This window comes from Paracidovorax wautersii (assembly GCF_900113035.1).
GTDB classification, from domain to species: Bacteria; Pseudomonadota; Gammaproteobacteria; order Burkholderiales; family Burkholderiaceae_C; genus Paracidovorax; species Paracidovorax wautersii.
In genome coordinates, this window is the sequence record NZ_FONX01000006.1 from 1 (window position 1) to 56,770 (window position 56,770).

The window sequence follows — 56,770 nt, forward strand, 5'->3', positions numbered from 1 at the left end:
CGGCTTGACCCTATAACTTTGATCAGCAACTCTTTGCTGTCAGGTTGTTATGCCAAGTGACGCAGTCAAATAACCAAAGCTGATTTAACTCTATGAATTCGCCGCCCAGATATCCGCAAGGATCTCTCGGTAGCAACCCTTTATGCCTGATGACCATAGCAAGTTGGTACCACTCCTTCCCATCCCGAACAGGACAGTGAAACGACTTCGCGCCGATGATAGTGCGGGTTCCCGTGTGAAAGTAGGTCATCGTCAGGCTCTTACAGCCCAAATCGCCCCGCGTACGTAAGTACTCGGGGCGCTTTGCTTTGGGGGACAGGAAACGATGCGGCACCAAGAGCAAGTGAGTGACGTCCGTTTTTGAAAACAGAGATATGTGCCTTTTCGGTCGACTTTGCTTCTTCGGCTAGATGGACTGGGAGCGAGCGCATTGCTGCGCCAATCCATGCCCGAATAGTCCCGAATAGTTGCCCGCCATTCGCTTCCCGTTTTCTCCTGGAATTCGCCTAGACACTTCTGACGCCAGATCAACAGAGCGCTGCCATGCAACTTCAAGATATTCTTTACTCGCAAGGTTTCGGTACGCGGCGTGTGTGCGCTGGGCTGATCCAACAAGGCTGGGTGGAGGTTCGCGAAGCCTTGCAGGATGACTTCCACCCTCAGACCGATGCGACCGCGGAGGTGGCAGAGCAGGGTGCAGTGCTCAAGGTCCAGGGCGTGGAGTGGCCCTATCACGCCAAGGCCTACGTGATGCTGCACAAGCCTGCAGGCACCGAGTGCTCGCAGAAGCCCTCCACCTATCCGAGCATCTATACGCTGCTGCCGGCGCCGCTACGCCAGCGGCCGAGCAAGAGTGCGGTCATCGGTGTGCAGGCTGTGGGGCGCCTGGACCAGGACACCACCGGGCTGCTGCTGCTGAGTGACGACGGGCAGTTCATCCACAAGATGAGCTCGCCGAAGAAGCACGTGCCCAAGGTGTACGAGGTGTCCACGAAGCATCCGGTCGATGCCGGGCAGATACAGCGGCTGCTTGAAGGCGTGGTACTGGATGACGACCCGAAGCCGGTGCGCGCTGCGGCCTGCGTCCAGACGGGCGATGCCGCTTTGTCGCTGACCTTGACCGAGGGCAAGTACCACCAGGTCAAGCGCATGCTCGCCGCCGTGGGCAACCGGGTGGAAGGGCTTCACCGTTCGCGCATCGGCGAACTGGTGCTGCCCAACGATCTTGCGCCGGGGCAATGGCGCTGGCTGGGCGCGGAAGATCTTGCTCTGCTGAAGTGAATGTGTCTTTACGTGAGCCAGAGGAACTTTGGCTCACGTGGCGGACCTTTGATGACGCCAGTGAGGGCTTTTTTTGGCGTCTAATCTGCCCTGTCGTTCCGGTGGCGAGCTGCCCCGGAGGGCTTACCTGATCGATCCCTTTCGGAAAGTTTGACTAAGTGAAATCTTCGTTCTTGGGGCGCTGTGGCGCTGTGCTGGTGGCGCTGTGTGCATTGGTGGGGAATGTGCATGCAAGCAGCCCCTTGCCTCCGGTCTTCGTGTTGAATTCCCTGGATGCCGACATCAGCGTCATCGACCCGGCGACGTGGACGGAGACGACCCGCATCTCCACGGGCAAAGAGCCGCACCACATGTATCTGACGCCGGACGAGAAGTCCCTCGTCATCGCCAATGCCTTGGGTGATTCCCTGACCTTCGTCGATCCTAAGACGGCGCAGGTCCAGCGCGTGGTGCGGGGCATCGTGGACCCGTACCACCTGCGCTTCTCGCCGGACATGAAGTGGCTGGTGACGGCGGCCAACCGTTTGAATCACGTCGATTTCTACCGCTGGGACGGCAAGGACCTCACCCTGGTGGAGCGCGTGGCGACGGGCAAGACCCCGAGCCACCTGTGGATCGACAGCCAGAGCCGTACGGTCTATTCGTCGATGCAGGACAGCGACGAGTTGGTGGCGATCGATGTGGCGACGCGCAAGATCAAGTGGCGGACCAAGACCGGCCCGATGCCGGCCGATATCTATGGCAGCGCCGATGGCCGCTTCCTGTTCGTGGGCCTGACGGGTGGCGATAGCGTGGAGGTGTTCGACATCTCCGGTGCGGAACCTCGCAGCGTTCAGCGGATCAAGACGGGAGCAGGCGCCCACGCCTTCCGCTCGGCAGGCGATGGCCGGCATATCTTCGTGAGCAACCGGGTGGCCAACACGATTAGCAAGATCGACATGGTCGATAAGAAGGTGGTGGATGTCTATCCCGCGCCTGGCGGCCCGGACTGCATGGACGTGTCTCCCGATGGCCGCTGGATCTATGTCAGCGCCCGCTGGGCCCGCAAGTTGTTGGTGATCGATACCAAGGAGCGCAAGGTGGTTCAGAAGGTGAACGTGGGCAAGTCGCCGCATGGCGTCTGGACCCTGCAGCACGCAGTCCGTTGAGGGCTGCCGCGTTCATCCATTCGAGCCCACCCTTCTTTCCGGAGCGCTTCGCATGCCTTCAGCCGCGATGATCACACGCAAGCAGTTTGCTATTTTTATGATAGCTGCCTGCGCAGCTGCGACGGGCGCCAACGCCCAAAGCGATTGCACGAAGCCCGTGTATCTGACGATGGACACCGGCCACATGGGCATCGCCCAACTGGTGGCCGACGTGCTCAAGCGCCAGCACGTCAAGGTGACCTTCTTCGCGGCCAATGAGCCGACCCAGGTGGGCGAGGGCAGCCTTTCGGACGACTGGGCGCCGTGGTGGAAGGCCCGCGCGGCCGAGGGACACGAATTCGCCTCGCATACCATGGACCATGCCTATTGGCGCGGCGATGCCGGCACGCCAAGCGCGCCGGCCTTCCGCATTCGCCCTTCCGCCGGGCCGCATGCAGGGCAGGAGTCCGTCATGACGGCTGCGCAGTATTGCCAGGAGATCTCCCGGGCGGCGGATCGTCTCAAGGCCATCACGGGCAAGACCCCGCTGCCTCTGTTCCGTGCGCCCGGTGGCAAGACCTCGCCGCAGCTGCTGGCCGCGGCCAAATCGTGCGGATACGCGCACGTGGGCTGGTCGCCGGCGGGCTTCCTGGGCGATGAGCTGCCCAGCGAGAAGTACAGCAACAAGGCGCTGCTGCAGAAGGCGCTGCGTTCCATTCGTCCTGGCGACATCCTGCTGGCGCATCTGGGCATCTGGTCGCGCAAGGACCCCTGGGCGCCTGCCAACCTGGAGCCGCTGATCGTGGGCCTGAAGGAGCGGGGCTTTTGCTTCAGGACGCTGCGCGATCACCCGGATTACCGCGACTGGATCGCGCAGCACAAGCAGTGAAGAGGCGGCGCAGCACAGTCGCTGCCGCTGAGGATTTTTGAGATGGATATCCTGGTCAATTGGTTCGATCTGGCGCAGCAATGGCTCTTCGAGGCCGTGGTGCAGCCGCTGATGTTTTCCTTCGGCATGGCCAACCTGCTGGAGGACGGCTACGACGCCACGGGCTGGCTGCTGGTCGGCCTGCTGCAGCTGGTGGTCATGCTGGCAATCATCGCGCCGCTGCAGCGCTGGCGGCCCGTGGAGCCCGTGACGGACCGTGCGGCCATCCGCGTGGACGTGATCTACACGCTCATCCATCGGCTGGGTCTTTTCCGTCTGGGGCTCTTCTTTCTCTTCACGCCGTTCTGGGACGCGCTGTGGAGCATGCTGCGCATGCACGGCGTCAGCACCCTGCACCTGGACAATCTCTGGCCTGGCGTGACCGACCTGCCCGTCGTCAGCCTGCTGATCTATCTGGTGGTGTTCGATGCGCTCGAGTACTGGATCCACCGTGGCCAGCATCACTTCGAATGGTGGTGGAAGCTGCATTCGCTGCACCATTCGCAGCGCCAGATGACCATGTGGAGCGACAACCGCAACCACCTGCTTGACGATCTGGTGCATTCCTTCATCGTGGTCAACGTGGCCCAGCTCATCGGCGTGGCGCCGGGGCAGTTCGTGCTCATCGTCGCGATCACCCAGCTGAGCGAGAACCTGCAGCACGCGAACATCCGCATGTGGTTCGGGCGCTTCGGCGAGCGGCTCTGGGTGAGCCCGCGCTTCCACCGGCTGCACCATGCCATCGGCATCGGCCACGAGTCGCATCCCGCCCAGAGCGTCAACAAGCCCGTGCTGGGCGGCCACAACTTCGGCGTGCTGCTGCCCTGGTGGGACATGCTGTTCCGCACCGCCAACTTCGAGCAGCGCTACGACGCCACCGGCGTGCGCGATCAGGTGGAGCCCGGCCCGGACGGGCGGGTGCGCGACTACGGCCGCGGCTTCTGGATGCAACAGTGGCGCGGCCTGCAGCGTTTGTGGGGCCGCGCCTGAACGCCGACATGCGCTGGCGCTATGCTTGCGGCCCATGGGACTGTTGATCGATTCATTCTGGCGGGCCGCGGCCTACTGCCTGCGTCCGCGGGTCATCGCGCTGTCGCTGCTGCCCCTGCTGCTGATCGCCTTGCTGGCCTGGGGCGCGGGCGCCCTGTGGTGGACGTCCTCGGTGGCGGCCGTGCAGCAGTCGCTGCAGACCTCCAGCTGGCTGGGGTTGCTCTGGGGATGGTTGCGGCAGTTCGGCATCGCCGATGCGCCTTCCGTGCTGGCGCCCCTGCTGGTCATCGTGGCGGCCACCCCGGTCATCGTGCTGATCGCCGTGCTGGCCGTGGCGCTCATGATGACGCCCGCCCTGGTGCGCCTCGTCGCCGAACGCCGTTTCCCGGCCCTGGAGCGCAAGCGCGGCGGCTCTCTGCTGGGTAGCCTGGCCTGGTCGCTGGGCTCCACGGCGGCCGCGCTGCTGGCCATGGTGGTGTCCATGCCGCTGTGGCTGGTGCCGCCCCTGGTGCTGGTGCTGCCGCCGCTCATCTGGGGATGGCTGACCTACCGGGTGATGAGCTTCGATGCCCTGGCGGATCACGCGAGCAAGGAAGAGCGCGTGCTGCTCCTGAAGCGGCACCACGTGTCCCTGCTGACCATGGGCGTGGTGTGCGGCTATCTGGGCGCGGCTCCTGGCATCGTCTGGGCGTCAGGCGTGGTGTTCGCCGCGGCCTTCTTCGTGCTGGTGCCCGTCGCCGTCTGGATCTACACCCTGGTGTTCGCGTTTTCCTCGCTATGGTTCACCCACTACGCCCTGGCGGCGCTGGAGCGCCTGCGGCGCGAGCGCGGTGAGCCACCGGTGGCTGCTGCGCCCGTGGCCGACGCGGCCGCTTCGGCTACGACGCCTTCCGCTGCGCTGCCGGCTCCCTCCAGCGCTTCCAACCCTCTTTCTTCCACTCAGCCATGATCCCTTCCTTCGGCCTCATCATCGTGGGCGATGAAATCCTCTCGGGCAAGCGTGCGGACAAGCACATGCCCAAGGTCATCGAACTGCTGGCCGCGCGCGGCCTGGGCCTGGCCTATGCCGACTACGTGGGCGACGACCCCGACCGCATCACCGCCACGCTCCAGCGCGCCTTCGCGTCGGCCGACGTGGTGTTCTCCTGCGGCGGCATCGGCGCCACGCCGGACGATCACACCCGGCAATGCGCGGGCCGTGCCCTGGGCGTGCCGCTGGCCTTGCATCCGCAGGCCAAGGCGCTGATCGAGGAACGCATGCAGGACACGGCCCGCGAGCAGGGCGTGCCCTACGAGCCCGACCGTGCGGACAACGTCCACCGGCTGAACATGGGCGTGTTCCCCGAAGGCGCGGCCATCATTCCCAACCCATACAACAAGATTCCGGGCTTTTCCTGCGCAGGCGCGGGGGGCTCGCAGGTGCATTTCGTGCCGGGCTTTCCCGTCATGGCCTGGCCGATGATCGAATGGGTGCTCGACACCCACTACGCGCACTGCTTCAACCGGCAGCCGCAGACCGAACACTCGGTCGTGGTGTACGGTTCGATGGAGGCCACGCTGACGCCGCTCATGGAGCGCATCGAGCGGGACCATGCCCAGGTGCGCGTCTTCAGCCTGCCGAGCGTGGACCATCCCGAACATGGGCGCCATATCGAACTCGGCGTGAAAGGGCCCGCTGCGCTCGTTCCGGCGGCGTGGATCGCTTTGCAAACCGCTTTGCACGATATTGGTGCAAGCATGGGCCCCGAAGTGGTGCGCAATACCTGACGTTCATCGTCCTGGCGAGTGATGCACTGTTTTGGGGTGTTTTTGCAGGTGCGGTGAAAACTCTCGCCGTGCTCTGCCTTAGTGCATGGAGGCCTGCCGTTGGCATGCAACCTGCTTTTCTTTCGACGTTTTTAACAAGCGCTTAATCCTGGAGATCCTGATGGCCAAGACCGTTGCAGACGTGATGAAGATGGTGAAGGAGAACGAAGTCAAGTTCGTTGACTTCCGCTTCACCGATACCCGTGGCAAGGAACAGCACGTGACCGTGCCCGTGTCCCATTTCGACGAAGACAAGTTCTCGTCGGGCCACGCCTTCGACGGCTCGTCGGTGGCCGGCTGGAAGGGCATCGAAGCGTCGGACATGCAACTCATGCCCGACCCGAACACGGCCAACATCGACCCCTTCTTCGAAGAAACCACGCTGTTCCTGCAGTGCGACGTGATCGAGCCGGGCGACGGCAAGGCCTATGACCGCGATCCCCGCTCCATCGCCAAGCGCGCAGAAGCCTACCTGAAGGCTTCCGGCCTGGGCGACACGGCCTACTTCGGTCCGGAACCCGAATTCTTCATCTTCGACGGCGTGCGCTGGAGCAACGAGCCCGGCAAGGTCATGTTCGAGATCGAAGAGTACGAAGCTCCCTGGAACTCGGGCGCCAAGCTCGAAGGCGGCAACCGCGGCCACCGTCCCACCGTCAAGGGCGGCTACTTCCCCGTGCCCCCGGTCGACAGCACGCAAGACATGCGCGCTGAAATGTCCCTGATCCTCGAATCCCTGGGCATCCCGGTCGAAGTGTTCCACCACGAAGTGGCGGGCGCTGGCCAGAACGAAATCGGCACCAAGTTCAGCACGCTGGTCGAGCGCGCCGACTGGACGCAGGTCCTGAAGTACGTCGTCTGGAACGTGGCCAACGCCTACGGCAAGACGGCGACCTTCATGCCCAAGCCCTACGCTGGCGACAACGGCTCCGGCATGCACGTTCACCAGTCCATCTGGAAGGACGGCAAGAACCTGTTCGCCGGCGACGGCTATGCAGGCCTGTCCGATTTCGCCCTGTACTACATCGGCGGCATCATCAAGCACGCCCGTGCCCTGAACGCCATCACCAACCCCGGCACGAACAGCTACAAGCGTCTGGTGCCCGGCTTCGAAGCTCCGGTGAAGCTGGCCTACTCGGCCCGTAACCGTTCCGCCTCGATCCGTATTCCCTACGTCGCCAACCCGAAGGGCCGCCGTATCGAAGCGCGCTTCCCCGATCCTTCCGCCAACCCCTACCTGGCCTTCTCGGCCCTGATGATGGCTGGCCTGGACGGCGTGGAAAACAAGATCCATCCGGGCGAAGCCGCCACGAAGGACCTCTACCACCTGCCGCCCGAAGAAGACAAGCTGGTGCCCACCGTGTGCCACAGCCTGGACCAGGCGCTGGAATACCTGGACAAGGACCGCAGCTTCCTGACCAAGGGTGGCGTGTTCACCGATTCCATGCTGGATGCCTACATCGAGCTGAAGATGGGCGAAGTCACGCGCTTCCGCATGGCTCCTCACCCTGTCGAATACGACATGTACTACTCCCTGTGATGGGCAGGGCGCGGCGGCCTCGGGGCCGCAGCGCCTGTCTGCACAAGGCAGTGATTTGAAAAGGCGGCGCGAGCCGCCTTTTTTCATGCCCGGCCGGAACTTGCCTGCGGCGCGCGTGCCTGAGGAATGCACCGCCCGCCCCGGCACGCTGCCGCGCGGCCCCACGGCATGCCGGGCTGAATTGGCGCTGCAAGATGATTGGGGGATACTCCCCGATACACCCAGCGTGCCCCGATGCATGCCTTCCGAGGAATCCATGAAGAAGACTCTCACCGCATTGCTGACCTTGTGCGCCTGCCTGCCGGCCGCCTGGTCGCAGGACCGCATCTATCGCTGCGGCAACGAATACACCAACAACGCCACGCAGGCCAAGGAGCGCGGCTGCAAGGTCGTCGAAGGCGGCAACGTGACAGTGCTGCAAAGCAGCCGGCCGGCGGGCGCGTCCTCGTCGGGCGGCGCGGGCAGCGGTGCCGCCACGTCTCCGGCCAATGCGCCGCGCGTCGGCACGTCCGACCAGCGCGCCCGCGATGCCGATGCCCGTGCCATCCTGGAGGCCGAGCTGCGCAAGGCCGAAACCCGCCAGGCCGAGCTGGCACGCGAATACAACAACGGCGCGCCCGAACGCACGGCGCTGGAGCTGCGCAACACGCAGGTCTATCAGGACCGGATCGCCTCGCTCAAGGCCAGCCTCGCGCGCGCCGACAGCGACGTGGCCGGCATCAAGCGCGAGCTGGCCCGCCTGCCGCCAGCCAACTGATTCGCTGCGGGAGCGGCAGGCAGGCCAGCCTCGGCTGAGTCCGCCTGCGCTTTCCGCCCCTTCACGATCGCCAGAAAGGGAATCGTCTGCCCAAGACCGACATCGCGCGCTACCCCGCGCTGGATCTGCTCTCCACCCTGGTGGCCGTGCTGCGCCCCGACGGCGCGGTGCAGTTCGCCAATGCCGCCCTGGAAACCTGCCTGGGCCTGTCGCGCCGCACGCTGGAAGGCGCCGACTTCAGCACCTTCTTCACCGACCCCGCCTTGCTGCAGACCGCGCTGGCCGGCGCGCGCGGGCAGGACTTCGCCGCGCTGCGCTTCGAGGCCGGGCTGCGCCGCCCGCCGCAGGATCCGCTGCCCGTCCACACCTGCCTGTCCGTCGCCGAGCACACCGGCGAGGTGCTGCTCGAACTCTGGCCGCTCGAAGCCCAGGCCCGCCAGGACCGCGAGGAGCGCCTGCGCGAACAGGCGCTGGCCAACAAGGAGCTGATCCGCAACCTGGCGCACGAGATCAAGAACCCGCTGGGCGGCATCCGCGGCGCGGCGCAGCTCCTGGAGATGGAGCTGCAAAGCCGAGAGCTGACCGAATACACCCAGGTCATCATCCATGAGGCCGACCGCCTGCAGAGCCTGGTGGACCGGCTGCTGGCCCCGCATCGCCACCCGCATCTGGTGGGCGACGTCAACATCCACGAGGTCTGCGAGCGCGTGCGTTCGCTGGTGCTGGTCGAATTCCCGCAGGGCCTGCGCGTGCAGCGCGACTACGACACGTCGATCCCCGAATTCCGCGGCGACCGGGCCCAGCTCATCCAGGCGCTGCTGAACATCGTGCAGAACGCGGCCCAGGCGCTGACCGAGCGCATCGCGCGCGGCGATGCCGAGATCGTGCTGCGCACGCGCGTCGCGCGCCAGGTCACCTTCGGCCGGCAGCGGTACCGGCTGGCACTGGAATTGCATGTCATCGATAACGGACCGGGCGTGCCCGAGGCCATCAAGGAACGGATCTTCTATCCCTTGGTGACGGGTCGGGACGGTGGATCGGGACTGGGACTGACGCTGGCACAGACCTTCGTGCAGCAGCACCACGGGCTCGTCGAATGCGACAGCGTTCCGGGGCGGACCGACTTCCGCATCCTCATCCCCTTGCCCTGAGGCTCCGCGAGACAAATTTTTGAACACAGCGACCCTGACGGGCACAAGGTAGATGCAACACATGAAGCCGATCTGGATAGTAGATGACGACCCCTCGATCCGCTTCGTCCTCGAGAAGGCGCTGGCCCGTGAAAACCTGCCCACGCGCAGCTTCACCCACCCGCGCGAAGTGCTGGACGCACTGGCCGACATCGCCGTCGGCGACCCGGCCCGGCAGGGCCCGCAAGCCCTGGTGAGCGACATCCGCATGCCGGGCGGCTCCGGCCTGCAGCTGCTGGAGCAGGTGCGCCAGCAGCAGCCCGGCCTGCCGGTCATCATCATGACGGCCTATTCCGACCTGGACAGCGCCGTGTCGGCCTTCCAGCGCGGGGCCTTCGAATACCTGCCCAAGCCTTTCGATCTGCCCAAGGCCGTGGAGCTCATCCGCCGCGCCGTGGAAGAGAGCCAGCGCGAAGAGGTCATCGAAGAGCGCCAGACCGCCACGCCCGAGATGCTAGGCCAGGCGCCTGCCATGCAGGACGTGTTCCGCGCCATCGGCCGGCTCAGCCAGAGCCAGGTGACGGTGCTGATCACGGGCGAGTCGGGCTCCGGCAAGGAGCTGGTGGCGCGCGCGCTGCACAAGCATTCGCCGGTCTCGGGCGGCCCCTTCGTCGCCATCAACACCGCCGCCATCCCCAAGGACCTGCTCGAATCCGAACTTTTCGGCCACGAGCGCGGCGCCTTCACTGGCGCACAGACCCAGCGCCGCGGCCGCTTCGAGCAGGCCGAGGGCGGCACGCTGTTCCTCGATGAAATCGGCGACATGCCGTTCGACCTGCAGACCCGCCTGCTGCGCGTTCTGTCCGACGGCCAGTTCTACCGCGTGGGCGGCCATGCGGCGGTCAAGTCGCATGTGCGCGTCATCGCCGCCACCCACCAGAACCTGGAGCAGCGCGTGAAGGACGGCGTCTTCCGCGAAGACTTGTTCCACCGCCTGAACGTCATCCGCCTGCGCCTGCCGGCGCTGCGCGAGCGGCACGAAGACGTGCCCATGCTCACGCGCCACTTCCTGCAGCAGAGCGCGCGGCAGCTGGGCGTGGAGCCCAAGCGCATCGCCGATGCGGCGCTGGCGCGGCTGGAGCAGTTCTCCTTCCCCGGCAACGTGCGGCAGCTGGAGAACATCTGCCACTGGCTGACCGTGATGGCGCCGGCCCAGGTCATCTCGGCGCAGGATCTGCCACCCGAAGTGCTGGACGCGCCCCTGATCCAGGCCCAGGCCCTGCACGGAGGCGCTGCGGCATCGGCAGGCCTGGCCGCACCCGAGCAGGCCCTGCCCGCGGGGACGTCGCACGTGGCGGATTACGCGGCTGCGGCCCCGGTGCCCGCGGCCACGCCCTTTGCCCAAGGCGGCACGCCGGGTGCGTTCGCCGCGCCAGCGGCCGCGGTATCGCACCCGGTGGCCGATGGCGTGCCTGCCTCGCCCGGCGCGGCGGCAGCAGGCGTGCAGGCCGGCTGGGAGCAGGCGCTGGAAGCCGAGGCGCAGCGCATGCTGGTGGGCGGCCAGGCCGAGGTGTGGGATGCGCTCACGCGGCGCTTCGAGTCGCGGCTGATCCGCACCGCGCTGCATGCCACGCATGGCCGCCGCATGGAAGCGGCGCAGCGCCTGGGCATCGGCCGCAACACCATCACCCGCAAGATCCAGGAACTCGGCCTGGATGCTCCTGACGAGGCCTGATTCTGCCTTCCAGCGCAGGCGCAGCAAGCGCCATGCGCTATTGAATTAATAGCATAAAGGACCCGCCGCGCGCGGGTCTTTTCGATTGGGGGCTGCGCGTGGCTGTCCTACAGCCGTGCCGCGCATGAGCCGACCCGGGCTTCGGTGGGTGGACTTTGAGAATCGTTTCATCGTTCAACCCACAGGAGCTTTCTCATGGCCGATACCAAAAGTGCAAACCGCGATCCGCTGACCAACGAACCCGGTGCCCATCCCGTCGGAACCGGCCTGGGCGCCACGGGCGGTGCCGTCGCAGGCGCTGCCGCTGGCTCGCTGGGCGGTCCCATCGGCGCGGCCATCGGCGGCGTCGCCGGCGCCGTGGCCGGCGGTCTGGCCGGCAAGGCGGCTGCCGAATCCGTCAACCCGACGGCCGAAGACGCCTACTGGCGCAGCACCTACGACCGCGAGCCCTACTACGAGAGCGGCCGCACCTACGACGAATACCGCCCCGCCTACGAACTGGGCTGGTCCGCCCGCGACCGCTACCAGGGCCAGGATTTCGATGCCGTCGAACCGCATCTGGCCCGCGACTGGGGCCAGGCCCGCTCCAGCAGCCCGCTGGAATGGGAAATCGCCCGCCCCGCCACGCGTGCGGCCTGGGACCGCGTGGAGCGCGGCAGTGCCGAGCTCCACGCAGCTGGCGGCGCAGCCGTGGATGGCAGCGCGGTGGTGGACAACGCCGACGTGGTGGATGTGCTGGACGACCTGCTCGAATCCTGCCGCGATGGGGAATACGGCTTCCGTGCCTCGGCCGAGCGCGCCGAATCGCCGGAGCTGAAGACGCTGTTCCTGCGCCATGCCAGCGAATGCGCGGCCGCCGCGGCCGAACTGGAGCGCGAGGTGCGCAACCATGGCGGCGAGCCCTCGTCGGGCGGCACCATGTCCGGTGCGCTGCATCGCGGCTGGGTGTCGGTGAAGGCGGCGCTTTCCTCCAATGACGACAAGGCCGTGCTGGAAGAGTGCGAGCGCGGCGAGGATGCCGCCGTGGCCCGCTACCGCAAGGCGCTGCAGTCGCCGCTGCCGGCCAATGTGCGCGCTGTCGTCGAACGCCAGGCCCAGGGCGCCCAGCGCAACCATGACGAGGTGCGTGCGCTGCGTGACCGTGCCCGGGTGGCCGATCGCTGATCGCTGACGGCATTCATCGCTCGCCGAGCGCCGGACAGTCCCGGCGCCGGCGCCCCATGCAAAAAGCCGCGGGCCCTTCGGGGGCCTCGCGGCTTTTTCCTTGCGGGTGATCGCGCTGCGCCGGGGCTGGCGAAGCGCGCCCGTTCAGCCCAGTTCCACCACCACCGGCGCGTGGTCGCTGGGCTGCGGGTTCTTGCGCGGCGCGCGGTCGATGTGGCAGGCGCGCACCTGGGCCTTGAGCGCGTCGCTCACCAGGATGTGGTCGATGCGCAGGCCCCGGTTCTTCTGGAAGCCGAGCATGCGGTAGTCCCACCACGAGAAGCTTTTTTCAGGCTGCTCGAACATGCGGAAGGCGTCCGTCATGCCCAGCTGCAGCAGCGACTGGAAGTGCGCCCGCTCTTCCACCGTGTGGTGGATGGTGTCCTTCAGGCCCACCGGGTCGAACGAGTCGCGGTCTTCCGGCGCCACGTTGAAGTCGCCCACCAGCACCAGACGGGGGTGGGCCTGCAGCTCGCTCTGTACCCAGCGGTGCAGGGCGTCCAGCCACTGCAGCTTGTAGGCGAACTTGTCCGAGCCCGGCGCCTGGCCGTTGACGAAATAGCAGTTGATGAGGCGCAGCGGGCCATCGGCCGTGTCCAGCGTGGCGGCGATGACGCGGGCCTGCACGTCTTCATGGCCGGGAATGTTGCGCACCACGTCGCGCAGCGGAGAGCGGCTCAGGATGGCCACGCCGTTGTAGGTCTTCTGGCCGAAGGAGGCGGCGTGGTAGCCGGCCTCCTGCAGCGCCTGCAGGGGGAATTTTTCGTCCACCAGTTTCAGTTCCTGCAGGCCGATGGCATCGACCGGGTTCTCGGCCAGCCAGGCCAGCACCTGGGGCAGGCGGACGGAGAGGGAGTTGACGTTCCAAGTGGCAATCTTCATGAGTTTGTCTAACTTATTGATTTATAAGGTAAAAATTGATTATCAAGACCTGGAAAATTGGGCTAGCTACCAGCCTAGCTACCAGCAAAAGGGGTGGTAGGAACCAACCGTTCCCTCTTGTGTGTCATGAAGAGTCATAGTATGCAACTTCATCCCAAGGCCAAAGCCGGACATCGCGGGCCTCTGTCGCGAGAGGAGGAGTTCAAGCCCGGAAAGAACACACCCTGGCTGCAGACGCCCGCTGACCTGATCGGCCCGCTGTACTTCGGCGCCGAGGACGAAACCATCCCGCCGTTTCTTCTGGCAAGCTTCGACGGCCAGCCGCCACGTCGCCGTGAATGTGGCGCGGTGCTCCTGTCTTCGAACATCGCCGACGTCTACGAAGACGGCGCCTACGAGCGCTATGGATGCGTGCTCGAGGTGTGGCTCCACAAGCGCACACGGTGGCGCTACCGCCCAGATGTCGAGCAGCCCGGTGGTCTTCAAGGCAGCGAGCCTGCAGTTTGGCGCCGCCCAGAGGATCAGAATTCCCTCGACGCGATCCGTGCCGGATCGGGTGAGCAGTGGTACGTGTGGAATCCCAGAGCCGTTTCCATCGTGCGGCGCCTTGCCTATCACGAAGCAATCCCGCTGCTGTGCGTCGCCCTGGATGAGGCGGGGCCCGCGGCCAGCTTCAATGGGCTTGTTGTTCATGATTACTCATGCATCTGGTGGGGGCGCATTCAGGGCAGTCCTCGGCTTTCGGTTCTCGCCTATCGGCAGCAGCTTGAACGCGTACTGCGACGCTATGTGGGGCGTAAGCGATCGCTTCGGCTACGAGACGCGGCTGAGCCCATGGGTGCTGCGCGCCGCGCGGTACGTGCGCGGGAACCAAGCCCTTCGGCTCGAGGGAGCTCCGGCCGAAAAGTTGAGCATTCTTGAGGGGTCCTTCGGCATCTCGAGACCGAAATGCGGTGGCGGGTGCCGTGCTCGAGCGGTGCGGCCGGTGCCTAGCTCTTCGGCGTCGAGAGCTCCTTCGCGACAAACAGAGGTGTCACTCCCAGGGTCAGCGCGCCGTGAGTATATCGTTTTGGTAGAGATGGGCTGTTTTTCTAGGAGAATTGCCGAACCTATAGCGAAATTGCATCCCATGCCTGACACCCTATTGGGCTTCCACCGGCTTGCCGAGCTCTACGGCATCCAACTGGTACAGCCGCTTTTCTCCCGCAGCCGCCTGGGGCCGGTGCGCCAGCGCGAAGCGGCGGATGGACGGGAGACGCGAACCTGGACCGCCGCGTATCAGCCCGCGGACAACTTCCGCGGGCACTTCGAGTTCGGTTTGAAGTACGAGCGGCTGAGCTTTGAGTTCTTCTCGCGGCTGTTCCAGCGGGTCGATCCTCAGGACGTGGTGGCGTGGGTGAAGGATGAGCCCACGGGGAGCTATGCACGGCGCGCCGCGTTCTTCTACGAGTGGTTCACCGGCCGGCAGCTTGCTGTGCCGGACACGGCGCCCAACGTGGGATACGTGGACGCGATCGATGCCGCACAGTATCTGGTCGCCCAGCGGCCGGATCGCGTCCGGCGCTGGCGTATCAACGACAACCTGCCGGGCTCGCGCGACTTCTGCCCCGTGGTGTACTTGGGACCGCAGGAGCAGCGCGAATGGCTCTACGACGTGGCGGCGGGCGTCCAGTTGCTCGACGACACCTACGGGCCGGAGTTACTGCTGCGCAGCGCGGCCTGGCTGACGTTTAAGGAATCGCGGGCGAGTTTCGCCATCGAACACGAGGCGGACAAGCAGGATCGGGTGAAGCGCTTCGCGGCGGCCATCGGTACGTACAGCGGCCACATGGACGATCCGATGGCGCCCGAGCAATTGCTCACGCTGCAGCAGGCCGTGCTCGGTGAGGCCGCGTTGCGCGTCGGCATTCGCCAGTCGCCGGTGTTCGTCGGCGAGCGCGGCTTCGTGAGCGAGATCGTCCACTACATTGCCCCGTCCGAGGAACTTGTGGTTGGTATGCTCGATGCGCTGCGCTGCTTCGAGAACCGCACGCGGGGCGCAAACCCGGTAGCGCGCGCGGCGGCAGTGTCATTCGCATTCGTCTACCTGCATCCGCTCGCCGATGGCAATGGGCGCATCCACCGCTTTCTTGTCAATCACCTACTCGCGGCGGACAAGGTGGTGCCCGCCAACATCATCGTGCCGGTCTCGGCGACGATCGCCGGCTCGGCCAAGGGGCGCGCCGGCTATGACCAGGCCCTGGAGGGCTTCTCCCGGCCCTTCATGCAGGTCTATGTCGATGCCTACCGCTTCGGATCGAAGCGGCTGTGCCCCGATGGCGTCGAGACCAATTTCGAGTTCCTTCGGACCGAGGACGCGCAGCATGCGTGGCGCTACCTCGACCTGACCGAGCAGGCGCGCTACCTGAGCAGCGTGCTGCGCCAGACGGTCGAGCAGGAGATGGCGCAGGAGGCACTGGTCCTGCGCCAGTACGACGAGGCGCGCACGGCGATCAAGGACTTTTTGGAGATGCCGGACCAGGACGCGGACCGCATCATCCGGTCGCTCAAGGAAGGGGACTGGCAGGTGAGCAACAAGCTGCGCAAGACGCTGCCCCAGATCTTCGCGGAGGACGGTGCCTTCTATGCGAGGCATGCGCAGATCATCGCAGCGGTGCGCTCCGTCTTCGAGGGCGAATCGCCGGAGGCAGAGAAGGCCTAGTCGTGCCTCGCGTGCTCCTGCCCATCGCGTCCGCACCGGCGTTACGATGAAGGCCGAGGTCAGAGGAGGGTTGGCGTGATGCCACTACCGGATAGAAAATCAGGCGTGGTCAACGTGCCCGACGTCCAGATGCGCGTGCTCCCGTTGGGCGAGCGTCATTTCGTGCCGCGCGTGAGCAGAAACGTGCGGTTGCTCGGAGTCGTTCGACGAGGCTTGGAAACGGGCGCTCTCGCCTGGTTGCCAGACGGGCGCTACGCGCAGGTCAACGGCGACATTGTTCAGCCCTTGGATCCGGTGGAGGTCGAGGCCGCGCTGCAGTGCGCAGGGATCGCCGTTCCCGGTGCCGCGCGGGCGGCACGGCGGCCCGATTCCGCGTCGGAACGACCGATGTCCGGCACGCCTACGGTGGTGATCAAGCGGCGCCGCACGATCCGGCTTCCCGATGAAGGGCACGGCACAGGGGCTTAGTTGCGGCATGGGCGGTGTCGGCTTGGGGAAGCGACGCCAGAGGGGGTTGGACAGAAATGCAATTCTGCAGCCATGGCGTGTCCTCGCCATTCGCGCTGGGCGGCACCGACTCGACACTGTGACCGCGCGCGGGCTTGCGCCTCGTCTGCGCAAGCCCGCGTAAAGGCGAAGATCAGCCGAGTAACTCCAGCACATGCTCTTCCGGGCTCGGCCCTACCGACAGGCGGAAGGTGCGACCCACCATCACTGGAAACCGTTCCAGGTTGAGCCGTTCCAGCATCGCGCGCAGCGTGGACACGGGGTCGCTGGCGCGCATGCGATGGATGAGTTCGGCCAGCATGGCCGTATCGGCCTCCATGTCGTCCTCGTGCCAGTGGCCATCCGAATCCACAAAGTCCGATGCCTGCTGAACCGCGCAGCCAGAGCATTCGCCGGCGGGAATGAAAAGCGTCCCTTCATGGGCGAGGCCATCCTCTTCGAGCTCCACGGTCTCGCCGCCGGCCTCGAGGCGCACGCGTTCGCACAGAACCACGTCGGCCCATAGCCAGCGTCCCTCCAGCCGCGTGCGGAGTGTCTCGCCCACGGCCCGCACGCTGACGTCGCGGGCCGACAATTCGCGCACGTGGGCATGGACCCAGTGGCCCGGACCCAGGACATGCGCGTCGAAGACGACCATCTTCAACGACCATGCAAGCATCCAATCGGCCATCGATTCATCGGATGGCGCGTCGAGGCTCACCAGGCGGAGCCGGCCCGATTCGACCTCCTCGCGCGTCGGGGCCGAGGCCAGCGGCTCCATGAAGTCGCGGGAAGGGAACGCCTCCTGGACAGGGTACGTGATCGTGTCGCAGAGTACCCGCGGCAGCACCGGCACGTCGTCCAGAAGATCGAGGTGCTTCCACATGTGCATCGCCCCGTAGAACGTCTCGACGAACTCGGCAGCGGGAAGACTGCCTTTCCTGTGCAGGAGAATCCGCCGCCACAGGTGCGTGACCGCCTCGTCGACCGCCTTGAGCTGTGTGTCCTCATCGATCAGCCTGTCGCGGTCAGGCAGGCGAGCGAGGTGTCGAGCCGGGTCCAAATGGACCACGTTCGAATCGTCGTGCTCGTCCAAGTGGCTGGGCCGGCGGTTCACGCAGAAGCCCTGCAAGTAGACGCGCGTGCGCACCGAGCATCTGCCGTCGACGGACCCCGACAGGCGCACGGCACCGACAGGCGTGTCGTGGAACCCATCGCCGTTGCTGGCGTCGGTCGCGTCCGGTCTCGGGATCAGCCGCCCATTGAACTCGACGGGCACCGGGAAGCCTCGGCACATCGGGCCGATGCGCCGGTGCAGCCCTTCCAGGTCCACGCCGTACAGTTCGACGATGGTCCCGGGATGCACGCCGACAGCGCTCGGCCTCACTGGAACGGACGCGTGCGCCAGCGCTGCCGCCGTGTCGATGTCCGCTTCGAGGCCCCCGCTCGTGACGATGCAGCGCGTGGAGGCATAGAGGCACTTCGAGAAGCCGACCCCGAACGGCTGCTCCTGCCGCTGCAGGTCTTGGTCCCAGCCGGACTCGTGGAAGGTCAGCAGCTTCTGGAAGTCGCCGAGGCCTCGGCCGTTGTCGCGCACGCGCAGCGTGCGGCTCGGCTCGTCATGGCTCACCTCGATCAGTGTCGCGCCCGCGCGGCGGGCGTTCTGCAACAGTTCCGAGACGAGGGTGAAGCGGTCTGTGAAGGCATAGCGCTGGTTGCGCAGTGCGCCTTCGCTGTTGATGCGAACTTGGATCTCCATGGGTTTCTCCATCGGAAAGAAAGGCCACGGGCGACGAGGGCAGCCGTGGCGCGAGGAAGGGCCCGCGAGGAGCGGAAACTCTGCGGGTGCGATTCGAAGGACCGCGAATGTGCGGCCTGGGAGACGAACGACGCCGCGCGAGCCGGCGCCGCGGCCGGCTGGCTGGGAGCGCCAAGGCGCCCCGGACTCGCTCGCGTCACGTTCAGAAGAAAGGAAGTGCGTCGTCCCCGAGGGAGACGACGCACCATGGCCCTCGCGGCGCGATCAATGCGGCGCCGGCGCCACCATCGACTGCAGCCGGTCGATGACCCCAGGCTCGACGAAGACGCAGGCCTGCTTGTCAGGGATCGGCACATCGAAGATCTGCGAAAACACCGGCCGCCGCAGGTGGGCCAGCCGGCCCGTTCGGTACGCCTGCTCGGGCTTCAGGCGTCCGTCCGCCGGCGGGCCGCTGCGCTCTGGATCGCACTCGACCAGCGCGACGTAGCCGTCATCGAACAGCTTCTGGTGCTCGGGGCACAGGCCCCAGCCCGTGGTCGTGTGAGGCTCCATGCTCGCGCGCAAGCGCTTGTCCAGCAGGATGGCGCCGGTGTCGAACGTCGTGCCGCACACCAGGCAGGCGTGCTGCTCGAGAGAAACGTGGGACTTCTCGCTCATGATGCGCTCCGGCCGCAGGAATGCAACTGGCTGGAAGCGGCATCCCCGCGGCGCTTTGCCGCAGTCGTCCCCTCGGAGCGCTTCAGATGGCTCCGGAAAAGATGGGAACGGGTCTTGTGCGCGGGCCGTTGGCCCGTGAATGTGGTGAACATGCTCATCTCCAAAATGAGTGAGACGAGAGATGCCCTCGCCCCGCGGGGAAGGGATCCCCCGTCGGGTTGGTCTGCAGGCCGCAAGGGCCTCGGTTTTCGTGGCGGCGCGATTCGCGCCACCACCGTTGCACCGGCGTGGGCCTGTGCACGTTCAACGCGGCACGCGGTGGAAGCGCGGCGTCGTCAAGCATGCGAGGCGCAGCGCGATGAAGCCCGCCTCTCAGGTGCTCCGTAAGAGACGTTCCGGGGCAGTGGTGCCTCGGGCGGCGACGCCGCAGAGAGGTCGCTGCGGTTCGCCAGCAAGCTGCAGGCAAACGCGCGCGGCCTGCGCGGATGCGCGATCGAAGCGCTCATGCTTGTTGTCTGCGCTGCATCTGCGGCAACCGAGAGTGCAGCGGGACGCGAGGGCGGGTTTCGACCGCGACGCCAGCCGAGCAGGCTGGACTCCATACGCCCGTCGCGGGGGATGGAGGCTGGGCGGACCACGATGTCCGCTGAACGCAGGCACAGTATGGTCCCGCAGAGGCTGCGGGTCATGGCAGTTGCCTTTGCGGCCACACCGAAACGACGGAACTCGCCGCGCATTCGGCAGGAGAGGCGGCGGCGCTGGTTCAACGTGACAGCTGCGGCGTGGGATCATCGATCGCGCAAGGATGGGCGTGGAGACGCCTGACAGCGCCAGCGCGCGGCGCTCCCATGTCGGGGGTACCGTCGCACCGCAAAGGGGAAATACGTCCTATCTATAGTTTGCAGGTTTGCCCTGCATGCTGAGGTGGAGGCCTTGCCGCGATGCGGCCGGCTCCCGTTGGGCCATCGTTGCCGAGGGCTCCAACCGCTCGGCGGGAACCGCCTGCGGTGGCCGGGGCCTGGCGGCCGCGCCCTCCACCTTGCGATCCCTCGGGCGGTCCGGGCCCGGAGGGTCGGGGCCGCCATCGCGGCGTACCTGTTCATGTGCTGCACGAACGAAGGTTCGGGGCAGCGGGGAGTGAATCGATGATCGAAAGGAAGGAATCTGCGGTGCCGCCCTCAGGTTGGGAGTACGGCCATCGGCTGCGCGAGCCTGGATGCGACCAGCGGCGCTGCAGCGAACTGCTGAGCGCGCAGGCACGGGAGATCGAGCGCCTAAGCCGCGAGGCCGTGAAGCTGCGCGCTGCGGTCATCATTCGTGAGACCGCCTTGATGTGGGAGCGCGAGGACCGGGCGGCGCTCGTCCAGGCGGCTCCGGGCCTGCCTCGCAGGGTGACGCTCGCCAGGCATGTGGAAGCGTTGCTGGCGCGCGTTCAGGAACTGATGCGCGAGCGGGCGCGCTGGCAGCGGCCTCAGGATGGCAAGGGCGAGGGAGCGCTCGCCGCCGCTGGCATGGTGTCACAGGACACGTTTGGCGATGCGGGACTGGCGGCCGAAGGCGGCGCGGCCGTGCTCGAGGCCAGTCTCAGGGCGGCGGACCTCGTGATATGCCAGACGGGCTGCCTCAGCCACGGCGCCTACTGGCGGGTCCAGGACCACTGCAAGCGGACTGGCAAGGCTTGTGTGATGGTGGAGCGTCCTCAGGAACTGCGCATCGTGCGCATCGGCAAGGATGGGGATGGCGAGAGCCGTTCAGGAGCCGTACGGGTTCTGTAGTTGCCCGGCCATCGCCTTCGGCCATGTGCTGATTGCGCGGCGCAGTCGCCGCCGGCAGATCAGTCGATCACGCTGAGCAGAGAGGGATTCTGCGCCAGCAGCCCCCGCACACGCTGCAGGGCGATGGTGACGTCTTCCCGCGACGGGACCGCGCCGGTGGCGATGCGCACGGCGTTGGGCGCCGAGGCCGGGTCGAGCGAGAAGACCTTGGCCGGCGCCACCACCACGCCCGCTCGCCGCAGCCGCATCGCGAAGTCCGACGCGTCCCAGGGGACGGGCAGCGGCAGCCAGAAGAACAGCGCCTCGTCCGGTACGTGCGCGGCGTGTTCCCCCAGCAGCTGCCGGGCCAGCCCCTGGCGCTCCTGCGCCTCCGTGCGGACCTGCTTGATCAGTTTGGCCATCTGGCCATGGCGGATCAGGTGCGTGGCCAGCGCCGCCTCCAGCGGCGGGACTGTCTGCATGGTGGCGCGCAGGATCTCCGCGAGGCGCTCGGCCTTCTCGGCATCCGGCGCCACGACGTAGGCGACGCGCAGGCTGGGCGAGATGAGCTTTGCCAGCCCGAAGACCGAATAGGTGAGTTCCGGGGCCAGCGTGCCCAGCAGCGGGGGCGGGTCGCGGTGCAGGCCGCCGTAGGCATCGTCCTCCACGAGGGTGAGGCCGCGCCGGCGCGCGACCTCGACGAGCGCGCGGCGCCTGCGCAGGCCCATCACCGCGCCGCTCGGGTTCTGCAGCGTCGGCACGCAGTACAGCACCGTGGCCTGCGACGCCTGCGCCGCGGCGTCCAGGGCGTCCGGCAGGATGCCTTCGGCGTCCAGCGCGACCGGCACGAGTTCGATGCCCAGCACCGTGGCCAGGGTGCGCATGGTCGGCCAGCACATCGCTTCCACCAGCAGCCGGCCGCCGGTTCCCACGAGGCTGGACAGCAAGCCGATCAGTGCGTTGCGCGCGCCCGAGGCCATGGCCAGGCGGCCGCCCACCTCCAGGTCGAAGCGCGGCTGCAGCCAGTCGCGGCCGGCCGCGAGGTCCAGCGCCGGCACCGTGCCGGCGCGACGTGCCAGGAAGTCAAAGCTGCGGTCGCCGGTCAGCCGCGCCACCGCGGCCGCCAGCGTCGATGCGATCTCCAGGTTCGGCGGCCACGTGGAAGTGAGGTCGATAGGCTCGCGCACCCCCTCCTCGGGCGCCGGCTCGGCGACGGTGCGCGCGAAGCCCTTTTCCGCCGCCACGAAGGTGCCCTGCCCATGGCGCGACTGCACGAGGCCGATGCGCTTGGCCTCATCGTAGGCGCGCGTGACGGTCGTGAAGTTAACGCCCAGCTGCCGGGCCATGTCGCGCTGGGAAGGCAGCGGCGCTCCGGGCGAAAGCCTTCCCTCCCGGACCTCTTGGGCCAGCAGTTCAACGATGCGCAGATACAGCGGGCCGCCCATCGCTTCGATGGCGGCCTGCCAGCGCGCGGACTTCTCCTCTCCGCCTGCTTGCGGTCTACGTACAGATGACATACACTTCTTGTGCGATATAAGTGAACTGTACGGGAAATCTCCATACAGTTTGATCTCATGGGTGTCAGCGGACAAAGGAGCCAAGTATGAGTGAAGCGGGTGCGGTGGTGGTCGGCAGCGGAATCATGGGGCGGGACATCGCCGCGATCTTCCTGAATGCGGGTTGGCAGACGCAGGTCGTGGCGCCCGCGTCCGGGGAGTGGGACGCGGTGCGGCGCCACGTGGCCCAGTCGGTGTCCCAGATGGGCGGGCAACTGTATGGCGACCTGTTGCACCTGCGGCCGGCGCTGGATGCGGTGGACTGGTCCGGCGTGGAAATCGTCATCGAGTCCGTGACCGAACGGCTCGAGGTCAAGCAGGGGGTGTTCGCGCAGCTCGACGCGATGGTGCCCCGGCACGTGCCCATCGGTTCCAACAGCAGCGGCATGCGCATCACGGACATCGCCCGCGCCTGCAGCAGCCGGGAGCGCATGGCCAACGCGCACTTCTTCCTGCCCGCCCACCTCGTGCCGCTCGTGGAAATCGCGCGGGGCGAATTCACACGGGGCGAGACGATGGACCGCCTGATGCGGATCTTCTCGGACGTCGGGCGGATCCCCGTGCGCGTCAACCGGGACGTGCCGGGCTTCCTAGCCAACCGCATCCAGCACGCGCTGATGCGAGAGGCGTTCTCGGTCATCGACGAGGGCCTCGCGACGCCCGAGGACGTTGACGCAGCGGTGCGCTTCGGCTTCGGCTTCCGGTACGTGGCGGCGGGGCCGATCCTGCAGAAGGAGTTCGCGGGACTGGACACGCAGTTTGCGGCGGCCTCGTCGATCTACCCGACCCTGTGCAACGACAGCGTGCCCAGCCGCACGCTGCGCGAGAAGGTGGCCGATGGCCGCTTCGGCACCAAGAGCGGGCACGGCTTCTGGCGCTGGACGGACGAGCAGATCGCGCGCGAGCGGTCGCGCTACGAACAGGTGCTGCTGCAGGCACAGCGGCTGCTCGCGCCCTCGGCGCTGCCGGGCACGGCGGAGCCGGGCGAGGGCGGGGCGGCCCCGGCCGCATGGGCGCCGGCGGCGGCACAAGAAGTGGTGGGGAGCGGCACGCCATGACGACCCCCGTGATCCCGGAGACGGAGCGCTCCCCGGTCGACGTGCAGGCCATCCACCGGGCCGCCCAGCGGCTGCAAGGATGGGCCGTCACCACGCCGCTGTTGCGCTGCGATGAACTGGACGCGCATGCCGGCGGGCGCGTCTACCTCAAGGCCGAGAACCTCCAGCGCAGCGGTTCGTTCAAGTTCCGCGGCGCCTGCAACCGCATCCTGGCCTTGACGCCTGGCGCGCGCGCGCGCGGCGTGGTGGCCTACTCCTCGGGCAACCATGCCCTCGCGGTCTCGCAGGCGGGCCGGATGCTGGACGTGGCCGCCACGGTCATCATGCCGGCCGACGCGCCGGCCATCAAGATCGAGGGCTGCCGCGCGAGCGGCGCGACGGTGCTGTTGTACGACCGCGAACACGAGGACCGCGAAGCCATCGGCCGGCGGCTCGTGGTGGAGCAAGGCCTGACGCTGGTGCCGCCCTTCGACGATGCGCTGGTCATGGCGGGCGCAGGCACCGGCGCGCTGGAGGCCGTCGCGCAGATGCAGGGGCAGCGCGTGGACACGGCGCTGGTGTGCTGCAGCGGCGGCGGCCTCGCGGCGGGGTGGACCCTGGCGCTGCGCGCGGCATGGCCCGATGCCCGCATCGTGGTGGTCGAGCCCGAGGGATTCGACGACACGGGGCGCTCGCTCCGGTCGGACAGTGCGCAGACCAATGCGCGCAGGTCCGGCTCCATCCAGGACGCGCTGCTCGCTCCTGCGCCGGGCCAACTGACCCTGCCGGTGCTGCGGACCCACGCGGCGCAGGGCGTCACCGTCTCGGACGCCGAGGCGCTGGAGGCCATGTTCTTCGCCTTCGCCGCGCTCAAGCTCGTGCTCGAGCCGGGCGGGGCCGCACCGCTCGCGGCCGTGCTGGCGCGCAAGGTCGCGCTCGAGGGCCGCAACACCCTGGTGGTCTGCTCGGGCGGCAACGTCGATCCGGCGGTGTTCGCGCGCTGCCTGTCCCTGGGCACGGAGCGGGGAGGACGGGCATGACGACCGCAGCGACCCGCTCGCCCGAGCAGCGCGTGCGCGAGCTTGGCCTGGCGATCCCGGAGGACGTCGCGCCGGCCGCCCACTACGAATTGGTGACCGTGCACGGCGGCCTGCTGTACCTAAGCGGACAGCTGCCGCGCGTGGACGGCCGCGTCGCGGTGACCGGCTGCGTCGGCGGCGGCGTCAGCCTGGAGCAGGCGCGCGAGGGTGCGCGCCTGTGCACGCTGCGCGCCATGGCCGTGCTGCGGCAGGCGCTCGGCTCGCTGGACCGCGTCGAGCGCGTCCTCAAGCTGCAGGTCTTCGTGCACAGCGACCCCGCCTTCACGCGGCACAGCGATGTGGCCGACGCGGCCTCCGACCTGTTGGTCGAACTCTTCGGGTCCGCCGGCCGCGCCGCGCGCACCGCCATCGGCGCCGCCCAGCTTCCTCAGGGCGCCAGCGTCGAGCTCGATCTGATCGTCGCCTCCACGGCGGCGGTCCCGTCTTCCAAGGAGCCTTCTCACCATGCCATCCACCGCTGAAGCCTTCATGGCCCCCGGACCGACAGCCGGGGCCGCCCCGGAGTCCCTGACCCCGCCGTCCGGTGCCTGGACGCCTGACGAGCGCCTGCGATGGCAGGCCCGCTTCGACGCCTTCAAGGCACGCGGCCTGCGCATCGACATGACGCGCGGCAAGCCCTGCACCGAGCAGGTGGCGCTGTCGGACGCGATGCTCGACTGGCCCGGCGTCGGTGGCCACCGGACGCAGGAGGGGGGCGATGCGCGCAACTACTACGGCAGCCCGCTGGGCCTGCTGGAAGCGCGCACGCTCTTCGCGCCCATGCTCGATGCGCCGCCCGAGCAGGTCGCGGTGGCCAACAATTCCAGCCTCGCGCTGATGCACGACACGCTCGTGTACGCCCTGCTGCACGGGGTGCCGGGCGGCGCGGCGCCCTGGCATGGCCAGGGGGCGAGGTTCCTCTGCCCGGTTCCGGGCTACGACCGGCACTTCGCGATCTGCGAGGCCTACGGCATCGAGATGGTGCCGGTGCCCCTCACGGGGCACGGGCCCGACATGGATGCCGTCGAGGCGCTGGTCCGCGACCCGCGGGTCAAGGGCATGTGGTGCGTGCCGGTCTACAGCAACCCCACGGGCGAGACCTACGCGCCCGAGGTCGTCGAGCGGCTGGCGCGCATGGCGACCGGCGCGCCGGACTTCCGGATCTTCTGGGACAACGCCTATGCCGTGCACCATCTCACCGACGTGGAGGAATCGGTGCCGGGCATCCTCGCGCTGTGCGCGCAGGCCGGCCACGCGGATCGGCCGCTGGTCTTCGGGTCGACGTCCAAGATCACCTTCGCGGGCGGCGGCCTGGGCCTGCTGGCGGCCTCGCCGGCCAACCTCGCCTGGTACGCCCGGCATGCGGGCGTCCGCTCGATCGGGCCCGACAAGCTCAACCAGCTGCGCCACGTGCGGCTGCTGCGCGACCACGCCGGGCTGCGCGCGCACATGGCCCGCCATCGCGCCATCCTCGGGCCCAAGTTCGCCTTGGTCGAAGCCTGCCTGCGGCGCGAGCTGGCGGGCCGCGGGCTCGCCAACTGGACCACGCCGCGTGGCGGCTACTTCGTGAGCCTGCAGGTACGCGACGGCAGCGCCCGGCGCGTCGTGGCGCTTGCCCAGGAACTGGGCATCGCGCTGGTGCCGGCGGGCAAGGCCTTTCCCCTCGGGCACGACCCGCGCGACAGCCATCTGCGCCTGGCGCCGAGCTTTCCGGGCCTGCAGGAGCTGGAGCAGGCGATGGAAGGCATCTGCCTGAGCGTCCTGCTCGCCACGACCGAGGAGGTGCTGCCATGAAGGGCCACCTGATCGCCTTCGCTGACTACTTGGCGCGCACCGCCCAGCCCGTGGGCCGGCCCGCCATCTGGCGCAAGCCCGATGTGGGCGCGGCCCTGGCGGCCCAGCCGAGCAGCCCGCAGCGGCTCACGCGGGCCATGGCGCTCACGCGCAGCGACGAGCCCGGGGCCTTCGCCCTGAACGGCAGCATCTCCCTGATCGTCCAGGCTCTGGGGCCCGGCGAGCGCGGACGCATGCACAGCCATTCGTTCTGGCACCTGTACTTCGTGCTCAAGGGGCAGGGCGCCTCGGAGATCGCCGGCGAGCGCATCACCTGGTCGGACGGCGACAGCTTCTACGTGCCGGCCTGGGTCGCGCACGACCTGCAGAACCTCAGCGACACCGAGGACGCCATCGTCTATTCCGCGCAGAACCTGCCCGAGCAGGCCTTCAGCGGCGCCCTCATGCGCAGGGAGCCAGGCGGCGGCTACGCGCACATCGCCTCGGATCTTCCCGCGGAGGCCGCCAGGGACTGAGCGGCGCGGCGCCCGCGCATGCCTCGCTTCCGCCCTTCCTCACGCCGTCCCTTTCCCATCCCTCAACCCGTTTCAGGAGTTCCCATGCATCTCGCCCGATTCCTGCGCGCGGCCACGGCCGCCCTCGGCCTGTTCGCCGCGCTCGCCACGCATGCCCAGTCGCTCGGCGACCGGCCGGTGCGTCTCATCGTTCCCTTCGCCCCCGGGGGCGCCACGGACATCGTGGCGCGCGCGGTTTCGGACGCGCTGGGGCGCGAGCTCGGCCAGCCCGTCATCGTCGAGAACCGCCCGGGCGCGGGCGGCTCCGTCGGCGCGAACTTCGTCTCCAAGGCGCCGCCCGACGGCACCGTGCTGGGCCTGGCCACCGTCTCCACGATGGCGACCAATCCGGCCATCAACCCGAAGAACCCGTACGACCCGGTCACGGGCTTCACGCCGGTCATCACGCTCGCCACCGTGCCCGTGGTGCTCGCCGTCAACGCCGCCAGGCTGCCGGTGAACAGCCTCGAGGAGCTGGTCGCACGGCTCAAGCGCTGCCCGGTGCCCTGTACCTTCGCGTCGGCGGGCACGGGCGGCGTCGGCCACCTGGACGGCGAGCTGTTCAAGGCGGTGTCCGGCACCGACCTGGTCCACGTGCCCTACAAGGGCGCGGGCCCCGCCATCTCGGACCTGCTGGCGGGGCAGGTGGACATGATGTTCGACAACCTGCCGTCGATGCTCCCGCACATCCAGTCGGGTGCGCTGCGCGGCATTGCCGTCATGAGCGCGCAGCGCAGTCCCAGCCTGCCGCAGGTGCCCACGTTCACCGAGGCCGGCATGCCCGCGCTCGACAACACGGCGTGGATGGGGCTGGTCGCCCCGCCCAAGCTGCCGCAGGCGCTCCACGACAAGCTCCAGGCCGCGGCGGCGCGCGCGCTGGAGGATCCGGTCGTGCGCCAGCGCTTCGAGAAGGCCGGCATCCGGCCCGTCGGCGGCACCTCGGCCGCGTTCGCGGCGCTGATCGAGCGCGAACTGGCCGTGCGCCGCAAGATCGTCGCGGAACGCCAGCTCAAACTCGAGCCGTGAGCATGCCCATGGTCCACGCTGGCCCCGTGCGGGCCTATCCGCTGCCGCGCGACTTCCGGGTGGGCATGTCCGAGCTGCGGCCGGCCTTCGCGGGGCTCAGGAGCCCGGAGTGCATCCTCGCGAACCACGAAGGCGCGTTCCTGATGTCGGACCGGCGCGGGGGATTCACCGCCATCGCGCCGGACGGCCGCGCCCGGCTCGTCCGGGGCGCCACGCTGGCGGGTGGACCGCTGCACGCCAACGGCATCGCGCTGCGCGGCAACGGCTGCGTGCTGGTCGCGCACCTGGGCGACACCGACGGCGGCGTCTACGAGCTGGGCGCGGACGGACCGGCCGTCCCTGTCGTCACGGCGTTGGAGGGACGGCCGCTGCCGCCGACCAACTTCGTGCTGGAGGACGCCGAGGGCAGGGTGTGGTTCACGGTCAGCACGCGGCGCATCCCGCGCATGGCGGCCTGGTACCCGGACGTGGCGGACGGCTACATCGCGGTGCACGACGAACGGGGAACGCGCATCGTGGCCGACGGGCTCGGCTACGCGAACGAACTGGCGTTCTCGCCGGACGGGCGATTCGTCTACGTCAACGAGACCCATGCCCGGCGCCTGTCGCGGTTCCGGCTGCGGCCCGGGCCGCGGCTTACCGATCGCGAGACGGTGTGCGAGTTCGAGCCCGGCGACCAGCCCGACGGCGTGTGCTTCGATGCCTTCGGCGGCGCCTGGCTGACCTGCATCGTGAGCAACAAGGTCTACGTGGTGCGGCCGGACGGCGAGCGCCAGCTCGTGCTGGCCGACACCGACAACGCTCACGTGCGGCGCTACGTCAGCGACCTGGAGGCGCGGTGCCTGCAGCGCGACAGCATCTGGACCTGCGGCAGCAGCGGGCTTGGGAACGTCTCGAGCCTGTGCTTCGCAGGACCGGAGCGCCGGACCGTGTACCTCGGGTCCCTGCTGGGCGAGCGCGTGCTGAGCTTCGACAGCCCGGTGCCCGGCATGGCGCCGCTGCACTGGCAGCGCCGCTACGCCGCGGGTGTCGGACCGGGCGCCTAGCGCCCTGGGCGACGCGCGGCAAGGAAATCCCTGTCCCGCAGCGGCCCGAGCCGGGCCTTGCCTTCATGTTCACCATCACCCCATTGGAGAGACACACCATGCCACGTCTTCTGCACTCCCTCGCCGCCATGCTGGCGGCCCTGGCCACGCTGCTTCCGGCGGCAGCCAGCCGCGCCGAACAGCCCTGGCCCCGGGACACCATCCGCGTCGTCGTGCCGTTCGCGCCGGGCGGGCTCACCGATGTGATCGGGCGCACACTGGCCCAGGAGCTGGCTGTCTCGCTGAAGGTCCCCGTGATCGTCGAAAACAAGTCCGGCGCGTTCGGCCTCGTTGGCACCGAGCACGTGGCGCTCGCCAAGCCGGACGGCAACACGCTGCTCGTCGGCGGCGGCATCGTGGCGCTGGCGGATGCCCTGTACCCGAAGCTGCGCTTCGATCCGCGCAAGGACCTGACACCGGTCTCGATGATCGAGCGCAACGGCCTGCTGCTGGTCGCGACGAATGCCGACGAGCGCTGGCGCACGGCCGGCCTGCCGGACGTGCTGGCCCGGGCGAAGGAACGCCCGGGGAGCGTCGCGGTGGCGAGCTTCGGCTCGGGCAGCATCAGCCACATGGCGCTGGAGGCGCTCAAGACCGCCAGCGGCGCGGACCTGCTGCACGTTCCCTACCGCGGCACTGCGCCAGCCCTGCCCGACCTCATCGGCGGCCAGGTGCCGCTGATGCTCGACAACAGCGTGACGGCGCTGCCCCAGGTCCAGGCGGGAAAGATCCGCGCAATCGCCTACACGGGCAGCCAGCGGCTGCCCCAGCTGCCGGATGTGCCGACGTTCGTGGAGATGGGCATGCCGTCGATGCAGATCTACAACTTCTTCGGGCTGTACGTGCCGGCGGGCACGCCGGCGCCCATCGCCGAGCGGCTGAACGCGGAGGTCAACCGGATCTTCCGGGAGCCGAAGGTGATCGCCCGGTTCGCGGAGATGGGCGCGGAACTGTACCCCGGGACGGCGCGCGATTTCGCGCGTTTCCTGGAAGGGGAGCGCTCGCGGTGGGGCCAGCTCATCCGCACGCGCGGGATCCGGCCGGAATGAACCTGCCGAGCGGGGAATGGGCGAATTCACGTTCGGTGTCGCCTTCCGGGGCGGGATGCTGCATGCCACGGCAAGCTGGGATGCGGCGCGCTGTTCCCCGCAGGACTACGCGCTGTTCCTGCACGGCGGCGGAGCCGCCACCAGCGCCGACGGCACCCGCTATCTGCGCGAGGCGCTGGCGCGCGAGGGCGTGGCCTGCGCGGCCTTTGATTTCTCGGGCCATGGGCGCAGCGGAGGGCGGCTCGCGGACGCGACGCTGCGCCAGCGGCAGGAGGAAGTGGCGTGCGTCGTCGAGGCGCTGAGGCCGTCGCGGGCCCGCGCGCTCATCGCCACCAGCATGGCCGGGCACACGGCCTGCCGCGTGCTCGACGCAGTTCGGCCCAAGGCCCTCGTGCTCTTCTGTCCCGCGGCGTACGAGGCGCGCGCCGAGGACGCGCGCTTCGGCACGGCGTTCCGCGAAGTCATCCGCGCCACCCGCACGTTCGCCGATTCGCCGGCCCTCGATGCCCTGGGAAGGTACGCAGGGCGCGTGCTCGTCGTCTATGGCACGGCGGACGAGGTCATCCCTGAGGCCGTGCGGGACGGCTATGCGCAAGCCGCCGCCCATGCGCGCAGCGCCGAGCTCGTGCGCCTGGAGGGTGCGAGCCACCGGCTGCACGACTGGCTGGCCGGCCGGGCATCAGCCCGGCGGGACCTGGTGTCCCGGCTGCTTCCCCTGCTCGCCTGACGCGCAGCCCGGCCCGGCGGCGTGCGCGGGTGGCTCGCGAAACGGCAGGACCGGCAGCCGTGTCGCGGCCAGCGACGCCAGGCCCAGGATTGCCGCGAAGGCGGCGAAGAGGATGCCGAGCGTCTGCGGGCCGACGACGGGACCATTGGCCTGCACCGCGAGACCGTCCGCGCAGGCCGCGCATGGTCCCGGCATCTGAGGCACCAGGGCGCTGGAGGCGGCGACGCCGATGGCCGCGCCGACCGCCCGCGCGAACATCTGCAGGGCGGTGGCGATGCCGATCTCGCTCGGCGGGACGGCGTTCTGGGAGGCCAGCGTCATGGGCGGCTGGCTGGCGCCGATGCCCAGCCCCAGCAGCAGCATCCAGGCCACCGCCGTCCAGGCGGCCGAGCGGCCGGGCGCCCAGGCCAGGGCGCCCGCCGCGATCGTCGCCAGCAGCAGTCCCGCGAGCGCAGCCGGCTTGTAGCGGCCGCTGCGGCGCATGTACTGCCCCGACAGGAAGGCGCCCAGCACCACGCCGGCCAGGGGCACCGCGAGCGCGGTTCCCGCGCTCGAGCCGCTCATGGCGTGGATGCCCTGAAGGTAGACCGGTGCCTGCATGTACAGCGCCCCGTGGACCATCGCGACAAGCAGGCCGACGGCAGATGCCACCGCGACGACGCGGTGGCGCCGCACGGAGGCGGGCACCAGCGGGTAGCGGGCCAGGGTCTGCCAGCCCAGGAAGGCACCGGCGAGCGCGGCGGCCGCCCCGAGCAGCGCCAGGGTGGGGGGCTGCATCCAGCCGATGCGACGACCCGACCAGGACAGCGCGAGCAGCAGGCAGGCGGTGGCACCGGACATCAGTGCGACGCCGAGCGGATCGAGGCCGCCCCGCCGTCCGGCCGCGGGCCGGCCGTCGAGGGTGCGCCAGCACAGCGCCGCTGCGGTCGCGATCAGCGGCACCTGCAGCCAGTAGATCCAGCGCCAAGACGCATGGGCCGACAGCAGCGCGCCGGCGAGTGGCCCCGCGAGGCCGGCCAGTGCGTGGGTACAGGAGATGTAGGCCTGGTAGCGGCCACGCTCGCGCGCCGTCAGGATGTCCGCGACGATGGCGTTGGGCAAGGCGACCAGCGCGCCGCCGCCCAGCCCCTGGACGCTGCGCCCCGCGACCAGCGTCCCGAGCGAAGCGGCCCATCCGCACACCAGGGCGCCAGCCAGGAACAGCCCGAGCGCGCCGAGCAGCACGCTGCGCCGTCCGTAGAGGTCGCTCAGCCGCCCGGCGAGCGGAGCACTTGCCGTGGCGCTCAGCAGATAGGCCGTCACGACCCAGACGACCTCGTCGCGGGCATCGAAGGTCCGGGCCATGGCGCCCAGCGCGGGCGCGACGAGCGCCTGGTCCGCCGCCCCCAGCAGCATGACCGGCACGAGCGCCCAGAACACCGCGTGGACCTGGCGCGCCGCGACGCCCCCGGGCGATCCTGTGCGTGCCGTCCTGGCGGGATGGGGAGGGCTTCGAGGCCGCTTCGGTGCCACGGCTCACGCGCCCACGGCGCGCCGGAGGCTCGCCGCGGTACGTCGGAGTTCCGACAGGAACCGCCTGCGGATCCCCGTCGCGGCCCGGCGGCAGGCGGGCGTCATGGTGCGGGCCGGTCTGCGGCTTGCAGGGTGCGGGCACTGGCGCCTGTGGTCTGCCGCGCGATGTCCGAGAGCATCTCGAGGATGCAGCGCTGCGCATCCTCGGTTTGCCGCGACGGGATGTGCGGGCGCGGCAGCGCATGGGTGTAGAAATGCGGACCCTCGGCAGGGTAGCCGAGCACCCAGATGTCGGGCCGTGCCGTGCCGTCGGCGCCGATGGGATGCATCGCTGCGTCAATGTCGATACCGCTCGGGTGGTAGTCGCCGTTGCGGAAAGGGCGAATCAGCCCGCGCGCGAGGAGGTGGGACGTCAGCGTGGAGGCGTCGGTCAGCGGCGAGTAGGCATCCAGCCGGGCGATCACAAGGACGTCGGCCTCGCTGCTGTGCGTGCCGGCGGGGTAGGGCGCCTCGATCCGGAACCGCGCCAGACCGTCGTCGGCGACCACCCGCGCGCCCGGCCCGCCCACGATGTCGATCAGCCCCGCCTGCCGCAACGCCAGGTACTCGGCGTTGCGCTGGCGCGGCGGACCGAAGGCCACGCGGTTGGTGGCCGCGTTGAAGTCCTGCACGAAGAAGCGATGCGATGCGGGCGTGAGCCCGCCGTGCTCCACGGCCGCGCGCAAGGCTTCGCGCGTGTCGCGCAGGACATCGGTGGCGGCCTTCACGGCGCTGCCCCGGTTGCCCTTGGCGGCCTCGAGGAGGTCCTGCTCGACGAGGCCGTGCACGAAGGCCTGGAACGCATCGAACGAGGCAAAGGAGTTCCGCTTCAGCGGCCAGAGAATGGACTCCAGGGCCAGCAGCTCGTCCGGCGTCGGCTCGAAGCCCTCGCCGGGGCCTGGTGCGTCCCCTTCGGCGTCTTGCCCGGCACAGCGGTACGCGTACGCCATTTCCCGAAGGACGAGCGGCAGCACGTCTGCCTGGAAGTCAAGGCGCGGGTCGCCCGTGGCGGCGAGCACGGCCTGCCTCGTGCGGGCCACGGTCTCCGCAGTGAAGAAGCGGGCCTGGTGGCGGCCGGTCAGTCCCTTCTGGTTGACGCCCCGCGCCGCGAAGGGCAGGCTGTTGCGGGAGAACAGCAGCAGGCGGGGCTCCCGGCCGGAGGGCAGGTAGCGCAGCGCACCTGGGGCCTGAAGGTAGCGACCGCCGCGTCCCAGCGTCAGGGCCGACACGACGTCGTGCGCGGTCAGGCCCAGCCCCTGGACGGCCACGGTGGCGGCCGCCGGGATGCTGTCCAGCGTCTCGATGGGGTAGGGCGAGGCGAAGTACGCAAGGCGGCCGTTGCGCGGAGCGTGGCGCGCGGCGAAGTCCGCGAACGAGCGGTCCTCTTCGGTCGGCTGGCGGCGGCCGTGGCCCGTGGTCAGGAAGAGATAGCGGGCCGGGTGCTCCCCGCCGTCGGCGCACACCACCCGGTGGCCCTCGGCCTGAGGAATCACGTCCCTCACGCGCTGGCGGTGGTGGGCCACGGTGACGTGTGCCGGCAGCATACCGGCGATGCGCCGGTAGGCCCAGGCGAGGTATTCGCCGAGCAGGCTGCGCGGCAGGTGGTCGGCCTGGGTGATCGGCACGCCCGATCCGGGCGCCTCGCGATGGAAGCGGTTGCCATGCCGCCGGTAGCCCGCGCCGTGCGCCCACTCGACCAGCGAGATGCCGCCCTGGCCTCCCGCCTTGCTCGCGGGTGCGAAGACGGTGACCTGCGAGGCCACGGTGTTGATGAGCAGGTGATCGGGCTGGGCGGAGCGGTGGCAGCCTTCCCCGGCCACGCCGTCGTCGTAGACGTCGATCCGGACAGGGGTCGCAGCGGGGAGCCTGTGTGCATGCTCCAGAACCCGCTCGAGCACGGTGAGCCCGCGCGGGCCCATGCCGATGATGGCCATCCGTATCGCTTGCATGGTCGATGTCTCCTCGTGTGGCGCCGTGGTCCGTGGGTCCGGCGGGTATGCCCGCGGGCTCAATGCACCGCGGAAGCGATCGGAATGGAGCGCGCGCCCTCGTGGCGGATGGGACCGTCCGTTGCGTCCTCTTCCTCGAAGAAGAAGCGGCGCGCGCCGAAGGCCGGGCGCAGCTGGTCGAGCCAGCCCGCCTGGTCGTCGAAGCCGGCATAGAAGGGCCTTCGCACCCAGAGCGGATTGCGCGCCTGCAGGAACTGCAGCGCGAACACCTTCTCACCGGCGAGCTCGACCACGCCGTCGATCATCACCTTGCCAGGGAATGCGCTCATCGATGGGCCGCGCACCGTGCGCGCGAGGCCGGAGACCGAGCGGTAGGCGCGCTGGAAGATGTCGTAGGCGCGCGCGAGGGGAAGCTTGAAGTAGTCGCTGGGGCCGGTGTCGCGCTCGACGAACATGTAGTACGGCGTCGCGCCCAGCCTCACGCCGGTGGTCCAGAGCTCGCTCCAGCAGGCCGGGTCCTCGTTGACGTGGCGGATGAGCGGCGCCTGCATCCGCAAGGTCGCTCCCGTGCCGATGATGCGCCGGACCGCCTGCTGCGCGACCGGGTGCTGCAGCTCGCGCGGATGGTTGTAGTGCCCCATCACGGCGAGATTGCGTCCGGCGGACACGATGCGCTCGAACAGACGCATCAGCTCGTCGGCGTCCTTGTCGCTGACGAAGCGCTGCGGCCAGTAGGCCACGGCCTTGGTCCCGATGCGGATGTTTTGCACGTGCGCCAGCTCGGGCGCCAGCAACGGCTCAAGGTACTCCGACAGCGAGCGCGCGTTCATCACGAGAGGATCGCCGCCGGTGATCAGCACGTCGGTGACTTCGGGGTGGCGGCGCAGGTAGGCGACCAGTTCCTGCGACTCCTTGGCATCAAACTTGAGTTCCTCCATGCCGACGAACTGCGGCCATCGGAAGCAGAACGTGCAGTAGGCGTGGCATGTCTGCCCCGCGCTCGGGAAGAACAGGACGGTCTCGCGGTACTTGTGCTGCAGGCCGCGCAGCGCGACACCGTCCAGCATGGGGATGTTGTGCGTCATCTGCCCGGCCGGGTGCGGATTCATCCGCATGCGGATCGACCGGACCACCGGATCGATCGCGGCGTCGGGCTCGCCGTTGGAGACCATGCGATGCAAGAGCGAGAACTCACTCTCGAACAACATGTCCCTGTGCGGGAAGGTCAGCCGGTAGATCGGATCGTCCGGAATGTTGTCCCAGTCGATCAGCTGGTCGAGGACATAGGCGTTGACGCGGAAAGGGAGCACCCGCGCCACGATGTCGATCGCCAGCCGCTGTTCGCCGGACAGGGCTTCCCATTGCGGCGCTTGCCGGATCGTGAGACGTGTGTAGGGCTTGTACCTGGCTGCGGCGGGGACTTGTTGCATGGCTGCTCCCTGGTTGAAGGTCTGCGGACGGCGTGGGCCGTGCATGGAAATCCGGAAGGGTCCATGCGTCGCGGTGCATTGGGAACAATCTATCGGCGCGGGGCGCCGAGATAAAGCCAGCAGCAGCTGTTTCAGAGATAGCGGCTCGTTGTCCAGCATGCGCCAGCACCTCGATCTCGCCGCCGTGGAGACCTTTGTTCTGGTGGCCGAGCTGCACAGCTTCACGCTGGCCTCCGAGGCCCTGGGCATGACGCAGGCCGGTGTCAGCGCCCAGGTGCGCCGGCTCGAGGCCGCGATGGGCAGGCGCCTCATCGATAGGACGCCCAGGCACGTGCGCCTGTCCACCGAGGGCGAGGCCTTCCTACCACTGGCGCAGGATCTGCTGGCCGCGCAGCAGAGCGCGTTGGAAGGGGTGAAGGTGCCGGGCCGCGAGCTCAACATCGCGATCAGCGATCACGTCGCGGGGCCGGAGCTGCCCGAGATCATCGCGCGCGTGAACGCACACGATCCTGGCTTGCTCCTGAAGGTGCGCGTCGACTTCTCGAGCGAGGTGCGCAAGGCCTTCGAGCAGGGCGATCTGGACGTGGCGGTGATCCGGCAAGGCGCGCGGCGCGATGGCGATCTGCTCTTCGAGGACTGCTACGGCTGGTACGCCAGCCGCACGGCGCGACTCGCGGGCAAGCCTCTGCCGTTGATCACCGTGGTGGAGACCTGTGGCGTGCGCGCCCTCGCCATCCGTCTGCTTGTTCGCTCCAACGTGCCGTGGGTCGATGCGTTCCGCGGGGGAGGGGTGGCGACCGCCATCTCCGCGGCGGCTGCGGGAATCGGTGTGCTCCCACTTCCCCGCCGCCTCGCGACGGCGGGGCTCGTGGAGGTTGGCGAAGCCCTCGGACTGCCGGCTCTCCCGCCGGCCAAGGTCGCCATGCTGTCGCGCAGCGTCGACGGCTCCACGAAGGGCACGGTACGCACCTTGCGTTCCGCGTTCCGTGCGTCGGTGGGGTGCCGGTGACCCCGCCCGCGATGGCCACCGGCAGTGCCATCGGTGGGGGCCTGGGCATGGCTGCATGCCAGACCGAGCACCACGCCGGCGACGCCGAACGGTGCAAACGCCTCCTGGCCGGCGTGGGGAGCTGTGCGCAGGTGCGGGCCTGCCGGCCTCGGCCGGGAAGCCGACGGCTCACGCGCCTGCGGCCCGTACGGCGCGTTCCCTGGGATGTGGCGTTTTTGGATAACAGAAGTTTGCACGATAACTTCTTAGATGTTATTGTGCGAAAAGAGAGTTATGATGCAAGGGCAATGGAGAATTTCGAGGCAGAAGTGCGGGCGTACCTGCAGCAGGTCCTGGGCCTTCGCATCCAGGACGCAACGCCGTGGGCGGGTGCCGACGAGCTGCCGTATTTCCTGCGCGACGCCTTCCGTTTCAGCGAAATGGTCCTGCTGGGACAGGGCGTCGTGCTGGCCTTCGCGCCATCCGCGCAACGGCCGCCGCTCAGCGAGATCCGCAGGTGGATGGACAAGGTCCGGGCGGTATCGGGCAAGCCGGTGATCTACGGTACGGACGCGTTGGCATCGTACGAACGCAAGCGCCTGATCGAACACCGGGTGCCGTTCGTCGTGCCCGGCAACCAACTCTACCTTCCCGACCTCGGGCTGGATCTGCGCGAGTACTTCCGGCAGCGTGCTCCGGCGGCTGAAGAGGCACTGAGCCCTTCCGCTCAGGCCGTGCTGATCAGCGTATTGTTGAGACAGCCCTGGCAGGCCGAATGGCAAGCCTCGGCCATCGGGAGCGCACTGGGCTACACGGCCATGACGATGTCGCGGGTGGTCAGGGAACTCGCCAAAACCGGGCTGGCGAAGCCGTACGCCGTCGGGCGGTCGCGCTGGCTGCGGATGGATTCGCACCCGCGGCAGATCTGGGAGCGGGCAGCGCCGCTTATGCGCACACCCGTGAAGAGAACCGTGTGGGTGCCCGGGAGCGCAAACGCCGTCGGGCAGCTTCGGCTCGCCGGCCTCAGCGCCCTGTCGCGCCATACCCTCGTGGCTGAGCCAACCACTGTCGTGTACGCGGCTGGGCCGGCAGAGTGGAAGGCCGCCAGCAAGGTCGGCATGCAGGTGCTGCCCGAGCCGACGCCAGCCGCGCACGAGTGGCAGCTGTGGGCCTACAGCCCCGCTCTGGGGCCGGAACGGGCGACCGTGGATCCGCTGTCGCTGATCCTGAGCTTGCAGGACAGCACGGACGACCGGGTCCGAATGGCGCTGGATGAACTGAAGGAGCAACTGCCATGGTGAGGGGCCTGGATCTCTTCCGGCACTGGTTCGAGGAGCATGCAGACCAATATGTCCTGATTGGCGGCACGGCCGCCACGCTGACCATGGAGGACGCCGGCCTCCCATTCCGCGCCACCAAGGACCTGGATGTCGTTCTCCACGTCGAGGCGCTGACGCCTGCCTTTGGCGCGGCGTTCTGGAGCTTCGTGGAGGCCGGGGGATACGGGATCCGGCAGGCCAGCGAGACCGGCAAGCCGGTGTTCTATCGCTTCCAGAAGCCGGCCGACGAGCGCTTTCCGGCCATGGTCGAACTCTTCGCGCGCGCACCGGAGGGACTGGAGCCGGCCGCGGGCAGCCGCCTGACGCCGATTCCGATGGAAGAGGCCGTGTCGAGCCTGTCGGCCATTCTGCTGGACGAGGACTACTACGAGTTCATCCTGTCCGGCCGCCGCGAAGTGGACGGCCTGCCATGGGTCGGTGAAGACCGGTTGATCCCGCTGAAGGCCATCGCGTGGCTGGAGTTGAGCCTGCGCAAGGAGCAGGGCGCCAATGTCGATGGCAGGGACATCCGCAAGCACCTCAATGACGTGCTGCGCCTGTCCCAACTGCTGGCACCAGCGACGCGCATCCCTTTGGCGCCCAGGATCGGGGACGACCTCCGCCGGTTTCTCGATCGCGTCGTGACCGACGATTCGATCGATCCCAAGGCCCTGCAGCTGGGCGACGTGACGGTTCACGAGCTCGCGGCGCGCATAGCGCGAGCGTATGAGCTGGATCAACGAGACGGGGTGTCTGGATGATCGAACTCCGTCAGGCCATGAGGTTTCGCTCGGCGTCCGACTAGCGCACGCATCGTGAGAGGGTAGAAGGTGGCGAGAGGTCCAGAGTCTTGCCTGGCAGCAGATGCATTGCACCAATCGATTCGAATCGCTAAGGTTGAGACCATTCAGAGAGGCTCGTATGCGGAAAATCGTCTTCGTCGTCTTCTTGCTGCTTGGCATTGGGGCGGGATTTCTGCCAGCTCGCAACGATGACTGGGGGCTGCGGATCGTGATGATGGCTGTCGGCGCTCTGTTCGGTGGAGCGATCGGTGGCGCGCTGTCGCAGTTCGGGAAGCGACGGCAGCGGCCTCGCCAGCTTCGGAACACCGAGGAGGCTGATTCAATCGCCGGCTCCGACATGATGGGCCGCGAAGCTGCCTTCAACTATTGGCGAGATGAAGGTCATTTACCCTTCACGAAGCCCCCGCGCCCTGAGCATGGGTCCCATATGTTGGATGCCGATAAGAACATCTAACCTAGCTATTTCTTCAAGACGTCCTTTATCGCTCGCGTCGCGTTATCGACGAGCGGTGCAGCGTCCTCTTTGACCTGCTTGCCCGCCTGCAACACCAGGGAGCGTTCGGATGCAAGGGTGCCGTCGGCCGTGCTCGTGATCTGTGCCTTTCGGTCGAATTCGCCTTGGTCGGCTGACGTGAGCGCCCTGATGCGCTCTCCTTCCTCGCGAACCGTGCTCCGCAGCGACGATGGCGTGTTCGCTACAGACGCTGTCGACGTCGCCGACCCTCCGAAACCTATCACCTCCCCTTGATTTGATAGGTGACGTCCGGCAAGGTCAGGGGCTAGTGCAGGATCGCTGGAGTTCTGCATATGCTGTGCTCGAACATCGCTGAAGGCCGTGGGCACCCCTGTGCCATCCGAGAAAACGCGATTCGGCCGCAGGGACTGCCGCGCCAGTTCCGCCTCCATCAGGATGCGCGCAGAGGCGCTGTTACCGCCGTACTGTTCAGCGTAGCGGGTGAACATTGCAAGGTTGTGAGGATCCTGAGCGATGTCGATGGAGATGGTCTCCCCCCTTTCATAGGCCGTCGAGACGCGCTCGGCGAAGGCACTTCGCTCCGATAGGCTGGCGTCGGCGCGCTCCGACCTGGCTGTGCTCGTCGCAAGGCGGGCCGCGAGATCCTGTCCCTCACGCGCATCGCTGGCAACCACCGTCATGAAGCTCCTGTCTCTGGAGACTCGATCGCCAAACTGCTTGAAGTCGGCCAACTGCTCCGCGGTCATTGAGCCAAGGGCCTTTTGCTCGGCCGAGGAGAGGCTCGAACTGTAGTTCTTATCCACGGCGCCCCCAACGCCGAGACGAGCAGAGGCCCCAAAGGCAATGCGCGCCGCCTGGGCCTGTGTTAGGCCTGTTGTGTCCGCCACGCTCTTGCTGACCTGGTCGAGCCGGTGGAGCGTCTCGCCGAACTGTTCGAAGCTGCTCGACGTGGAGCCGCTGCTGCTGCGCGAAGAGTTCAGCTTGGCCATGCCCTTGGTGAAGGCTTCCGCGAGGACGGCCGAGCGCTCGGAGCTGGCCGCGATGGCCTCGCCGCGCGCAGCATCCACCTGATGGCTCGCCTCCTGAACGTCCTGCTCCGACACCCGCATGGAGACTACCCTCGACGCGAAGCCCTGGTTGCGCAGCAGGCTGACCGCGGTCCTTCCGGTGAGCGCGTTCGACGAGAAGGTATTGCCGCTGAGGTCGTGCTGCCAGCTGCCCATGAAGGCCGAGGTGCGTTGCGGCGCGAGCTGCATCTGGTCCATGGAGATGTTGCCCAGCGAGGTGTTCCCGACGGTCGAAGCAGCGGTCGCGCCCGAGAGGCTGGCCTGAAGGCCCGACAGGCCGCCCACGAGCGCGGTGCCGAAGTTCTCCATGCGCTTGAGCGCGGCCCAGGCGACGAACGGGATGCTCATCGCCAGGTAGCCGACGATCGCCTCGCCGGAGAGCGCGCGCGAGTAGATGACGGAGGAGGTCTGGAGGGTCAGTGCCCGTGCGCCCGTGCCGAGGTCCGCCGCGGCGGCCAGGTCGTAGGCCGCATAAATGGAGGCCATGTAGTTCAGCACGGCGTAGAGAGGCGGCCACAACTGGATCCATATGAGGATCGTTGCGTAGCCTTTGATGGCCAGCATGGTCTCGCGCCCGCTGGTCAGCATCAGCAGCAGCACCATGAGCGGGAACAGGACGTAGGTCAGCGCTTCGATGACGTTGCGAAACACCGGCAGCGCCTGCTCGGCCACCTTGCCGTAGTTGAGCCACGAGGCGTTCATCTGCGCCACGGCCTGGGCGCGGCCCACGGCCAGCACCATCGCGGCAGGATCGTTGACCTTCTGCCCGATGATCTTACCCGTGTCCTCCAGTGCGTTGAGCATGGCGTTTTGCCGGATGATGTCGGCGGCGGTCGCCGAGGCATCGGCGATGCTGTTCTTGAGGTAAGCCTGTTGGACTTGCCCCGCGATGGCCGCCGCCGCCGCGGTCGCGGGGAGCGTGGGATTGAGCTGGAATGCCAGGCGTCCCTGGATCCGTTGGAGCTGTGCGGGCAGCCGTCCGTTGAGGCTCTGGTAGACGTTCGGGCAGGTGTCCACCCCCACATTGCCGTTCGCGCCGGTGAGCGTGCTGAAGCGCGCTGGGTTGGGTGAACCCATGAGCGCCCAGACGTCACCCGACGCAGAGAACGCGGCAGGGTCGAGCGTGCCGTCGATGAGGTCGTAGGTCGTGCAGTTGTGGATGAAGTTGATCAGGTCGGTGCGGAAGTCAGGGCTCTGGAACACCACGTTGCCGGTCTCCCGCACGAGGCGATTGCCGAACATCAGGCCGTTGCGCTGGTACGCCAGTTCCTCCGGCAGCGCCCCGGGGCCGGGGATCTGCTGGAACGCCGTCTCGAAGAGTCCCGTGATCGTGTGCCCGACGGTGCTGGTCATGCTGCCCAGCAGCGCCACGCCGAACGGCACGTTGTCCACGACACGGACCGCGGAGCCACCGGTCTTGTCCACGATCCCCACGGTCACCTTCGGCACGATCAGGATGCTGAAGACCAGCATCACGGAGGCCAGCCACTTCCACCCCTCGAGCTTTTCCGGGGCGAAGGCGTAGGCGATGAGCGCGGTGACGAAGCCGCAGAAGGCCACCAGCGCCACGGCCGATGCGTAGTCGCCGGACGAGTGGACGGCCGCGGTGGCGTTGAAGATCCCGAACAGGCTGTCCGCGTTCTGGTAGGCGTAGATCTCCCACATGGTGCTGCCGCCCCATCGCCACTACCGGGTCACGTAGGCGGCCTGCTGGCCGAGCATGTCCATCACGTGCTGGGGCATGCTGGAGCGCAACTGGCGCTCCAGCTGTTCGAGGTGGCTGGCCACGGCACGGTATGAGCCGACCTTCTGGTACAGCAGGCTCTTTTCCTGGCTGAGCAGCAGCAGGATCGCCTGTGCGCGCTGGCGGATCTGGTTGGCCTGCTCGCGCTGGGTTTGCTGGAGCGTGTAGTCCTTGGCCAGCGCTGCCATGCCCACGCGCAGGTTGCGCTCCAGGAAGACATAGGCGTAATCGGCCGCGATCACGTCGCGGTACTGGCCGATCAGGCTGTCGGCCAGGCCCGAGCCGGGAATGCTGGTGCCGACCGAGAGCATCTTGTAGACCGGCTCCGTGGTCTGGTTGACGAAGCCGACCTCGGCCGAGTTGTTGGGGATGGGCGTGCGCGTCGCGATCTTGTCGGCGATCGAGCGCATCATGGCCTCGACCTTGGCGGTGAAGGGCACATGGTTGTAGGCGGTGTTGAGCGAGACGACGTCGCACGCCGTGTAGTCGTTGCAGCGCAGCAGGTGCTGGATGACGTTGTCGCCCGTGCCGGCGGCCTGGCCGTAGAGCAGCTGGCTGATCGAGGTGAGCGTCGGCGCGACCGGCTCCGGGTCGCGGCCGGACTCTTCGGGATAGTAGATGACGGTGCCGACCATGCTCATGATCAGTTCCCGCCCCGCGTCGTCGAGCGCGGCGCCGGTGTACTGCAGGGCCTTCCAGGTGAGGTTGCCCACGAACGGCGCCTTGTTGCGCACGTTGGCATCGCCCGAGGAACGCGCGGAGGACAGGATGCTGGGCCGGTCCGTGCCGCAGCGCTTGCGCGCCGCGTCCCGGTCGCTTTCCAGGCCCATTTCCATCGCGAGGTCCGCGCAGGTCTCCTGCGAGCTGTAGCCCACGGCCTCGGCCGCGGTGCTGACAATCGCCTTGGCGGTCTCGCAGGAGTTGATCCGCGCGTTGTTGATCCATGTCTCCAGGCCCTTGGCCCACTTGGTCAAACCGCCGAGCAAGGGAGACACGGCCTCCAGCGCGAGCTGGAAGGCGATGCCGGGCAAGGCGGCCGTAATGTTTCTCAACATGGCTTTGAATTCCTGCGCGGAGATGTGGCTGAAGCTGCCCCCGAAGACGTCGATCCCGCCGCAGCCCGCCTTGGCCGACGGGAACTGGATGGCGGCGAGCTGGTAGACCTTGTTGGGGGAGCGCATCATGAGGTTGCCGCCCGTGTAGGTGTTGTAGGTCTGGCCCCGGAAAGCGCCCGGTGCGGTGTAGTTGCCGATGGCGCCGAGGTTGGCGAACATGTCGTTCACCTCGCTGTTGAGGTCGGCCCGCGCGGACTGGCCCGTGGACAGCATCGCCAGGGACACGGCCAACGCGATGGCCCTGCTGCGGTGGATGGAGCGCGAGGGGGATGGCACGGGAACCTCCTAGGGCAGGGCCAGGTGCTGCGTTGCGCCCGGCAACATGGCTTCGCCCGCGGGCGACGTGACGATGGAGATGCGCTCCAGCAACTGCGACTCGGAGAGAACGCCGGAGCCGATCTGGGTGATCTTTCCGGAGGCGGGGTGGGCCAGGAACACGGCCGGCACCTGGGCGACGCGCAGCGCGGTGGCGATGCCGTTGTCGGGACGCGCGCGCGGGAATGCCGGCATGGGACCGCCGTCGACGCTCACCGCCTCGACCCGGATGCCGTGGCGTGCCTCGAAGGCCTGGAGGGTCGGGGCGAAGGCGTGGCAGTAGGGGCAGTCGCTGCGATAAAAGAAGATGAGGACGTGGTCGGCGCCCAGGGCGGCCACGGAGCCGGAGCGCTCGGCCCGCTGCTGCTGGTCAAAGACCTCCAGCGCCTGCGCGTTGACCGGGCGGCCCTGCAAGGTCGGGTCGAGCGCCGGGGTGGCCCAGGCGATGCGCTGGGCCATGTCGGCGAAGTAGGAGGCGCGGTCCACCACCTGCATCTCCAGCTCCATGTAGCGCCGCACGTTGGTCTCGGTCGGACGCATGATCGCGATGTTGCGCAGGTCTTCCAGCGCCTTCTGCAGCCGTTCGAACTCCACGAGCTCGGGCGGCCGGGGCGGCGCCAGCGGCCGTGCGGGCATGGGCGGGGCGGGGCGGGCGGAGGGCTCGCGCTCTTCGGCGGGAGGGTCTTCGTAGAAGTGCCAGCCGCGCCAGGCGTCCGACCAGTACGGGCGCGGCTCATCCTGGAGGGATGCGGCGGCGCCGTTCGCTGCCGCCGCCGTGCCGCCGAGCAGCATCAGTGCCAGGAGCAGCAGCCGCTGACGCGGGCAAGGAGCGTGGCCGGTCCTCATGGTGCCCTCACCGCAGCGACTTCGGCGGCAAGCCGTCGAGGCAGTAGTTGATGCCGAACTCGATGGTCTGCCTGCGCGGCGCGGCCACGTCGGGCAGCTTCACGCCTTCCTGCCAGAACAGCACCTTCAGCCGGCTGCAGCCCGGTTCGCGATAGCGCTTCTCGGTCGACACATCGATGTAGATGGGCGAGGTGGCCTCGAAGCGCTGGGTGATCGCGTCGGCGATCTCGCCGACGAGGACGCCATGCGCCATGCCGTCCGCGGACTGCAGCGCCGCCAGCAGGACGGGGCGGGCGTCCGCCACGGGGGTGCGGAACGTCTCGGCGCGTGGCTGCGCCATCAGAAGCGGGAAGAGGGCGGCGCCCGCGAAGGCGGCGGCCCGGCGCGCGGCGCAGTTCATTGGCACCTCCCTTCGCCGTAGTAGCAGTTGCTGGCGCGACCGGCGGCGCCGCTCTGCATCGCGCCGACGTTGGGCATGTTCGGGACGATCGAGGCATAGAACTCAGTGAGGTCCATGCGCGCGAAGTCCAGGGCCTGCAACTGCGCGATCGTGAAGCCCGAGCAGTCAGGCGCCTCGGCCGTTCCCCACCACTTCATGACCTGCAGGCGACCCTGCTCGTTGATGATCCGGGCCAGCACGGAGTTGAAGCAGCACTTGCTCGTCGTGTGCGTGATGCAGGAGACGCACTTGCCCAGGATCCGGATGCAAGAGGAGCAGTACGTGCCGACCGTGTGGCACAGGCGGGCGCCTTCCTTCATGGCGAGCTTGCCTTCCTCTTCGTCGCAGGACATGGCGGCCATCACGACGTAGATCACGATCGCGATGACGAGGCTCCATGGGTCGAAGGCCACGACCACGCTCTCGCCCGCGTAGAGCACCGAGGAACCGGCGGGCAGCGCGGTTCCGTTCACGGCGACCGTGACGCCGTAGGTGGTGAAACTGCCGGAGAAGCCGCCGCCCAGGAGCAAGGCCTGCATGCCCTGGTACAGGAACTGGCGGTTGCCGGCGTTCATCAGGGCGTCGAAGACCAGGCGCGAGCCCACGCCGAACATGCTCTGGTTGCTCATGCCCTTGCCCGCGCCGTCCGACATGCAGCAGTTCTTCAGCAGCCGGTCCCTGCAGCGGTTGGCCTCGCCCCGGAACACCTGCAGGTTGTCGGTGTCGAGGTAGACCCCGGCCTCGCGCCCGGCTTCCAGGAAGGACATGGCGCGGGCGAAATCCGCGTCGTTGGTGTAGGTGGTGTTGAAGCAGCTGCCGGCAATGCAGAAGACGTCCTTCGGGCAGTTGCGTGCCGTGACCGCGGAGCCCGGGGCGACCGGGCAGCTGTAGGTGTTCTCGGTGATCTCGCACAGCCCCGTGGCCGGGTTCGGCTGGCGGCAGGTGGTGCCAGTGGGCGTGCAGCCCGCGGTGGCCAGGGGCGCGCATTCGTCCGTGGGCGCGCCGTACTGGCAGGAGAGCGAGGTCTCGTAGCGCCAGCAGGAGCGGGTGACCGGCGCGCCGTCGATCTCCTTGGTGGCTGGCCCATCGACGCAGCGCGCCGCGCCGGTGACGGCGCAGCGTCCTTCTGCGTCCAGCGCCGGGCACTGGTCGTCCCACTGGTCGGTCTCGATGACGGTCGTGTGCGGCCGCTCGTAGCCCAGCGTCATCTGCGGGATGTACCCGTACAGCGGGTTGAGCCGGAAGCCCACCACGGGGCGGCTGCCGGCCGGCCGCCAGTAGGACCCCTGGAGGGTGCGCGTGATGTCCTCGCCCGGCGCGTCCTCGGGGTCCTCGCTGGGGGCGTAGCAGCGTCCCTCCTCGAGGTAGGTGGTCTGAACATCCCCGGCATCGCCTGCGGCGCCGGTCGTGTGGCCGATCCGGTCGCCGCTTTGCGTGCCGGCGGGGCAGGCGCCATAGATCTCCAGGAAGGGCCGTTCGGTCGTGCATTGCATGTCCCCCGAATCGCCGCCGCCACCCGTGCAGACCTGCCGGTATTCCTGGGCCACATAGCCGGTGACCCGGCAGTCGTCGCCATTGCAGCGGTTGTTGGCGACCCAGAGGCCGTTTCTGCCGCCGCCCATCGGATCCCCGCCGGGCAGCGGCGCCACGATCTGCGGGAACACGTACGCGCTGGTCATGTCGACGTCGAAGAAGGCCACCGGCGCGCCGCCCGCGGTCACGCGCATGCGCTGCTGCGAGGCTGGCTGGTCCGGCTTGCACTGCACGCCGAGGCCGATCGCTCCCGCGGTTCCCTGGGCAAACCACTCCCCGGGCGGGCAACTGCTGGTGCGCGAGACCGCCACGGACAGCGTGCGCGCGCAGGACAGCGCGGAAGCGCCGGAATACTGCCGGCACACGCGGGTCTCCGTGGCCGGCGTGGCCACCGTGTCGACCTGGCAGCCGGCGTAGAAGCTGGCAATGTCCTCTAGCTGGGTGGACGGGTTGGACGCGATGCGGCGGGCATCCAGCACGGCGGGGTCGTACGGAGACACCGGCTCGCGCGGCGTGTGGGCCGAGGCCCGGGCACCCAGCAGCGCCTGGCACACGGGGTCGTTCGGAGTCATCGCGCAGCCCGCTAGCCGGGCGCTGGTCTGCCCCGAGAGGTTGGGCTGCCCGTAGTAGAGCCGCTCGGGCGGCGCGTTCGTGTAGCCCGGCACCACGGCGGAGGCGTCCGGGGCATTGATCGCGCCGCGGATGACGGGATTCGCGGCCTGGCCCGCAGCCGTGCCCTCGGCGTGCGCGCCGGTCTGCGCCGCGGTCTGGGTGGTTACGAAGCAGGCGAGCGTGGCCCAGACCACGGCCCGGCGCAGGAGGAGGGAGAGCGTGAGAAGCATGGTGGCGCTACTCCTTCAGCCGCCGCAGAAAGCCCGCCGCGTCGCCCTGGAACGCCGGCGCAGCGCGCACCATGTGCTCCAGCGCATAGTCCAGGCTCACGTCGCCGGCCGCGCGCAGGAAGGCCTCGGGCGGCGCGCAGGTGCCGCTGGCGCACGAGACCGGGCGCGTGCCGTCGCGCACCAGCACGAAGCTGGGCACGCGCTCGATCGAGAACCGGTCGTAGGCCTGCGGGTCGATCTGCACCGCCACCTGGCGCGTGCCGATGAGCGGCTGCACCTGCGCCACGGTCTCGCGCAGCGACCCCTGTGCGAGTCCGCGCAGGATCACGGAGGCGCGCGCGCGCGCGGCCTGGTCGATCAGCCGCTGCAGCGCAGGGCGCGGCATGGACAGGCTCACGAAGACCATCAGCCCAGGCCCCTGCGCCAGCCCTTCCGCGGCCTGCATGGCGCCCGCCTGCGCGGCATAGCCCCGCGCCAGGGCCTCGAGGTCGATCGGCATGTTCGTCGCGGGCCGGGGCAGCGCATCGATGGCGGGGGCCGGCGCCGGGGGCGCCGCCTTCAGCTCCGCTTCTGCGGGCATGCGGTGCTTGCGCCGGGCCTGATCGATGTCCTGCTCGGTGACGGTGGGCTGCTCGCGGCGCACCCGCTCGAGGTCTGCATCGGTGATGGCGGGCGCGGCCGGACCCACGACTGGCCCGGCGGCAGGGGATGCCGCCGCGTGGACGGCGAGCACGAACGCCAGGACGAGCTTCCGCCCGCGGAGAAGGTCAGTAGCCCACACAGCAGTTCCTCTTGCGAAACAGGATGAAGGCGAAGTCCTCGCCCTGAACGGGGTACTCCTTGCCGGCGCCCCAGGTGACGGTCTGGCGCCCGAACGGCTGGCAGCACTTGCCGGCCTCCTTCGACGTGGCCGGGATCGGGTAGGTGAGCTGGGTCTTGTAGGCGGCCTTGTCCATGACCGGCAGGAAGTACGGCCCGCACAGGCCGGCCTGGCCGTGCCAGCCCCAGGCGATGAGTTCCCGGTGCATCTTGGCCGTCAGCCGCTGGGCCATCAGCGCCGCCGTGCGTACCCCGCCCATGTGGTACGGCACGTGGCCGTTCATCGGGTAGAGGCCGCCCTGGCAGCCCGCGCACCAGAACATCTCGCGGATGCCAAAGCCCATCGAGGCGGCGACGCAGTCGGCGGCGCAGGCCGCGACCGCCACGGGGTTGGCGAACAGCACCGCGTCGGGATTGATGATCAGCGTGAGCTCGTCGTCGGCCCAGAGCGGGTCGACCTCGGTGAGGTATGCAAGGTCGAAGCTGCCCTTCTCCAGGCAGGGGAAGTCGGTCACCACCTCGAGGTAGTAGAGGATGGGGTTCACGTAGAAGTGGGCCTGGTAGAACGATCCGCCGTCGCCGTCGCCCTCGGGACGCGTGAAGCGCGCGGCCTCCGGCGCGGGGATGCCCGGGTCGAGGTCGATGCCGCCCAGCGAGGCCAGGCAGAAGGGCTTGCGCACCGCCTCGACGTGGCGGGCCGGTTCCCAGAAGCCGATCGACAGGCCGATCACCGGGTTGACGCCGCAGGTGCACAGCGGGCTGCCTGGGTTGTCGATGTCCTCCTGCGAACCGAAGTCGCCGATGCGCGCGCCCCCGATGCTCAGGGGCAGGATGCAGCTCCAGCAGATGTCGGTGATCGGGTTGGGAAACCTGCCGGTGCAGGTGGTCGCGCCCGCGGCCGCGCAGCCTCCCGCCAGGAGGAGCCCGGCCAGCCAACGGAGCGTGTGGGTGAGCAGGCGCGGTTTCATCGCTCCACCTCCATCTCGTCGATGCGCAGCCGCTTGCCCTCCTGGGACACCAAGGCGGGCACCTGCGTGATCCCCAGGCGCCGCGTGAGCATCCCCTGCTGGTCGTAGTAGACCGGGACGCGCCAGGCCTTCATGAGATCGAGGTAGGAGCCTGCGGTCAGGATGGGCTTGACCTTGCCCTGGTAGTGGGCGACCAGCTGGTGCGCGCGACGCACTTGACGGGCGTCGCGCGCGTCGAAGAACAGCAGGTGGCGCGACAGGGAGACGATGTCCAGGGGATTGGCCTGCGTGCCGGCGGCGAAGAGAAGCTCGCCGTGCGCGCCCAGGATGTTGCGGTCGAGCGTGTAGGTGGGGTCGAAGTAGAAGGAGCGCGGAAACGCCGTGGTCCGCACGCCGGGGACCGGCACCGGGTTCCTCACCGTGTCGGTGCCGCGTGCCCGCGCCTCCTGCTCGACGCGCGCCAGCTCGCCCGAGCGCTCCTTCTCGCGCAGCCGTTCCTCGATCATGCGCAGCAGGTGCGGCTCGGTGATCCCGTACGTCGGCCCCAGCGCGCCGAGGTCCGTGGCGCGGGCGGTCGTGCCGCCACTGGCCAGCACGACGAGCAGGGCGGCCGACAAGCAGCCGCCGGGTCTCATCGCCCGGCTCCACGAGGGCAGGGGACCTGGGCCACCAGCCGGTCGCGCGCGGCCTTGTCCTGCAGCTGGGCAGCGCGCATCAGGCCCATGAGCGCCGGGTGTCCCTCGCCTTCGGAGATGGCCTGGCGCAGTTCTGCCGTGGTCGGCGCGCGGCCGCAGCGCAGTTGCACGGCCGCGATGTAGGTGCGTGCGCCCTGTTCGGCCGACGGAGCGATCTGCCGCAGCAGGCCGAGGTAGTCGGTGATCGGCATGTCGCCCTGGGCGGTGGCCACGGTGGATGCGCCGAGCGGACCGAACGCCGGGCTGGTTTGGGCGGGCGCGGCGCTTGCGGCCAAGCCCATCACGGCCAGCAGCGCGATCAGGTTGGCGCGATGGACAGTGTGGAATGCGGGAGGCATGGTCCGGTTCCTCAGAAGATCGGCATCACGACGCCTACCACCTGCTCGTCGCGCACCAGGCCACTCTCGGCGTAGCGCGAGTCGAAACTGTGGAGGCCGATGCCCTGCACGTAGTAGTGGCCCGGAGGAATGACCACCGGCGCGATGGGCGCGAGCGGGTGCCCGTCGTAGGCGTGGGTCTTGGCCCGGCCCACGGCCTCGCCGTTGACGAAGACCGTGCGGTCGGAGACCGTCACGATGTCGCCGGGCAGGCCCCGCACGCGCTTGAAGAACGGCTGGCCGCGCAGGCCCCGGTAGTGCGCCTGAGCCTCGCCCGCGAACGCGAACACAATCAGGTCGCCGCGCCGTATGGGCTGCTGGTGGAACTGCATGAGTGCCACGTGGTACGGCAGGCTCGGCGTCCAGTTGACGAGCAGGGGCACGCGCGGCGTCGGGTCCAAGAACAGGCGCACGTAGGCGAAACCCCAGACCGCGAACACCGGCAGGTAGAGGTACCAGCGCCGGCGCATGTGGCGCAGGAAGTCGATGAAGGATCGGGTGCGCTGGCGCCACCAGCCCGGCGCCAGTGCTGCGTCATCGGAGACGGTGTCCACGGTCATGGCTGTTCCACCTTCCGGCGCAATGCCGGCGTCAGGTCGCGGCTGTTCGGCGCTCCCGCGATCGCGCTCTTGATCACCACCAGGCAGCCGCATTCGCGAGGCAGCTCGTCCAGCGCCGCGGGCAGCCGCTGCGAGAAGCGGCGCGCGAGCGCGAGCGCCCTTTCGCGCTCGGCCTCTGTGCCGCCGCTGGTGAGCAACTGCGTGAATTCGGCTTCCTTCGTGCGGTAGACCTCGGAGAGATCCACCACGCCCACCACCAGGGCGGGGCGCAGCACCCAGCGGTCGTAGGCGGCGAGACCCGCGGCGAGCAGCAGCGCAGCGACCAGTGCATGCAGCAAAACGGCCTTCATAGCGCATGCCCCCGCTGGCGCAGCAGCTCGGTGATCGCCTCGTCGATCGACAGGCCCTGGGCGCGCAGTGCGTCGATGGGGGCGTTGTCCTCCAGCTTGTTCGAGAACAGAAGGTGCGTGGCCGGGTCCAGGATGTTGCGCGCCACCCCTTCGCCGACGGGCGAGGAGATGTAGACCTCCGAGAACGCGCCGGCCTCGGTGCGCAGCGAGTTGAGCAGGCGCTTCTTGGGCTCGTCCATCGACAGGCGGGCCTTGCGGTCCAGCATCTCGATCGATTCGGGCTTCTGGCGCAGCAGGAAGACCCAGTCCGAGCAGGCGAACGCCGCCTCCATCTGGGCCGACCCGTAGTAATCGTCGGCGCTCTGCGTGGCCGTGCCGAGGGCGCCGCCATACTTGCGCGCACGCCGGGCTGCCTCCTCGACCACAGCGGCCTTGATCGGGTCGTCGGCGCCGATGTCGCCCAACTGCTGCTTCAGCTCATCGATGAAGAGCACCTTGCGCCGGTTGCGCGTGAGGTACATCTCCCCCGTGATCTGGTGCAGCAGGAGGATGTTGACGACCGCGTGCAGGTCCGGGCGGCGCTTGAGTTCCTCATTCTCGATGACGATGAAATCGTTGCTGAAATCGACGTTGGCCCGGCCCTCGAAGAAGCGCTCGTACTGCCCACCCTTGGCATAGGGATTGAGCATGATGGCGAGATCCCGGATGCGCGGATCTCCCCGGACGCCCAGCTCCTCGATGGTCCCGGTCTTGAAGGCGTCGCGCAGGCCCGTGATCGTGAGGTCCCTGCCGTGCTCGCGCCAGAGCTTGAGGATCATGGCCGAGATGGCCTTGCGCTGGACCTCGTCCAGCGAATGCTGCATCGAGCACATCTTGCTGATGCCCGGCACCAGCATGTCGATGTCCTCGTTGATGTCGTGCACGATGGTGAACGGGTTCAGGCAGATGTCCACATCGGGCCGGAATTCGATGTACGTTCCCTTGGCCTTGCGGCAGAGCTTCTCGAAGCTGCGCCCGAGGTCCAGCATCCAGACCTTGGCGCCAATCGCGCGGTAGGACCACGCGAGCTCGTTCATCAGCACGGACTTGCCGCTGCCCGGCGCGCCGATGATCGCGAAGTTGTAGTTGCCGAGATCGTTGTCGAAGAGGTCCAGCGTCATGATCTGGCCGCGCCGGCCGCCGAACACCAGGGCCGGGGTGCGGGTGCCGCGCCATTCCGCGATCAACGGCGCCATGTGGATCGCGTTGGCCATGGTCTTGCGCGTGACGCGGCGCATCTTGGACAGGTCCTTGTGCATGCGCGGCGTCAGCGTCATGGGCAGGCTCGCGAGCAGGGCCTGGCGGTGCATGTAGGCGTCGGCGTTGAGCTGGAATCCGCGCGCGCGCCAGATCGCATTGGCTGCCTCGTGCGCCGAGGCGGCCTTGTCCGGCTGGGTGAAGATCGCGAGCTGGTGGTACAGGCTCACGAGATTGCCGCCGGTGTCCAGCGCATTGGCCGCCGCGGACCAGTCGTCGAGCTTCTTCCTCACATCCGGCATCACGTCGGCCATCCTGCTCTTGGCGTTCTGCGTGGCGCGCACGTGGTTCGCCGTGACCACCGACTTAGTGACGTTCGGATCGAGGATGTGCACCCCCAGCGTGATCAGGAACGGCGCGCTGTACTGCAGGGCCGGCTGCATCAGGTCACCAATGAGCGAACCCATCTGCCACAACGCGAACCGCTCGGGGAACGACTTGATGGAGTAGAAGCGCGCTTCCAGCATTTCCTCGCTCGTGCCCTTCCAGAACGTGATGCCCGACGGATGCGGATCCTGGACGGTGTCGAAGTCCACGATCTGGTCGCGGATCTCGCGCCCGTCGTCGTAATGCAGCCAGCGGTCGTCGTCGGCGTTCAGGTCCTCGGCGTCCGAATGGGCGATCCGGTCCGGGTTGGTGAACAGGGCGCACCAGTTGATCAGGTCGGCCGCGTCGCACACGCGGTTGGGCAGCATGGCCGAGCGCAGGGTCGCGGCCATCGAGTCGCGCAGCGTCAGCAGCGCGTCGCGGCGGTTGAGGTCCGCGGCGCTGCCCGGGAAGGACACGCTCAGCATGAGCCGGAAGTCCCGCAAGGTGTAGTGGAAGCCTGCGGTGAGCGAGGCCTTCGTGCCGCGCAGCAGGTGCTGCACGCGCTGGCGCGCGAGCCTGCGGAACAGGTTCTCGTTGGGCACCGGCCGGCCAAAGGGCCGCGCCTTCTCGGCCTGGTCCTCGTCCTCGATACGCAGGTTGGTGTACTGGCGCAGCTGCTGGCGGATGTGCGGCGAGGCGAACAGGTGGAACTGCAGGCCGGTGCCGGGCGGGCAGTTGGCGTACAGCGAGACCAGCACCTCGGACATGCGCTCGTCGGCGCCCGACTGCGGCATCACCTCGAGAAGGAAGCCCATCCCTTCGCGATTGACGAAGATCTTCTCCTCGGCCAGGTAGGCGGAATAGGGCAGCCAGCTCGCGAACTGCTCGGCCGGGATGTCGGCCGGCATCCCGAAGGGAAACAGGGGGGCGGCGTGGCGTTCGCCGTGACGTGCTTCGGTGGAAGGCAGGCGCATGGCGGCCTCACTGCGGTCGTGGCCCCGTGCCGGCCGGCGGTGGGCGCAGCAGCGGGAAGGAATTGAACGGCGCGGGGCGTTGCAGCGCGCTCTCTGCGGCGCCCGCCGGCCCGGCCTCCGCGGGTATCGGCCCGGCACCCGGCTCGGTGGTGCCGGAGGGGGTTGCGGGCACGGCGGGCGGGGGGCGCAGCGGCGCGTACTGGTCGCGGATGCGCTGGCGCACGTGGTCGATCTGCCAGCGACCGGCATCGACCTGGACGTAGACGAAGCCCTGGTCCCAGAGGTCGCCGTCCGCATCCTCCCACGGCTTGGTCCACAGCCGCAGCACCCGCGCCTCGGATCGCAGCGCCATGCCGGGCACGCCGCCGGCGGCGTCGATCGCGGGCGCGGCGGCCGCGAATGGTTGGCGGGGCGGTGCGGCGGCGGCCGGGACAGCGTCAGGAGCCCTGGCCTTGGCGCGGGAGGTGGACGGCTCGCCCGGCGCGGTGGCGGAGGCCCGCTGGCTCGGCAGGTTCTCGTGCAGGGCGTTGACGTAGGTTCCCGACACCGACTCGCAGGCCACCCCATCGGGGGCCGCGCAGGCGTACTTGGATCCGCCACTAAGCCCCGACATGTTGACGCACCCGGCCAGGGGGATCAGCGCGGCGAACGCACCGAGGTGCAGCGGCCGGGTCCTCATGGCCGTGCGCCCGCCGTGCCGGACTTCGTACCGGCCACCTTCGCGGCCTCCGCGAACCTGGCCTCCAGCGCGGTGCGCCCGATGTAGCCGTCCGTGCGGATGCCGTCGGCCCAGATCAGCGTCGGCGTACCCTGCACGCCCAGGCGGCGGGCCAGCTCGAGGTTGCGCCCGATGGGGTGGTCGCAGTGCGCGTCGGACCGCAGCAGGCTGGCGTCCGCCTGCAGCATCCACTGGCGCCAGGCGCGCTCGCGGTCGGCGGCGCACCAGATCGCGATCGGACGGGCCTCGCCCTGGAAGGGCAGGAGAAAGGTGTAGACCGTGACGTCGTCGATGCTGGCGAGCTCGGGCTCGAGCTGCTTGCAATAGATGCAGTTGGGATCGCTGAAGACCGCGACCTTGCGCCCCCCGTTCCCGTGCACCGTCCGGATCGCGTCGGCCAGCGGCAGCTGCTCCAGGGAGACGGTTGCCACCGTTCGAGACACCGGCTCGGACGGCCCGCCCGGGCCGGTGCTGCGCTGCGCGATCCGCGGGCCCGTGATGTCGCGCATGTCTTGCGTGTCGAAGAGGCGGCCGAAGACGAAGAAGCGCGGGTTGGCCGCCGGCACATAGGCGACGTTGCCGTTCATCCAGACCTCGTAGAGCCCTTCGACGTCGGTACGCGACACCTCGGTGAACTGCGTGCCGGGGTGCGCCTTGCGCAGCGCAGCGAGGAGCCGGGCCTCCTCGGGCGTCGCGGCGTTGCCGGCCGGCAGGGCGGCGAGCAGCGCCGCACACAGTGCGGCCTCAAAAAGCAATGCGGCGGTGCGCGAGCGGCGCAGGCGCACGGGTTCAGTAGTTGCCATCATCGGTGGCCTCCAGGTAGCGGGTTTCGGGGGAGGGGGAGGGGCCGGCGGTGGGCCCGGCCATGGCGGTCATCGGCACGTCGATGCGCACGCCCTTGGTGATCACCACGTCGATCTGGCGGCCGGCGTCCACCTCGATGACGGGGAAGGTGTTCTCGGCCAGCTTGATGTAGTACTGGGCGAGGCGGTCCAGCGCCTTGCCCACGCCCTGGCCCAGTCCAGCGCGGTAGGCGTCCGCGTTGCTGTCGGCGCTGGCGATCGTCCCCAGGGCCGAGGTGCTGTAGGTGGTGTTGGCGGTGGACAGTCCCTGGCCGATGCCGCTGACCACACCTGCCAGCAGGGCGTTGGCGAGCATCTGCCCTTGCTTGGTCACGAGGCGGCCGCGCATGCCGACCTTGCCGTCCTCGCCGTAGACGCTGCCCTGGATGCGCACCTCCAGCGTCGCGCCGTCGGCGCGCACGCAGGACAGGTTCTCGGTGCGCAGGTACGCGCGCTCGGAGCTGATGTCGCCGTAGCCGGCGGCGACCACGAAGCACTCGCGGTACTCGCCACGGAACCGGTTGGGAAGCACCGAGTTGTCCGAGAGACGGATCAGCACGGGATGCGGGTTGCTCTGCGACTGTCCGCCCGTGGGTGCGTCCAGGCCTCCGAGCAGGATTCCCCGCGTGAAGCTCACGGGCAGGAAGGTCGAGACGGTCTTCTGCGTGCTGGAGGACGCGCCTGGCGCGCCGTCTCGGGCAGCCTGTCCATCCCCGCTGCCGGTGGCCACCGCGCGGGACCGGTCCACCAGAGTGACGCGCGAGATGGTCGGCGTGGGAGGCACGGGAGGCGTGGGCGGCTGCAGGCTGGGCGCGCCGGCGGGCATCGCGCCTGCCCCCGCAGCCGACGGCGCCGGGGGCGGCGGCAGGCTCGCAGCAGGCGGCATGGCGACCGGGCTCGCCGGCGCGGGCGGCGGTGGCGGCGGCGCGGGTGGCGCAGGAGGGGGCGCGGCCGGGGGCTGCTGGTTCGCGGTCAGGCGCTTCTCCAACTCCGCGAAGCGCTGCATCGTCCGCCCCTCGAAGGCCTGGCGCTCCTTGTTGAGCCGGTTCTGCTCGTCGCGCTCGGTCTCGTACTGCGCGAGCTTGCGGCCCGCGGTGCCGACCCACTGGTCGAGCGGGTTGACCTGCGCGCCCGGCGGCAGCACGCCGATGTTGGTGACGTCGCCTGGCTGCACCTGGGGAGCGCTGCCGCCGCGCGGCTGCGGCCCCGGCCCGGCGAAGCTGAAGATCAGCCAGAGCAGTCCGATGCCGGCCGCGAGGATTGCGCCCAGCAGGGCGTACTGCCGCTGGCGCGGCGAGAAGCGGTCCATCAGTCCGCGCACGGCGTAGCCGGGCGGGCGGCCGCCCGGGGGCATGGAGGGCGCGTTCATCGTTCGCCTCCCCGCCGGATCACGTAGACGCTGGTGCTCTCGCCCGGCCGCAGGCTGTGGTGCTCGATCGCCACGCCGACGGTCTCGCCGCCGGCGCGGCTGTCGGGGCGGTCGAATTCCTGCTCGGCCAGCACCATCGGCGCCGCGCTGACGTTCTGGAGCAGGTACTTCTCGCCGGTCAGGCCCCGGCCCTCGTACTGGCGCAGCAGCGTGAGGCGTGCCTCGGCCCAGAGCTGGACCGGGCGGGAGCGCTCCTCGACCCGGACGTCCGGCGGCACGCGGTCGGACGCCATGGCCACCAGCAGCGCCTTCATCGCGCGCACGTGGCTGGGCGCGGGGCCCGAGGGGGCGGCCTCGGCGGCGGCCGGGCGCAGCGCGCGCGGCGTCTTGTCGCGGATGACGATGGTGTCTGCGGGCGTGTCCGAGCGGCGCAGCAG

At 68.7% G+C, this 56,770-nt stretch carries 51 protein-coding genes and 1 rRNA gene (1 of these 52 cut by a window edge); 29 read left to right on the forward strand and 23 right to left on the reverse strand.

What is annotated here, in order from left to right:
* Positions 1-145 precede the first annotated feature (145 nt).
* From rrf to BM070_RS10655, 12 genes are all read left to right on the forward strand, one after another.
* Positions 146-258: ribosomal RNA gene (gene rrf, locus BM070_RS10600) — 5S ribosomal RNA — on the forward strand.
* 285 nt (positions 259-543) lie between these two features.
* Positions 544-1,281, forward strand: a complete 738-nt coding sequence (locus BM070_RS10605; RefSeq protein WP_092939565.1) for a 16S rRNA pseudouridine(516) synthase — start codon at positions 544-546, stop codon at positions 1,279-1,281.
* A 191-nt stretch (positions 1,282-1,472) separates the two neighbouring features.
* Complete coding sequence (locus BM070_RS10610; protein ID WP_245785195.1) at positions 1,473-2,429, forward strand: YncE family protein; 957 nt, start codon at positions 1,473-1,475, stop codon at positions 2,427-2,429.
* A 52-nt stretch (positions 2,430-2,481) separates the two neighbouring features.
* On the forward strand, positions 2,482-3,297 hold the full coding sequence (locus BM070_RS10615) for a polysaccharide deacetylase family protein (RefSeq protein WP_092939567.1): 816 nt from the start codon (positions 2,482-2,484) through the stop codon (positions 3,295-3,297).
* A gap of 42 nt (positions 3,298-3,339) precedes the next feature.
* Entirely contained in the window at positions 3,340-4,326 is a 987-nt protein-coding gene (locus BM070_RS10620) for a sterol desaturase family protein (RefSeq protein WP_092939568.1), read from the forward strand.
* Between the two features lie 34 nt (positions 4,327-4,360).
* Positions 4,361-5,275, forward strand: a complete 915-nt coding sequence (locus tag BM070_RS10625) for an EI24 domain-containing protein (protein WP_092939569.1) — start codon at positions 4,361-4,363, stop codon at positions 5,273-5,275.
* Positions 5,272-6,093 (forward strand): competence/damage-inducible protein A, encoded by an 822-nt coding sequence (locus tag BM070_RS10630; protein WP_092939570.1) that lies wholly within the window; start codon positions 5,272-5,274, stop codon positions 6,091-6,093. The genes BM070_RS10625 and BM070_RS10630 overlap by 4 nt, the downstream gene beginning before the upstream one ends.
* A gap of 160 nt (positions 6,094-6,253) precedes the next feature.
* Positions 6,254-7,669, forward strand: a complete 1,416-nt coding sequence (gene glnA / locus BM070_RS10635) for a type I glutamate--ammonia ligase (RefSeq protein WP_092939571.1) — start codon at positions 6,254-6,256, stop codon at positions 7,667-7,669.
* A 256-nt stretch (positions 7,670-7,925) separates the two neighbouring features.
* Positions 7,926-8,426, forward strand: coding sequence for a hypothetical protein (locus BM070_RS10640; protein WP_092939572.1), 501 nt, complete (start codon positions 7,926-7,928; stop codon positions 8,424-8,426).
* Between the two features lie 86 nt (positions 8,427-8,512).
* Entirely contained in the window at positions 8,513-9,577 is a 1,065-nt protein-coding gene (gene glnL, locus BM070_RS10645) for a nitrogen regulation protein NR(II) (protein ID WP_175518481.1), read from the forward strand.
* A 61-nt stretch (positions 9,578-9,638) separates the two neighbouring features.
* Positions 9,639-11,291, forward strand: a complete 1,653-nt coding sequence (gene ntrC, locus BM070_RS10650) for a nitrogen regulation protein NR(I) (protein ID WP_092939641.1) — start codon at positions 9,639-9,641, stop codon at positions 11,289-11,291.
* A 195-nt stretch (positions 11,292-11,486) separates the two neighbouring features.
* Entirely contained in the window at positions 11,487-12,455 is a 969-nt protein-coding gene (locus BM070_RS10655) for a ferritin-like domain-containing protein (protein ID WP_092939574.1), read from the forward strand.
* A 144-nt stretch (positions 12,456-12,599) separates the two neighbouring features.
* On the opposite strand, the gene xth is transcribed toward BM070_RS10655, so the two are convergent.
* Positions 12,600-13,376 (reverse strand): exodeoxyribonuclease III, encoded by a 777-nt coding sequence (gene xth / locus BM070_RS10660; RefSeq protein ID WP_092939575.1) that lies wholly within the window; start codon positions 13,374-13,376, stop codon positions 12,600-12,602.
* Positions 13,377-13,517: 141 nt separating this feature from the next.
* On the opposite strand from xth, the gene BM070_RS24200 reads away from it, so the two are divergent.
* The 3 genes from BM070_RS24200 (at position 13,518) to BM070_RS10675 (ending at position 16,545) form a co-directional block, all read left to right on the forward strand.
* Entirely contained in the window at positions 13,518-14,297 is a 780-nt protein-coding gene (locus BM070_RS24200) for a hypothetical protein (protein ID WP_139222798.1), read from the forward strand.
* Positions 14,298-14,505: 208 nt separating this feature from the next.
* Complete coding sequence (locus BM070_RS10670; protein WP_059400239.1) at positions 14,506-16,077, forward strand: Fic family protein; 1,572 nt, start codon at positions 14,506-14,508, stop codon at positions 16,075-16,077.
* 105 nt (positions 16,078-16,182) lie between these two features.
* Positions 16,183-16,545, forward strand: a complete 363-nt coding sequence (locus BM070_RS10675) for a hypothetical protein (protein ID WP_059400240.1) — start codon at positions 16,183-16,185, stop codon at positions 16,543-16,545.
* Between the two features lie 172 nt (positions 16,546-16,717).
* On the opposite strand, the gene BM070_RS10680 is transcribed toward BM070_RS10675, so the two are convergent.
* Both BM070_RS10680 and BM070_RS10685 read right to left on the reverse strand, forming a co-directional pair.
* Positions 16,718-18,322 carry an ATP-binding protein gene (locus tag BM070_RS10680; RefSeq protein WP_139222799.1) on the reverse strand — a complete coding sequence of 535 codons (1,605 nt, stop codon included), beginning with the start codon at positions 18,320-18,322 and terminating at the stop codon, positions 16,718-16,720.
* Between the two features lie 264 nt (positions 18,323-18,586).
* Positions 18,587-18,979, reverse strand: coding sequence for a hypothetical protein (locus BM070_RS10685; protein WP_059400242.1), 393 nt, complete (start codon positions 18,977-18,979; stop codon positions 18,587-18,589).
* 1,145 nt (positions 18,980-20,124) lie between these two features.
* Here BM070_RS10685 and BM070_RS10690 point away from each other — a divergent pair.
* Positions 20,125-20,754 carry a DUF2325 domain-containing protein gene (locus BM070_RS10690; RefSeq protein ID WP_059400243.1) on the forward strand — a complete coding sequence of 210 codons (630 nt, stop codon included), beginning with the start codon at positions 20,125-20,127 and terminating at the stop codon, positions 20,752-20,754.
* Between the two features lie 59 nt (positions 20,755-20,813).
* On the opposite strand, the gene BM070_RS10695 is transcribed toward BM070_RS10690, so the two are convergent.
* On the reverse strand, positions 20,814-22,325 hold the full coding sequence (locus tag BM070_RS10695; RefSeq protein WP_139222800.1) for an aminotransferase-like domain-containing protein: 1,512 nt from the start codon (positions 22,323-22,325) through the stop codon (positions 20,814-20,816).
* An 11-nt stretch (positions 22,326-22,336) separates the two neighbouring features.
* Between BM070_RS10695 and BM070_RS10700 the strand changes: the two genes are divergently transcribed.
* From BM070_RS10700 to BM070_RS10740, 9 genes are all read left to right on the forward strand, one after another.
* Positions 22,337-23,347, forward strand: coding sequence for a 3-hydroxyacyl-CoA dehydrogenase family protein (locus BM070_RS10700; protein WP_063840187.1), 1,011 nt, complete (start codon positions 22,337-22,339; stop codon positions 23,345-23,347).
* On the forward strand, positions 23,344-24,366 hold the full coding sequence (locus BM070_RS10705) for a threonine ammonia-lyase (RefSeq protein WP_092939576.1): 1,023 nt from the start codon (positions 23,344-23,346) through the stop codon (positions 24,364-24,366). Before BM070_RS10700 ends, BM070_RS10705 begins: the two co-directional genes overlap by 4 nt.
* A complete protein-coding gene (locus BM070_RS10710) occupies positions 24,363-24,887 on the forward strand; it encodes a RidA family protein (RefSeq protein WP_059400246.1) in 525 nt (174 codons plus the stop codon). The genes BM070_RS10705 and BM070_RS10710 overlap by 4 nt, the downstream gene beginning before the upstream one ends.
* On the forward strand, positions 24,871-26,199 hold the full coding sequence (locus BM070_RS10715) for an aspartate aminotransferase type Ic (RefSeq protein WP_242455306.1): 1,329 nt from the start codon (positions 24,871-24,873) through the stop codon (positions 26,197-26,199). Before BM070_RS10710 ends, BM070_RS10715 begins: the two co-directional genes overlap by 17 nt.
* Complete coding sequence (locus BM070_RS10720) at positions 26,196-26,714, forward strand: cupin domain-containing protein (RefSeq protein ID WP_059400247.1); 519 nt, start codon at positions 26,196-26,198, stop codon at positions 26,712-26,714. Before BM070_RS10715 ends, BM070_RS10720 begins: the two co-directional genes overlap by 4 nt.
* Before the next feature lie 84 nt (positions 26,715-26,798).
* Positions 26,799-27,779, forward strand: a complete 981-nt coding sequence (locus BM070_RS10725) for a Bug family tripartite tricarboxylate transporter substrate binding protein (protein ID WP_059400248.1) — start codon at positions 26,799-26,801, stop codon at positions 27,777-27,779.
* A 2-nt stretch (positions 27,780-27,781) separates the two neighbouring features.
* Positions 27,782-28,825, forward strand: coding sequence for an SMP-30/gluconolactonase/LRE family protein (locus tag BM070_RS10730; protein ID WP_242455307.1), 1,044 nt, complete (start codon positions 27,782-27,784; stop codon positions 28,823-28,825).
* Positions 28,826-28,923: 98 nt separating this feature from the next.
* Positions 28,924-29,913 (forward strand): Bug family tripartite tricarboxylate transporter substrate binding protein, encoded by a 990-nt coding sequence (locus BM070_RS10735; RefSeq protein ID WP_059400249.1) that lies wholly within the window; start codon positions 28,924-28,926, stop codon positions 29,911-29,913.
* A gap of 16 nt (positions 29,914-29,929) precedes the next feature.
* The gene (locus tag BM070_RS10740; RefSeq protein ID WP_082136753.1) at positions 29,930-30,640 is read left to right on the forward strand and encodes an alpha/beta hydrolase; all 711 of its coding nucleotides are present in this window, start codon (positions 29,930-29,932) and stop codon (positions 30,638-30,640) included.
* On the opposite strand, the gene BM070_RS10745 is transcribed toward BM070_RS10740, so the two are convergent.
* The 3 genes from BM070_RS10745 to BM070_RS10755 form a co-directional block, all read right to left on the reverse strand.
* Positions 30,593-32,059 carry an MFS transporter gene (locus tag BM070_RS10745; protein WP_059400250.1) on the reverse strand — a complete coding sequence of 489 codons (1,467 nt, stop codon included), beginning with the start codon at positions 32,057-32,059 and terminating at the stop codon, positions 30,593-30,595. The two genes, BM070_RS10740 and BM070_RS10745, sit on opposite strands and share 48 nt — an antisense overlap.
* A 194-nt stretch (positions 32,060-32,253) precedes the next feature.
* The gene (locus BM070_RS10750) at positions 32,254-34,140 is read right to left on the reverse strand and encodes an FAD/NAD(P)-binding protein (protein WP_063840188.1); all 1,887 of its coding nucleotides are present in this window, start codon (positions 34,138-34,140) and stop codon (positions 32,254-32,256) included.
* Positions 34,141-34,199: 59 nt separating this feature from the next.
* Positions 34,200-35,570, reverse strand: coding sequence for a KamA family radical SAM protein (locus tag BM070_RS10755; protein ID WP_059400441.1), 1,371 nt, complete (start codon positions 35,568-35,570; stop codon positions 34,200-34,202).
* Between the two features lie 157 nt (positions 35,571-35,727).
* Between BM070_RS10755 and BM070_RS10760 the strand changes: the two genes are divergently transcribed.
* The 4 genes from BM070_RS10760 (at position 35,728) to BM070_RS10775 (ending at position 39,134) form a co-directional block, all read left to right on the forward strand.
* The gene (locus BM070_RS10760; protein WP_059400252.1) at positions 35,728-36,579 is read left to right on the forward strand and encodes a LysR family transcriptional regulator; all 852 of its coding nucleotides are present in this window, start codon (positions 35,728-35,730) and stop codon (positions 36,577-36,579) included.
* A 287-nt stretch (positions 36,580-36,866) separates the two neighbouring features.
* Positions 36,867-37,859: a hypothetical protein gene (locus tag BM070_RS10765; RefSeq protein ID WP_059400253.1), complete on the forward strand. Its 993-nt coding sequence runs from the start codon at positions 36,867-36,869 to the stop codon at positions 37,857-37,859.
* Entirely contained in the window at positions 37,853-38,638 is a 786-nt protein-coding gene (locus tag BM070_RS10770) for a hypothetical protein (protein WP_059400254.1), read from the forward strand. The genes BM070_RS10765 and BM070_RS10770 overlap by 7 nt, the downstream gene beginning before the upstream one ends.
* A 160-nt stretch (positions 38,639-38,798) precedes the next feature.
* Positions 38,799-39,134, forward strand: a complete 336-nt coding sequence (locus tag BM070_RS10775; RefSeq protein ID WP_059400255.1) for a hypothetical protein — start codon at positions 38,799-38,801, stop codon at positions 39,132-39,134.
* Between the two features lie 5 nt (positions 39,135-39,139).
* On the opposite strand, the gene BM070_RS10780 is transcribed toward BM070_RS10775, so the two are convergent.
* The 16 genes in view from BM070_RS10780 to BM070_RS10855 are tightly spaced (at most 34 nt apart) and all read right to left on the reverse strand, a layout consistent with a single transcriptional unit that may run on beyond the window.
* A complete protein-coding gene (locus tag BM070_RS10780) occupies positions 39,140-41,887 on the reverse strand; it encodes a conjugal transfer protein TraG N-terminal domain-containing protein (RefSeq protein WP_059400256.1) in 2,748 nt (915 codons plus the stop codon).
* 21 nt (positions 41,888-41,908) lie between these two features.
* Positions 41,909-43,357: a conjugal transfer protein TraH gene (locus BM070_RS10785; RefSeq protein ID WP_059400257.1), complete on the reverse strand. Its 1,449-nt coding sequence runs from the start codon at positions 43,355-43,357 to the stop codon at positions 41,909-41,911.
* Between the two features lie 9 nt (positions 43,358-43,366).
* Positions 43,367-44,242 carry a conjugal transfer protein TraF gene (gene traF / locus BM070_RS10790; RefSeq protein ID WP_059400258.1) on the reverse strand — a complete coding sequence of 292 codons (876 nt, stop codon included), beginning with the start codon at positions 44,240-44,242 and terminating at the stop codon, positions 43,367-43,369.
* Positions 44,243-44,249: 7 nt separating this feature from the next.
* Complete coding sequence (locus BM070_RS10795; protein WP_059400259.1) at positions 44,250-44,642, reverse strand: hypothetical protein; 393 nt, start codon at positions 44,640-44,642, stop codon at positions 44,250-44,252.
* Entirely contained in the window at positions 44,639-47,056 is a 2,418-nt protein-coding gene (traN, locus tag BM070_RS10800; protein ID WP_059400260.1) for a type-F conjugative transfer system mating-pair stabilization protein TraN, read from the reverse strand. Before traN ends, BM070_RS10795 begins: the two co-directional genes overlap by 4 nt.
* A gap of 7 nt (positions 47,057-47,063) precedes the next feature.
* Positions 47,064-47,789: a type-F conjugative transfer system pilin assembly protein TrbC gene (trbC, locus tag BM070_RS10805; RefSeq protein WP_242455308.1), complete on the reverse strand. Its 726-nt coding sequence runs from the start codon at positions 47,787-47,789 to the stop codon at positions 47,064-47,066.
* A gap of 34 nt (positions 47,790-47,823) precedes the next feature.
* A complete protein-coding gene (locus tag BM070_RS10810; RefSeq protein ID WP_059400262.1) occupies positions 47,824-48,843 on the reverse strand; it encodes a TraU family protein in 1,020 nt (339 codons plus the stop codon).
* Positions 48,840-49,460 carry a type-F conjugative transfer system protein TraW gene (gene traW / locus BM070_RS10815; protein WP_242455309.1) on the reverse strand — a complete coding sequence of 207 codons (621 nt, stop codon included), beginning with the start codon at positions 49,458-49,460 and terminating at the stop codon, positions 48,840-48,842. Before traW ends, BM070_RS10810 begins: the two co-directional genes overlap by 4 nt.
* Positions 49,461-49,474: 14 nt before the next feature.
* Positions 49,475-49,876, reverse strand: coding sequence for a hypothetical protein (locus BM070_RS10820; RefSeq protein WP_059400264.1), 402 nt, complete (start codon positions 49,874-49,876; stop codon positions 49,475-49,477).
* An 11-nt stretch (positions 49,877-49,887) separates the two neighbouring features.
* Complete coding sequence (gene traF / locus BM070_RS10825; RefSeq protein WP_059400265.1) at positions 49,888-50,475, reverse strand: conjugative transfer signal peptidase TraF; 588 nt, start codon at positions 50,473-50,475, stop codon at positions 49,888-49,890.
* On the reverse strand, positions 50,472-50,825 hold the full coding sequence (locus BM070_RS10830; RefSeq protein ID WP_059400266.1) for a hypothetical protein: 354 nt from the start codon (positions 50,823-50,825) through the stop codon (positions 50,472-50,474). The genes traF (BM070_RS10825) and BM070_RS10830 overlap by 4 nt, the downstream gene beginning before the upstream one ends.
* Entirely contained in the window at positions 50,822-53,404 is a 2,583-nt protein-coding gene (gene traC / locus BM070_RS10835; RefSeq protein WP_059400267.1) for a type IV secretion system protein TraC, read from the reverse strand. Before traC ends, BM070_RS10830 begins: the two co-directional genes overlap by 4 nt.
* Positions 53,405-53,411: 7 nt before the next feature.
* Positions 53,412-54,083, reverse strand: coding sequence for a TraV family lipoprotein (locus BM070_RS10840; protein ID WP_059400268.1), 672 nt, complete (start codon positions 54,081-54,083; stop codon positions 53,412-53,414).
* On the reverse strand, positions 54,080-54,928 hold the full coding sequence (locus BM070_RS10845) for a DsbC family protein (RefSeq protein WP_059400269.1): 849 nt from the start codon (positions 54,926-54,928) through the stop codon (positions 54,080-54,082). Before BM070_RS10845 ends, BM070_RS10840 begins: the two co-directional genes overlap by 4 nt.
* A complete protein-coding gene (locus tag BM070_RS10850) occupies positions 54,912-56,333 on the reverse strand; it encodes a TraB/VirB10 family protein (RefSeq protein ID WP_059400270.1) in 1,422 nt (473 codons plus the stop codon). Before BM070_RS10850 ends, BM070_RS10845 begins: the two co-directional genes overlap by 17 nt.
* Positions 56,330-56,770, reverse strand: the final stretch of a protein-coding gene (locus BM070_RS10855) for a type-F conjugative transfer system secretin TraK (protein WP_059400271.1). Its footprint extends 564 nt past the window's final position; 441 of the gene's 1,005 nt are visible here — the last part of the coding sequence; its start codon lies beyond the right edge, outside the window; its stop codon occupies positions 56,330-56,332. The genes BM070_RS10850 and BM070_RS10855 overlap by 4 nt, the downstream gene beginning before the upstream one ends.

Bases quoted from the DNA above. Each gene is read 5' to 3' on its own strand.
- BM070_RS10605 (WP_092939565.1), top strand. From the start codon at position 544: ATGCAACTTCAAGATATTCTTTACTCGCAAGGTTTCGGTACGCGGCGT.
- BM070_RS10615 (WP_092939567.1), top strand. From the start codon at position 2,482: ATGCCTTCAGCCGCGATGATCACACGCAAGCAGTTTGCTATTTTTATG.
- BM070_RS10620 (WP_092939568.1), top strand. From the start codon at position 3,340: ATGGATATCCTGGTCAATTGGTTCGATCTGGCGCAGCAATGGCTCTTC.
- BM070_RS10625 (WP_092939569.1), top strand. From the start codon at position 4,361: ATGGGACTGTTGATCGATTCATTCTGGCGGGCCGCGGCCTACTGCCTG.
- BM070_RS10630 (WP_092939570.1), top strand. From the start codon at position 5,272: ATGATCCCTTCCTTCGGCCTCATCATCGTGGGCGATGAAATCCTCTCG.
- glnA (WP_092939571.1), top strand. From the start codon at position 6,254: ATGGCCAAGACCGTTGCAGACGTGATGAAGATGGTGAAGGAGAACGAA.
- BM070_RS10640 (WP_092939572.1), top strand. From the start codon at position 7,926: ATGAAGAAGACTCTCACCGCATTGCTGACCTTGTGCGCCTGCCTGCCG.
- ntrC (WP_092939641.1), top strand. From the start codon at position 9,639: ATGAAGCCGATCTGGATAGTAGATGACGACCCCTCGATCCGCTTCGTC.
- BM070_RS10655 (WP_092939574.1), top strand. From the start codon at position 11,487: ATGGCCGATACCAAAAGTGCAAACCGCGATCCGCTGACCAACGAACCC.
- xth (WP_092939575.1), bottom strand. From the start codon at position 13,376: ATGAAGATTGCCACTTGGAACGTCAACTCCCTCTCCGTCCGCCTGCCC.
- BM070_RS24200 (WP_139222798.1), top strand. From the start codon at position 13,518: ATGCAACTTCATCCCAAGGCCAAAGCCGGACATCGCGGGCCTCTGTCG.
- BM070_RS10670 (WP_059400239.1), top strand. From the start codon at position 14,506: ATGCCTGACACCCTATTGGGCTTCCACCGGCTTGCCGAGCTCTACGGC.
- BM070_RS10680 (WP_139222799.1), bottom strand. From the start codon at position 18,322: ATGGAGATCCAAGTTCGCATCAACAGCGAAGGCGCACTGCGCAACCAG.
- BM070_RS10685 (WP_059400242.1), bottom strand. From the start codon at position 18,979: ATGAGCGAGAAGTCCCACGTTTCTCTCGAGCAGCACGCCTGCCTGGTG.
- BM070_RS10690 (WP_059400243.1), top strand. From the start codon at position 20,125: ATGATCGAAAGGAAGGAATCTGCGGTGCCGCCCTCAGGTTGGGAGTAC.
- BM070_RS10700 (WP_063840187.1), top strand. From the start codon at position 22,337: ATGAGTGAAGCGGGTGCGGTGGTGGTCGGCAGCGGAATCATGGGGCGG.
- BM070_RS10705 (WP_092939576.1), top strand. From the start codon at position 23,344: ATGACGACCCCCGTGATCCCGGAGACGGAGCGCTCCCCGGTCGACGTG.
- BM070_RS10710 (WP_059400246.1), top strand. From the start codon at position 24,363: ATGACGACCGCAGCGACCCGCTCGCCCGAGCAGCGCGTGCGCGAGCTT.
- BM070_RS10715 (WP_242455306.1), top strand. From the start codon at position 24,871: ATGCCATCCACCGCTGAAGCCTTCATGGCCCCCGGACCGACAGCCGGG.
- BM070_RS10720 (WP_059400247.1), top strand. From the start codon at position 26,196: ATGAAGGGCCACCTGATCGCCTTCGCTGACTACTTGGCGCGCACCGCC.
- BM070_RS10725 (WP_059400248.1), top strand. From the start codon at position 26,799: ATGCATCTCGCCCGATTCCTGCGCGCGGCCACGGCCGCCCTCGGCCTG.
- BM070_RS10730 (WP_242455307.1), top strand. From the start codon at position 27,782: ATGCCCATGGTCCACGCTGGCCCCGTGCGGGCCTATCCGCTGCCGCGC.
- BM070_RS10735 (WP_059400249.1), top strand. From the start codon at position 28,924: ATGCCACGTCTTCTGCACTCCCTCGCCGCCATGCTGGCGGCCCTGGCC.
- BM070_RS10740 (WP_082136753.1), top strand. From the start codon at position 29,930: ATGGGCGAATTCACGTTCGGTGTCGCCTTCCGGGGCGGGATGCTGCAT.
- BM070_RS10750 (WP_063840188.1), bottom strand. From the start codon at position 34,140: ATGCAAGCGATACGGATGGCCATCATCGGCATGGGCCCGCGCGGGCTC.
- BM070_RS10755 (WP_059400441.1), bottom strand. From the start codon at position 35,570: ATGCAACAAGTCCCCGCCGCAGCCAGGTACAAGCCCTACACACGTCTC.
- BM070_RS10760 (WP_059400252.1), top strand. From the start codon at position 35,728: ATGCGCCAGCACCTCGATCTCGCCGCCGTGGAGACCTTTGTTCTGGTG.
- BM070_RS10765 (WP_059400253.1), top strand. From the start codon at position 36,867: ATGGAGAATTTCGAGGCAGAAGTGCGGGCGTACCTGCAGCAGGTCCTG.
- BM070_RS10770 (WP_059400254.1), top strand. From the start codon at position 37,853: ATGGTGAGGGGCCTGGATCTCTTCCGGCACTGGTTCGAGGAGCATGCA.
- BM070_RS10775 (WP_059400255.1), top strand. From the start codon at position 38,799: ATGCGGAAAATCGTCTTCGTCGTCTTCTTGCTGCTTGGCATTGGGGCG.
- BM070_RS10780 (WP_059400256.1), bottom strand. From the start codon at position 41,887: ATGTGGGAGATCTACGCCTACCAGAACGCGGACAGCCTGTTCGGGATC.
- traF (WP_059400258.1), bottom strand. From the start codon at position 44,242: ATGAGGACCGGCCACGCTCCTTGCCCGCGTCAGCGGCTGCTGCTCCTG.
- BM070_RS10795 (WP_059400259.1), bottom strand. From the start codon at position 44,642: ATGAACTGCGCCGCGCGCCGGGCCGCCGCCTTCGCGGGCGCCGCCCTC.
- traN (WP_059400260.1), bottom strand. From the start codon at position 47,056: ATGCTTCTCACGCTCTCCCTCCTCCTGCGCCGGGCCGTGGTCTGGGCC.
- BM070_RS10810 (WP_059400262.1), bottom strand. From the start codon at position 48,843: ATGAAACCGCGCCTGCTCACCCACACGCTCCGTTGGCTGGCCGGGCTC.
- BM070_RS10820 (WP_059400264.1), bottom strand. From the start codon at position 49,876: ATGCCTCCCGCATTCCACACTGTCCATCGCGCCAACCTGATCGCGCTG.
- traF (WP_059400265.1), bottom strand. From the start codon at position 50,475: ATGACCGTGGACACCGTCTCCGATGACGCAGCACTGGCGCCGGGCTGG.
- BM070_RS10830 (WP_059400266.1), bottom strand. From the start codon at position 50,825: ATGAAGGCCGTTTTGCTGCATGCACTGGTCGCTGCGCTGCTGCTCGCC.
- traC (WP_059400267.1), bottom strand. From the start codon at position 53,404: ATGCGCCTGCCTTCCACCGAAGCACGTCACGGCGAACGCCACGCCGCC.
- BM070_RS10840 (WP_059400268.1), bottom strand. From the start codon at position 54,083: ATGAGGACCCGGCCGCTGCACCTCGGTGCGTTCGCCGCGCTGATCCCC.
- BM070_RS10845 (WP_059400269.1), bottom strand. From the start codon at position 54,928: ATGATGGCAACTACTGAACCCGTGCGCCTGCGCCGCTCGCGCACCGCC.
- BM070_RS10850 (WP_059400270.1), bottom strand. From the start codon at position 56,333: ATGAACGCGCCCTCCATGCCCCCGGGCGGCCGCCCGCCCGGCTACGCC.